General features: G+C 46.0%; 56 protein-coding genes (2 of these 56 only partly in view). 26 read left to right on the forward strand and 30 right to left on the reverse strand.

Annotated features, from left to right (window positions below; translation table 11 throughout):
* From BUR42_RS10155 to BUR42_RS10175, 5 genes are all read right to left on the reverse strand, one after another.
* A protein-coding gene (locus BUR42_RS10155) for a FecR family protein (protein WP_074239121.1) crosses the window boundary here: on the reverse strand, nt 1–584 show its 5' portion. The gene continues 433 nt to the left of window position 1, outside the view; the window shows 584 of its 1,017 coding nt (coding positions 1–584); it begins with the start codon at nt 582–584; the stop codon falls past the left edge of the window.
* A 79-nt stretch (nt 585–663) separates the two neighbouring features.
* A complete protein-coding gene (locus BUR42_RS10160) occupies nt 664–1,284 on the reverse strand; it encodes an RNA polymerase sigma-70 factor (protein WP_074239122.1) in 621 nt (206 codons plus the stop codon).
* A gap of 51 nt (nt 1,285–1,335) precedes the next feature.
* Nucleotides 1,336–2,529, reverse strand: coding sequence for a serine hydrolase domain-containing protein (locus tag BUR42_RS10165; RefSeq protein ID WP_074239123.1), 1,194 nt, complete (start codon nt 2,527–2,529; stop codon nt 1,336–1,338).
* A gap of 38 nt (nt 2,530–2,567) precedes the next feature.
* Nucleotides 2,568–3,209 (reverse strand): response regulator transcription factor, encoded by a 642-nt coding sequence (locus BUR42_RS10170; RefSeq protein WP_074239124.1) that lies wholly within the window; start codon nt 3,207–3,209, stop codon nt 2,568–2,570.
* 735 nt (nt 3,210–3,944) lie between these two features.
* Nucleotides 3,945–4,322, reverse strand: coding sequence for a DoxX family protein (locus tag BUR42_RS10175; protein WP_074239125.1), 378 nt, complete (start codon nt 4,320–4,322; stop codon nt 3,945–3,947).
* A 104-nt stretch (nt 4,323–4,426) separates the two neighbouring features.
* On the opposite strand from BUR42_RS10175, the gene BUR42_RS10180 reads away from it, so the two are divergent.
* Together BUR42_RS10180 and BUR42_RS10185 are read left to right on the forward strand one after the other, a co-directional pair.
* Nucleotides 4,427–4,783, forward strand: coding sequence for a winged helix-turn-helix transcriptional regulator (locus BUR42_RS10180; protein ID WP_200798244.1), 357 nt, complete (start codon nt 4,427–4,429; stop codon nt 4,781–4,783).
* Between the two features lie 101 nt (nt 4,784–4,884).
* Nucleotides 4,885–5,298 carry a VOC family protein gene (locus BUR42_RS10185; protein WP_074239127.1) on the forward strand — a complete coding sequence of 138 codons (414 nt, stop codon included), beginning with the start codon at nt 4,885–4,887 and terminating at the stop codon, nt 5,296–5,298.
* Here BUR42_RS10185 and BUR42_RS10190 read toward each other — a convergent pair.
* A complete protein-coding gene (locus BUR42_RS10190; protein ID WP_074240528.1) occupies nt 5,286–6,047 on the reverse strand; it encodes a LytR/AlgR family response regulator transcription factor in 762 nt (253 codons plus the stop codon). The two genes, BUR42_RS10185 and BUR42_RS10190, sit on opposite strands and share 13 nt — an antisense overlap.
* Nucleotides 6,044–9,193 carry a sensor histidine kinase gene (locus BUR42_RS10195; RefSeq protein WP_074239128.1) on the reverse strand — a complete coding sequence of 1,050 codons (3,150 nt, stop codon included), beginning with the start codon at nt 9,191–9,193 and terminating at the stop codon, nt 6,044–6,046. The genes BUR42_RS10190 and BUR42_RS10195 overlap by 4 nt, the downstream gene beginning before the upstream one ends.
* A 181-nt stretch (nt 9,194–9,374) precedes the next feature.
* Between BUR42_RS10195 and BUR42_RS10200 the strand changes: the two genes are divergently transcribed.
* From BUR42_RS10200 to BUR42_RS10220, 5 genes are read left to right on the forward strand one after another with little or no spacing between them, the layout of a single operon-like run.
* Nucleotides 9,375–11,783, forward strand: a complete 2,409-nt coding sequence (locus BUR42_RS10200; RefSeq protein WP_143197402.1) for a hypothetical protein — start codon at nt 9,375–9,377, stop codon at nt 11,781–11,783.
* Nucleotides 11,755–12,996, forward strand: coding sequence for a hypothetical protein (locus tag BUR42_RS10205; RefSeq protein WP_074239130.1), 1,242 nt, complete (start codon nt 11,755–11,757; stop codon nt 12,994–12,996). Before BUR42_RS10200 ends, BUR42_RS10205 begins: the two co-directional genes overlap by 29 nt.
* 17 nt (nt 12,997–13,013) lie before the next feature.
* Complete coding sequence (locus BUR42_RS10210) at nt 13,014–13,217, forward strand: hypothetical protein (protein WP_074239131.1); 204 nt, start codon at nt 13,014–13,016, stop codon at nt 13,215–13,217.
* A 29-nt stretch (nt 13,218–13,246) separates the two neighbouring features.
* Complete coding sequence (locus tag BUR42_RS10215) at nt 13,247–14,437, forward strand: hypothetical protein (protein ID WP_074239132.1); 1,191 nt, start codon at nt 13,247–13,249, stop codon at nt 14,435–14,437.
* A 36-nt stretch (nt 14,438–14,473) separates the two neighbouring features.
* Nucleotides 14,474–17,914 carry a hypothetical protein gene (locus BUR42_RS10220; RefSeq protein ID WP_074239133.1) on the forward strand — a complete coding sequence of 1,147 codons (3,441 nt, stop codon included), beginning with the start codon at nt 14,474–14,476 and terminating at the stop codon, nt 17,912–17,914.
* Between the two features lie 298 nt (nt 17,915–18,212).
* Here the strand turns inward: BUR42_RS10220 and BUR42_RS10225 are convergent, their stop codons facing one another.
* Nucleotides 18,213–19,202, reverse strand: coding sequence for a GlxA family transcriptional regulator (locus BUR42_RS10225; protein ID WP_074240529.1), 990 nt, complete (start codon nt 19,200–19,202; stop codon nt 18,213–18,215).
* A 110-nt stretch (nt 19,203–19,312) separates the two neighbouring features.
* On the opposite strand from BUR42_RS10225, the gene BUR42_RS10230 reads away from it, so the two are divergent.
* From BUR42_RS10230 to BUR42_RS10255, 6 genes are all read left to right on the forward strand, one after another.
* Nucleotides 19,313–19,699, forward strand: coding sequence for a DoxX family protein (locus BUR42_RS10230; RefSeq protein WP_074239134.1), 387 nt, complete (start codon nt 19,313–19,315; stop codon nt 19,697–19,699).
* A gap of 125 nt (nt 19,700–19,824) precedes the next feature.
* Complete coding sequence (locus tag BUR42_RS10235; RefSeq protein ID WP_074239135.1) at nt 19,825–20,313, forward strand: DinB family protein; 489 nt, start codon at nt 19,825–19,827, stop codon at nt 20,311–20,313.
* 19 nt (nt 20,314–20,332) lie between these two features.
* Nucleotides 20,333–21,151 carry a helix-turn-helix domain-containing protein gene (locus BUR42_RS10240; RefSeq protein WP_074239136.1) on the forward strand — a complete coding sequence of 273 codons (819 nt, stop codon included), beginning with the start codon at nt 20,333–20,335 and terminating at the stop codon, nt 21,149–21,151.
* Between the two features lie 23 nt (nt 21,152–21,174).
* Nucleotides 21,175–21,621, forward strand: coding sequence for a DUF6265 family protein (locus tag BUR42_RS10245; protein WP_074239137.1), 447 nt, complete (start codon nt 21,175–21,177; stop codon nt 21,619–21,621).
* A 134-nt stretch (nt 21,622–21,755) separates the two neighbouring features.
* Complete coding sequence (locus BUR42_RS10250; RefSeq protein WP_074239138.1) at nt 21,756–23,474, forward strand: sensor histidine kinase; 1,719 nt, start codon at nt 21,756–21,758, stop codon at nt 23,472–23,474.
* Nucleotides 23,461–24,108 (forward strand): response regulator, encoded by a 648-nt coding sequence (locus tag BUR42_RS10255; protein ID WP_074239139.1) that lies wholly within the window; start codon nt 23,461–23,463, stop codon nt 24,106–24,108. The genes BUR42_RS10250 and BUR42_RS10255 overlap by 14 nt, the downstream gene beginning before the upstream one ends.
* A gap of 28 nt (nt 24,109–24,136) precedes the next feature.
* Here the strand turns inward: BUR42_RS10255 and BUR42_RS10260 are convergent, their stop codons facing one another.
* The 6 genes from BUR42_RS10260 to BUR42_RS10285 all read right to left on the reverse strand — a co-directional run bounded on the left by BUR42_RS10260 (nt 24,137) and on the right by BUR42_RS10285 (nt 27,328).
* A complete protein-coding gene (locus BUR42_RS10260; protein WP_074239140.1) occupies nt 24,137–24,514 on the reverse strand; it encodes a VOC family protein in 378 nt (125 codons plus the stop codon).
* An 11-nt stretch (nt 24,515–24,525) separates the two neighbouring features.
* A complete protein-coding gene (locus BUR42_RS10265) occupies nt 24,526–25,065 on the reverse strand; it encodes a DUF4199 domain-containing protein (RefSeq protein WP_074239141.1) in 540 nt (179 codons plus the stop codon).
* A 115-nt stretch (nt 25,066–25,180) separates the two neighbouring features.
* A complete protein-coding gene (locus BUR42_RS30125; RefSeq protein ID WP_074239142.1) occupies nt 25,181–25,639 on the reverse strand; it encodes a response regulator transcription factor in 459 nt (152 codons plus the stop codon).
* 48 nt (nt 25,640–25,687) lie between these two features.
* A complete protein-coding gene (locus BUR42_RS10275; RefSeq protein ID WP_074239143.1) occupies nt 25,688–26,518 on the reverse strand; it encodes a hypothetical protein in 831 nt (276 codons plus the stop codon).
* A gap of 75 nt (nt 26,519–26,593) precedes the next feature.
* Nucleotides 26,594–26,797, reverse strand: coding sequence for a YwbE family protein (locus BUR42_RS10280; protein ID WP_074239144.1), 204 nt, complete (start codon nt 26,795–26,797; stop codon nt 26,594–26,596).
* Between the two features lie 120 nt (nt 26,798–26,917).
* Nucleotides 26,918–27,328 (reverse strand): DUF779 domain-containing protein, encoded by a 411-nt coding sequence (locus tag BUR42_RS10285; RefSeq protein WP_074239145.1) that lies wholly within the window; start codon nt 27,326–27,328, stop codon nt 26,918–26,920.
* A gap of 158 nt (nt 27,329–27,486) precedes the next feature.
* On the opposite strand from BUR42_RS10285, the gene BUR42_RS10290 reads away from it, so the two are divergent.
* Together BUR42_RS10290 and BUR42_RS10295 are read left to right on the forward strand one after the other, a co-directional pair.
* A complete protein-coding gene (locus BUR42_RS10290; protein WP_074239146.1) occupies nt 27,487–28,410 on the forward strand; it encodes an AraC family transcriptional regulator in 924 nt (307 codons plus the stop codon).
* Nucleotides 28,411–28,484: 74 nt separating this feature from the next.
* Nucleotides 28,485–28,724: a hypothetical protein gene (locus tag BUR42_RS10295; RefSeq protein ID WP_074239147.1), complete on the forward strand. Its 240-nt coding sequence runs from the start codon at nt 28,485–28,487 to the stop codon at nt 28,722–28,724.
* Nucleotides 28,725–28,894: 170 nt separating this feature from the next.
* On the opposite strand, the gene BUR42_RS10300 is transcribed toward BUR42_RS10295, so the two are convergent.
* Nucleotides 28,895–30,109, reverse strand: a complete 1,215-nt coding sequence (locus BUR42_RS10300) for a sialidase family protein (RefSeq protein WP_074239148.1) — start codon at nt 30,107–30,109, stop codon at nt 28,895–28,897.
* A 115-nt stretch (nt 30,110–30,224) separates the two neighbouring features.
* Between BUR42_RS10300 and BUR42_RS10305 the strand changes: the two genes are divergently transcribed.
* The 4 genes from BUR42_RS10305 to BUR42_RS10320 all read left to right on the forward strand — a co-directional run bounded on the left by BUR42_RS10305 (nt 30,225) and on the right by BUR42_RS10320 (nt 33,768).
* Nucleotides 30,225–30,809, forward strand: coding sequence for a Crp/Fnr family transcriptional regulator (locus BUR42_RS10305; protein ID WP_074239149.1), 585 nt, complete (start codon nt 30,225–30,227; stop codon nt 30,807–30,809).
* A gap of 61 nt (nt 30,810–30,870) precedes the next feature.
* Complete coding sequence (locus BUR42_RS10310; protein WP_074239150.1) at nt 30,871–31,350, forward strand: DoxX family protein; 480 nt, start codon at nt 30,871–30,873, stop codon at nt 31,348–31,350.
* A 16-nt stretch (nt 31,351–31,366) separates the two neighbouring features.
* The gene (locus BUR42_RS10315; protein ID WP_074239151.1) at nt 31,367–33,142 is read left to right on the forward strand and encodes a sensor histidine kinase; all 1,776 of its coding nucleotides are present in this window, start codon (nt 31,367–31,369) and stop codon (nt 33,140–33,142) included.
* Complete coding sequence (locus BUR42_RS10320; protein ID WP_074239152.1) at nt 33,139–33,768, forward strand: response regulator transcription factor; 630 nt, start codon at nt 33,139–33,141, stop codon at nt 33,766–33,768. The genes BUR42_RS10315 and BUR42_RS10320 overlap by 4 nt, the downstream gene beginning before the upstream one ends.
* 178 nt (nt 33,769–33,946) lie before the next feature.
* Here BUR42_RS10320 and BUR42_RS10325 read toward each other — a convergent pair whose 3' ends face one another.
* The 11 genes from BUR42_RS10325 to BUR42_RS10375 all read right to left on the reverse strand — a co-directional run bounded on the left by BUR42_RS10325 (nt 33,947) and on the right by BUR42_RS10375 (nt 50,389).
* The gene (locus tag BUR42_RS10325) at nt 33,947–35,119 is read right to left on the reverse strand and encodes an AGE family epimerase/isomerase (RefSeq protein WP_074240530.1); all 1,173 of its coding nucleotides are present in this window, start codon (nt 35,117–35,119) and stop codon (nt 33,947–33,949) included.
* An 8-nt stretch (nt 35,120–35,127) separates the two neighbouring features.
* Entirely contained in the window at nt 35,128–36,489 is a 1,362-nt protein-coding gene (locus tag BUR42_RS10330) for an MFS transporter (RefSeq protein WP_074239153.1), read from the reverse strand.
* Nucleotides 36,490–36,862: 373 nt separating this feature from the next.
* The gene (locus BUR42_RS10335; RefSeq protein ID WP_074239154.1) at nt 36,863–38,083 is read right to left on the reverse strand and encodes a thioredoxin family protein; all 1,221 of its coding nucleotides are present in this window, start codon (nt 38,081–38,083) and stop codon (nt 36,863–36,865) included.
* The gene (locus BUR42_RS10340) at nt 38,080–38,892 is read right to left on the reverse strand and encodes a DUF255 domain-containing protein (RefSeq protein ID WP_074239155.1); all 813 of its coding nucleotides are present in this window, start codon (nt 38,890–38,892) and stop codon (nt 38,080–38,082) included. The genes BUR42_RS10335 and BUR42_RS10340 overlap by 4 nt, the downstream gene beginning before the upstream one ends.
* A gap of 24 nt (nt 38,893–38,916) precedes the next feature.
* Nucleotides 38,917–40,341 carry a RagB/SusD family nutrient uptake outer membrane protein gene (locus BUR42_RS10345; protein WP_074239156.1) on the reverse strand — a complete coding sequence of 475 codons (1,425 nt, stop codon included), beginning with the start codon at nt 40,339–40,341 and terminating at the stop codon, nt 38,917–38,919.
* Nucleotides 40,338–43,448, reverse strand: a complete 3,111-nt coding sequence (locus tag BUR42_RS10350; RefSeq protein WP_084185497.1) for a SusC/RagA family TonB-linked outer membrane protein — start codon at nt 43,446–43,448, stop codon at nt 40,338–40,340. The genes BUR42_RS10345 and BUR42_RS10350 overlap by 4 nt, the downstream gene beginning before the upstream one ends.
* A gap of 4 nt (nt 43,449–43,452) precedes the next feature.
* The gene (locus BUR42_RS10355; RefSeq protein WP_074239158.1) at nt 43,453–44,817 is read right to left on the reverse strand and encodes a Kelch repeat-containing protein; all 1,365 of its coding nucleotides are present in this window, start codon (nt 44,815–44,817) and stop codon (nt 43,453–43,455) included.
* A 106-nt stretch (nt 44,818–44,923) separates the two neighbouring features.
* A complete protein-coding gene (locus tag BUR42_RS10360; RefSeq protein ID WP_159442247.1) occupies nt 44,924–45,979 on the reverse strand; it encodes a FecR family protein in 1,056 nt (351 codons plus the stop codon).
* Between the two features lie 72 nt (nt 45,980–46,051).
* Nucleotides 46,052–46,624, reverse strand: coding sequence for an RNA polymerase sigma factor (locus BUR42_RS10365; RefSeq protein WP_074239160.1), 573 nt, complete (start codon nt 46,622–46,624; stop codon nt 46,052–46,054).
* A gap of 36 nt (nt 46,625–46,660) precedes the next feature.
* On the reverse strand, nt 46,661–48,994 hold the full coding sequence (locus tag BUR42_RS10370; RefSeq protein WP_084185498.1) for a histidine kinase dimerization/phosphoacceptor domain -containing protein: 2,334 nt from the start codon (nt 48,992–48,994) through the stop codon (nt 46,661–46,663).
* Nucleotides 48,995–49,027: 33 nt separating this feature from the next.
* Nucleotides 49,028–50,389, reverse strand: coding sequence for a sigma-54-dependent transcriptional regulator (locus tag BUR42_RS10375; protein ID WP_234979647.1), 1,362 nt, complete (start codon nt 50,387–50,389; stop codon nt 49,028–49,030).
* Between the two features lie 278 nt (nt 50,390–50,667).
* Between BUR42_RS10375 and BUR42_RS10380 the strand changes: the two genes are divergently transcribed.
* The 4 genes from BUR42_RS10380 (at nt 50,668) to BUR42_RS10395 (ending at nt 53,637) form a co-directional block, all read left to right on the forward strand.
* Nucleotides 50,668–50,979: a phosphoribosylpyrophosphate synthetase gene (locus tag BUR42_RS10380; RefSeq protein ID WP_074239163.1), complete on the forward strand. Its 312-nt coding sequence runs from the start codon at nt 50,668–50,670 to the stop codon at nt 50,977–50,979.
* The gene (locus tag BUR42_RS10385) at nt 50,963–51,391 is read left to right on the forward strand and encodes a carboxymuconolactone decarboxylase family protein (RefSeq protein ID WP_074239164.1); all 429 of its coding nucleotides are present in this window, start codon (nt 50,963–50,965) and stop codon (nt 51,389–51,391) included. Before BUR42_RS10380 ends, BUR42_RS10385 begins: the two co-directional genes overlap by 17 nt.
* 158 nt (nt 51,392–51,549) lie before the next feature.
* The gene (locus BUR42_RS10390) at nt 51,550–51,897 is read left to right on the forward strand and encodes a YciI family protein (RefSeq protein WP_074239165.1); all 348 of its coding nucleotides are present in this window, start codon (nt 51,550–51,552) and stop codon (nt 51,895–51,897) included.
* Nucleotides 51,898–52,050: 153 nt separating this feature from the next.
* Nucleotides 52,051–53,637, forward strand: coding sequence for an FMN-binding glutamate synthase family protein (locus tag BUR42_RS10395; RefSeq protein ID WP_074239166.1), 1,587 nt, complete (start codon nt 52,051–52,053; stop codon nt 53,635–53,637).
* Between the two features lie 36 nt (nt 53,638–53,673).
* Here the strand turns inward: BUR42_RS10395 and BUR42_RS10400 are convergent, their stop codons facing one another.
* The 3 genes from BUR42_RS10400 to BUR42_RS10410 form a co-directional block, all read right to left on the reverse strand.
* Nucleotides 53,674–54,552 carry an NmrA family NAD(P)-binding protein gene (locus BUR42_RS10400; protein WP_074239167.1) on the reverse strand — a complete coding sequence of 293 codons (879 nt, stop codon included), beginning with the start codon at nt 54,550–54,552 and terminating at the stop codon, nt 53,674–53,676.
* A 66-nt stretch (nt 54,553–54,618) separates the two neighbouring features.
* Nucleotides 54,619–55,509 (reverse strand): helix-turn-helix domain-containing protein, encoded by an 891-nt coding sequence (locus BUR42_RS10405; RefSeq protein WP_074239168.1) that lies wholly within the window; start codon nt 55,507–55,509, stop codon nt 54,619–54,621.
* Nucleotides 55,487–55,873: a DoxX family protein gene (locus tag BUR42_RS10410; protein WP_074239169.1), complete on the reverse strand. Its 387-nt coding sequence runs from the start codon at nt 55,871–55,873 to the stop codon at nt 55,487–55,489. Before BUR42_RS10410 ends, BUR42_RS10405 begins: the two co-directional genes overlap by 23 nt.
* Before the next feature lie 126 nt (nt 55,874–55,999).
* Here BUR42_RS10410 and BUR42_RS10415 point away from each other — a divergent pair, with 126 nt between their 5' ends.
* From BUR42_RS10415 to BUR42_RS10425, 3 genes are read left to right on the forward strand one after another with little or no spacing between them, the layout of a single operon-like run.
* Nucleotides 56,000–56,308, forward strand: coding sequence for a winged helix-turn-helix transcriptional regulator (locus BUR42_RS10415; protein WP_234979648.1), 309 nt, complete (start codon nt 56,000–56,002; stop codon nt 56,306–56,308).
* Between the two features lie 2 nt (nt 56,309–56,310).
* Nucleotides 56,311–57,324: a winged helix DNA-binding domain-containing protein gene (locus tag BUR42_RS10420; RefSeq protein ID WP_074239171.1), complete on the forward strand. Its 1,014-nt coding sequence runs from the start codon at nt 56,311–56,313 to the stop codon at nt 57,322–57,324.
* A gap of 42 nt (nt 57,325–57,366) precedes the next feature.
* The gene (locus BUR42_RS10425) at nt 57,367–57,552 is read left to right on the forward strand and encodes a hypothetical protein (protein WP_074239172.1); all 186 of its coding nucleotides are present in this window, start codon (nt 57,367–57,369) and stop codon (nt 57,550–57,552) included.
* 11 nt (nt 57,553–57,563) lie between these two features.
* Here BUR42_RS10425 and BUR42_RS10430 read toward each other — a convergent pair whose 3' ends face one another.
* Nucleotides 57,564–57,671, reverse strand: partial view of a PDDEXK nuclease domain-containing protein gene (locus tag BUR42_RS10430; RefSeq protein WP_074239173.1) — the 3' end only. Its footprint extends 990 nt past the window's final position; only the last 108 of its 1,098 coding nucleotides appear in the window; its start codon lies beyond the right edge, outside the window; the stop codon is at nt 57,564–57,566.

Below are 57,671 nucleotides of genomic sequence, written 5' to 3' on the forward strand. Positions count from 1 at the left end.
GGATAGGACCGCACATTGAAACTTGTTCCCAATACATTTACATCCATCTTATCCGTATGCACTATAAAAGGCCTTTCTGCATCTTTTGCCACATCAAAATAGGCTTCCCCTTTCAGGTATACTTCCCGCAGGCCGTTTTTGAAACGGGCGGGATATTTCAATTCACTGTCTGCATTTAACCATACTGTAGTACCATCCGCCAGTTTGATCAGGGAACGTGTACCACGGGTATTGTATTCCGAGGTTAAGGCCGGTTCTTTCAGGAGCCACAACAAGGCTGCGGCACACAATACCAATACGGCCGCAGCACCCAGCAAGGGTATCCACCATCTTCTGCTGGTGGGGGGCTTTATAGCGGGCCATACGGTAGCGTCCATGCGCGACACCAGTTTATCAAAGGCGTTCCTTGTTCCTTTTTCATCTCCTCCTTTATGGCTGCTATGCCAATAATGAACGAGTGCCTCGCGGGCTTTGCGTAAGGAGGGTTCAGCCAATAACATCGTTTCCAGCTCTTTTTGCTCTTCTGCTGAGATCTCCCCGGATAACTGACGGGTAAGCAACCAAATAAATCTGTCTGTTTGCATTTTTATGAAGCTTGCGCTGGTAACTGTAAATAAGACACCAGTTGGGGGGCAGGTTACGTACCAGGTTAAAAAAAATATTTTATTGAAGGAGTGCGGCCAAAAGAATGGCCAGGGGAAGTATGGAACCAGTGGTCTTTTGCCGGGTCAGGTATGGTTGCAGGGAAATATGGAGTTGTTTTACTGCTTTGAACAGCTGCGTTTCCACGGTCCTGTGGGAAAGGTTGAGTATTTCAGCCACTTCCCGGGGTTTGAATCCTTCTTCTTTAATAAGGCGGAAGATCTGGCGCCTGCCGGGGGGGAGCATTTCTATTGCTTCATCCAGGCGGGCCAGCAATTCCTTCCATTCCGTAGCGTGGGAGGGATCAAAGGAATGAATGATGCCCTGCTCCTCCCCACTATCTTCTGTTGAGATAACACGGTAAGCGGAGTATTTGCGCATGTGGTTGAGGGACTGATTGCGGATGGCGGTGAAAAGATATTTTTCAATATGCACCACTTCCCGGAAAGATTGCCGGCCGGTCCATAATTTAAGGAACAGGTCTGATACGATCTCTTCTGCTACCTGGTGGCTATGTACATATTCCATGGAAAACCTCACCAGCCGCTGATAACAGAGGTGGAATAACGCTTCAAATGATTTTTGATCATCATGCTGGCAAATGTTCTGCCATAAGGTAGAGAGATGCATTTTATCAGCCATACGTGGAAAGGGCCAGGGACATTCCTGCGCTCCTAAAGTAATTTTAATAAATTAATATTGCAAGTTTTTAATAAAATGAAGGGGGCGGCCTCTGCCTTCTACCTGTAATCCGGTAACATTTCCTTTTTCATCCTGTTTGAAAATGATCCGGACGTTCACCTTCTTACCGGAGAATTCCAGGGGGGTATTTGCGTAGATCTCAAAAGCAGGGTTGCTGCCAAGTTTTGCATAGAGCTGATCGTTTGCTGCAATGATCTGCAAGGTTGTACCTTCCGATTCATATTTACCGGAGAACTTTGCCAGGTCTTCTATCTTTATATGGGCATTTACCTGTGGCATTTCAAAAGGCTGGTTAAAAACAATCTTCTCTATATCATGCCACATTTCATTCACCGGCATCACGGATACATTACTAAGCAGGATAATGGACAAACTGTCTTTAGGATACACTACGTTAATAGCAGAACATCCAAACGATCCGCCTCCATGATAATAAGCATCGCCTTCTTTCATCCAACCATAATTGAAATCCGTGCAGGTATTATTCCACTTTAAAAGATCTTCCGCAGTAGTATAGAGATCGCCACTTCCTTTCATCAGGGATGGGTCCCTGTAAGGTGCTACGGTTAAACTGTCGCCCATCATGTGATAACCTGCTGTAAGAGGTGGAATGATGGAACGTACATTATAGATACCCGTGTTCTTCAATAAAGGAAGTTTAGCTGCCAGTACCTTTTCATAAGATGTTTGATATACCTTTTCCAGTATGCAGGCCAGCAGAAAATAACCCGGACTGGAATAATGCATCCCTTTGGGCAATAATTTCATTTCCAGTATTGCCTCCAGCGCCTGTTCTTTTGTGAGGGGCAGGCGGGATATGATGGTCCAATAGTCTTTGATCCCTTCATTATGCGGGATACCGGAGGTATGCGTCAATAATTGTTCTATGGTGATCTCCGGCCAACGGTTTGGGATATAGGAAGAAAGCGGATCCGTTAAACGGAGTTTCCCTTCCTTTGCAGCCTGTACAATTAACCAGGCGGTGAATGATTTAGTAACGGAAGCCACCTTAAACCTGTTATCCTTATTAATAGGAACATTTAATTCCCGGGAGGCCATACCTATTGTTTCCTGGTAAACTATACTGTCCTTTTTAGCGATCAGGAGCACCCCGCTAAAGCCCAGTCTTTCATGCTGTACTTCGAGGTATTGTTGCAATAACAGGCAGAGGAGTATATATTTCATATCCTGTTAGTTGCAGGAAAGGGGAAAACATTACAGGGTTATTTTTCTTTACCCTGGTTCTTGATCACATAGTGCAGCAGGGCGTAGTGTCCGGAGATATTCAGTTTGCGGGCAATGTTGTACCGGTGGTTCTCTACTGTTTTCATACTGATGGATAATTCTATCGCTATCTCCCGGGCAGTGAGCCCTCCGGCTACCATTCGGTAGATCCTGAATTCTGTTTTGCTTAACTTCTCCGCTACATCTACCGGTATCTCCAATGTTTCCATCGTCATCTGTTTAGATAAAGCAGAGATCTCTTCAAAACGGTTAAGACGTGCTTTTATACTCATCAGCAGGTCCTGCGTATTCAATGGTGCAGGGAGGTAATCATCTGCACCAAGGTTCATGCTGAAGCGGGCATGTTTCTGTTCCGGTCTGCCATTAAAGAAGATGAAAGGAATATGTTTCAGGCGGCGATTGCTGCGCATTTCAATCAGGAACTGGTGGCTGCTGCCATTACGCAGCTGTGCATTGCAGATAATTAAATTAGGTAAAAGGTCTGTTCCAAGTAGTATAGCAGCTTTGTTAGAATTAGCTGTAGTTGTTTCATACTTATGCTGGCGGAGCAGGAGCTCCACCTGGCGGCTGGCAGTAGGATCATCTTCTAATAGTAGTATTTTAATGATTTTGTTTTTCATTAATTGGTCTATGGTCGCCAAATAGCGAGGCCCCAGATCCAACTGATGGAAATGAGGAGGTGCTGTTGGACGATATCATTCAGATCCGGAACAGATTTATGTAGTCAGCGCAGTAGATCAAGGGTTTTCATATATCCGCTATAAGAGAGGATATAAAAGAGATATGGCTCTTGAAGTTTGATGTCTTAGCTGTTTAATTTACATTGTCACTGCTACACTAATCTATGGTTTAACAGGATATTTTACGTATCTACGTTGTTGCATTTTCAAGTCATGATCATATTTTTCCCTGCAGTTTTGTTTAACATAGTCTTTGAATCTCTTTGAGGAGGTTTTATTTCAGATAGGTTATTATTTTATTCACGTCTTATTTGGGGGGACGACGCTGGCAAAATTATTAAATCAATATAAAATTGCTGTGTTTTTTATTGGTATAGAGGTAATTCAGGAGGGGCAATTTCAAAAATGAGGGAAAACACCCAATTTCCCGGGTGTATTTCCTCATTTATCCTTTGATTATCAATATCATTTCTTTTTTGATGTATCCTGTTTGCATCTTTGCATCGCAAATATTGATACTCAGGATATAAAGCGTTTTTTACAACCATTCCTATTTTACAACCGATTCCCTGCTGAAGTTGGGGCTGACAAGTGTCAGCCCCAATGGGATATCCGTAAAAAAGAATGGGCTACGCTTAAAAGCGTAGCCCATGAGAACTTCTTACTCTTGTATTATCAAACTGCCGGTACTGCTGCTTTATGCCATTTCAGGTATGTAACGTAAGATGTTATCAATACCGCTAAAAAGATCAATGGTCCCATGCGGTTAGAAACAGGATCACCTGATGCAGTATGCGCTACAAAAGCGGAAACAAAACAGATCGCAAAACCGGCATAGGTCCAGTCTTTAATCCTGGCAGGAAGCGGCACTACCAGTAAAATAGCGCCGATCAGTTTGGCAATCCCCAATTCTATCCTGAAATAAGCTGGAAATCCTAAGTGCTGAAAACCCTGCTCTACGGCCGGGTCTGTGAAATAGGCATACGCGGAAAAGACCATCATGATGGCGAGTATTCCGGTAGTTGCCCAATAGGTGATTTTAATTCCTTTCATGCTGCTGTTTTTTGATAACACAAAACTATTTAACTTCGGTAATGAAATGATAGTAGTATACAAAAGGATAGTAGTAACCTTTTGTATAGTTAAAATTGTATATGATGGAAAACATGACACATACTGAATGTGAAAGAGGCATCGCCGCGCTGGAAGATGCGCTCTATGCCATAGGCGGCAAATGGAAACTGCGGATCATTAATGCTTTACGGGAAAGCGGTAAAAAGCGTTTCAATGAATTACAGCGGCTGGTGAAGGGTATTTCGCCCAGGGTGCTTTCAAATGAACTGAAAGAACTGGAGATGAATGGTTTTGTAAAACGGATCGTACATGCACAATCGCCGGTACTGGTAGAATATGAGTTAACGGAATACAGCGATACGTTGAAAGATGTGCTCTGCTCTTTAATTCAATGGGGGCAGGATCACCGGGAGAGGGTGAAAGGAATGCTGCATACCTAGGTTTTATTTCTGTCGCAATCGCCCCATTTATTGTCGCTTTCACACATGCATGTGCCGGACAGCAGGACTTATGTTTGCAACAGTAACTAAACCAAACAAACATGGCAAAACAGATCTATGTTAACCTTCCGGTTAAAGATATTGTAAGGACCAATGCGTTCTTCAGTCAACTGGGCTATACCTTTAACCCGAATTTCTCCGACGACAAAGCTACCTGTATGATCATTACAGAAGACATTTTTGTGATGCTGTTACAGGAAGAGTTCTTCAAAGGCTTTACGAATAAAGAGATCCCGGACACGCAGAAAACTTCGGAAGTGATCGTGTCTTTCTCTGCAGAAAGCAGGGCCGCTGTGGATGAACTGATACACAAAGCAGTAGCGGCAGGTGCTACCACTCCCAATGAGCCACAGGATATGGGCTTTATGTACCAGCATGGTTTCCAGGACCTGGACGGCCATCTCTGGGAATACCTTTACATGGATGAAAGTGCTTTACCTCCTCAGAACTTATAGTATTCTTTGATGCGGGCCAGGAAGTGATCCTTTTTTCTCCTGGACACTTCCAGCTCCGTATCATTGCTTAAAACAACACTCCCCCCCTCTCCTTTTATATACTCTTTAATGTGCAGCATGTTCACCAGGTAGGATTTATGGATCCGGCAAAAGGAGGAATCCTGCAGCAGCAATTCAAAATCAATGATGGAACGGGAAGATACGAGCGGTTTACCTGTGGTAAGGTAAAAGGTGGTATAGGTATTATCCGCCTGGCAGTAAATGATATCTGCCAAATGCACCAGCAGGAAACCTTTTGTATGCGGTATGCATACTTTCATTTCCTGCGGGTGCTGCATGTTCTTCAGGTTATATTTCAATACTTCAATGGAAACAGGGTTGGCAGCCGTATGCAATCTCCTCTCCACGCGGTCCACTGCTTTTATCAGCAACTCTTCATCAATGGGTTTGAGGATGTAATCTATGGCACTGAAACGGAAAGCCTGCAGCATAAACTCGTTGTATGCCGTAATAAAAATGATCTCAAAAGGGATTTGCTCCATTTCATTCAACAGGTCGAAACCACTTTTGCCCGGCATGGCAATATCCAGGAATAGCAGGTCCGGCTGCTGTAACACGATCTGCTTCTGCGTTTCGGCAGCACTATTACATTCCGCCACCACTTTAACGGATGGGCAATGCATTTCCAGGAGTTTCCGCAGCGTTTCCACACTGCGCACTTCATCGTCTGTGATAATGGCTCTTATCATATGATCTTCCATGTTAGGGTTACAATTGTTCCGGTTTCATCTGTATGGCGGTCCCCTTTATCGGTAAAGGTGATAACACAATCTGTATTATACTTCTGCCGCAGCAGCAAGATCCGTTTCTGGATATTTTCAATACCCATGGACAGGTGTTTGGTGGTACTGTGATGATCTTTTGTTTTATTGATACCTACGCCATTGTCCTCGATCTCACAGACCAGGTAATCTTTTTCTTTGGAGAAGGAGATCTTCAATTGCTTCTTTTCTTCAATAGCCTGTAAGCCATGCCAGATAGCATTCTCTGCCAGCGGCTGGATGAGCATCGGGGCTATCATGATCTCTTCTGTATCCAGTAAGGCATCCACCTTCATTTCATATTCAAAGTTCGTAAAACGGATCTGCTCCATTTTAAGGTAGTTATGCAGGTAGTTGATGTTCTGCTGCAGGGTGATAAAAGAGCGTTTGCTATGGTCCAGGTTTTCCCTGATGAGTTGTGCAAATTTGTTCAGGTAGCGGGAAGCATCTTCGTTCTGCTGATAGATGATCATACCCACAATACTGTTGAGACAGTTAAAGATAAAGTGCGGGTTCATCTGGGCGTGCAGGGCTTTCATTTCCATTTCCGTAAGCTGCTGGTTCAGCACGGCCAGTTCCAGTTCCAGCTGCAACCGGCCTTTCATTTCTTCATTTTGTTTTGCCTGTGCATCGAACTTCACGGCGGCGGCCCTGCGCAGCACCAGTTCCCGCCATTTCAATAAGGATAGTACGGCGGCAACCAACAACAACGTGGAAAGCGTTATGAACCACCAGGTATTCCAGAAAGGCGGATGAATGATAATGAGCAGCTGTTTGGTTTTTTCATCCTGGTTCCTGTCCAGCGCCTTAATGTACAAAGTGTATTTACCCGGCGAAAGGCTGGTCATATTGATGGTACGCTGGTTCCGCAAAGGCACCCAGGAAGTGCTTTCATTCAAACGGTAATAGAAATGATAACTGGAGGTATTGTTATAATTGATCAGGGTGAAGCGGATGGACAGGTTGTTCTGTTTATAAGGAAATTCTACGGTATCGCCGGGATAATGCACCAGGGCATTGGGCGCAGCCACCTGCTCTATCAGGATGTTGTTATTGTTCCGTACTACAGGCTCTGCAGAAGGCCGGAAGCGGATCAGGTATTTTGCCAGCAGCGCATAACATTGGTCTGCGGCTTCGTCATAAAAGATATACCGTGCACTGGGTCTTCCCTCGGGAATACCATCCTTTGTACCATAGATATTTGAACTGCCTGTTTGCAGATTGATATTTCCTATCTGGTTACTGGGCGTGGAGAACCAGATCTTACCCGCCACTTCTTTATTAGAGAGGCTCACGAGGGCATTAAAAGAAACGCCATCCAAAAGGGAATGGCCGATGAAACGTTTTTCTTTGATCCGGTATTCCTGTAATCCATTCTCAAAGCTGTGCAGCCAGAGAGAACCACGACTGTCTGCCGTAATGGAGAGGATATTGTCTTCGTCTTTATTCAGTCCGTTATACCGGTTCATCAATGTATCAAAACGGTGGGTCTTGTAGTTCCAGCGGGCAAGGCCATAACCTGATAACCAGGCATCGCCGTAGGCATCATATACCACCTGCTTTGGTCTTTCGAATGGCAACCTGGGATTGGTGGTATTGGTGTAGCAGGTGAACTGCCGTGTATGTATATTATATTTCGCTACCACGCCTCCCCATGGCCGTATCATCCAGGTATCGCCATTTTCCATCACAGGATTTAATGCAACACGGCCATGCTGCAATGGTTCCGGCAATGCTACTTTTCCACTGTGGTAATTTTTTGTATCCAGCCAGGTAATGCCATCGTTGGTGCCTATCCATAAAGTATCCGGGTAATAACATTGAATGGAAGGGTTCTCATCGTAGTTAATATGATATCCCGGCAGTGTGACCTTCTTTATTACTTTCATGGTAGCGGTATCCACTACGGTGATATGTGGCTGCCTGGCTGCTTTGGCCAGGTATAAACGATCTTTATAACGGGTGAGGTAACAGAAATAAGAATACCCTTCTGCCGCATAATCGTTCAGCATGTAAGAAGTGAATAAAGGCTGTTCCTTTTTTTCATACAGCAGTCCGTTGGATGTACCAACCCAAAGCCGCTCTTCCTTATCCATAAAAAGATAGTTACACTTATATCCTTTCAGCGATCTGTTTTCATCAAAAATAACAACTCCTGTTTGTTCATTCAATTCAAAGGTATAGTACCCGGAGCCGCCGGATGTAATGGCAAAGCGGCCTTTGCTCAGGGGAAAGATCCTGCTGTCTTCAGACAGATCATCGTGGATCACTGATGGCATAGCGCTTACTTTGACTTTCCCGTTTTCGGCATTGTAATAAGTGAAGCTCCGCTGCCGGCTGTGTACCAGCATAAAACGCACGGAATCCATCTGGTAACGGGCTATCCAGTCTTCTCCCGGCGGATAAAATGCAGACCATTCAGCTGGTAATGCCGTTCTGTAACGGACGAATGTATTTGTTGCAGGGATATAAAGGGATACGCCTTCATCTTTCGTAAACAACAATGCATTATGGTCTGGCAACAGAAAGATGTTCCGGCCGTAATTCACCATTTCCGATCCGGAATACCCGCCGCGCAAACGGTTGTAAGCATATGCCAGGCCACCATTCGCATGCATTACATAAAAACCTACGGAAGTACTGATGGCAAAGGCGCCATTCTTTAGTTTCACCACATCCGTCAGGCGGTTGGGATTGGCGGGGGTCCTTTCTGTTTCCGGCAGCAGGTAGTTCCTGCGTGCGAGTGTGGTGGTATTTACCTGCTGCAGGCCCTTTTGCGTAAGTACCAGTATTTCATGCAGCCCCGTTCTTTTCAACTCCAATACATGGTTACCGGGAATGCTATAGCTGCTGGTATCATGATAAAAACTCTGGAATACATTGCCGTCAAAACGGTTCAGGCCATTCTCCGTACCCAGCCAGATATACCCCAGATCGTCCTGCGTGATACAGAAAACGTTGTTGTCGGATAATCCCTGCTGTACGGTGTACCGTTCAAAAGAAGAAGCCTGTAGCTGAGCATGGGCTACACAACCATACAAGATAAGGCAGCAGATGAGGAACTGTTTTTTCATGGGGTTACGAAAGCTCTTGTAAAGCTACAATAAATATAAATCCCTGAAAACCCTTTACAAGAAGATATTTACCGGTATCAGCCAAAACCTGCCTTTCCCGGTTTTGCATTATAAGAAACGAAAATTAGCGAATACTTTCGATGCTGAAGAACAGATACTGGTAACCCCAAAAAAGAATTTTATGGAATCGCCTTTCCTGCATTTCCCCAATCTCGAAAGAGAGGTGAATGCCGAACCGCTTCCCGTTGTAAAGGAAACCTACACGGAAAGCCCCTTTCTCAATGTCAATAAGCTCTATGGCAAACCCCAGGGCTTTGATAAAAAAGCCGAAGCTTATGTGACCATCATGAATGAACTCCACGATGATGAGTTTAATGAGCAGATGGAGGACCTGTTGAATGAGATGAAAGATTTCCGTGAGAAATACGTTTCACGGGATGGCTACATGAACAATGAAGTATATACCCGCCAGCTTACCCAAAGCTATTATCAGCCCATGATACGGGAGATGAACAGTTATTTCGACAAGTTGGTGCAATATGGTCATGAAGTGGATAATAATCTTCGTACCGTTACAGACCTTGAAACACTGTTCTCCGATCATGAGTTCAACGGAACGGACCTCACGGATGTGCAGGAACAATTCCTGGGTGGTCTTAAAAAGGCTTTTAAAAAAGTGGTGGGTGTAGCAAAAAAAGTAGGCAAAGGTGCTATCGCCGCAGGCAAGTTTGTAGCGAAAGCAGCACTGGGTCCTATCCTCAGCCGGATCACCGGGATCTTTAAAAAGTTCCTGGCTGGCGTACTCAAAGATGGTATTAACCTGCTGCCCGGAAAATACAGGACCCTTGCGCAATCACTGGCAGGCAAGTTACTGCCTGCCAGCATGCGCCCTCAGCCAGCACCTGTTGCACCTGTAGCACCTGTTGCGCCGGAACCGGATTCCACCAGGGATATTGCAGAAGATATCCAGGATGGTATGAATGCCGCCACCGCACAGGTACTGACAGCAGAAAATGAAATGGAATGGCAATTGATGGAAGCGGAGCTGGACCAGTCCCTGGATGAAGCACCGGAGGAAAACATGGAAGTGCTTTCCGCCGCCAGGCAACGTTTCGTGCAGCAGTTGAATGAACTGGAAGATGGTGATAATCCGCAACCGGCAGTTGAACAATTTGCCCCCATCGTTACCACCGCGCTGAAATTTGCACTGCCGCTCATCGGCAGAGAAAGAGTGAAAGGCTGGCTCACTTCCCTCATCAGTAAATTAATAACCCCCTTTATTGGAAAAGACAATTCCCAGATGCTTTCCCGTTTAATGGTAGACAAAGGTTTTACCATGCTGAACCTGGAAACCGCGGAAAGGAATGCGGGCACTACTGCCATTGCGGAAGTAGTAGAGAACACTATACGGCAGGTACCGGAGTTTCCTTCATATGTGCTGGAAGACAGGCAGCTTTTTGAACGTTACATTGTGCAGGCTTTTGAAAGGTCTGCCGCCGCCTACCTGCCGGATGTTCTTCCCGAAAAAGCCTACGATGCCCAGCCAGAGCTGCGGGAATCCAACGAAAGATCTGTTGTCTGGAAAAACGAACCTCCTTCCGCCGAAGAAGCTGCACCCGGATATAAGGTGCTGAATGAAGTGATCGAAACGGAGATCACTCCCTATATTGCCAACGAGATCAAAACCTTTGGAGGTATTCCCTTATCGGTTTTCCTGCGCGATAAACTGGGTATCTCTGTTAATTCAAGTATCCCGGTGAAAGTGCATCTCTTTGAATCCTCTCCCCGGAATGACCTTTTCCAGATCGCAAAAAAAGCAAAACGGATACGTGGCTTAGGCAATGCGTCCAGGAGCGCCTGGATGCAATTGCACCCGCTTACTTCTGTAGCCGCAGGTTTGCTCATGCGTGAGCCCGGCCTGGGTTGCAGAAGAGGTAAAGAGAACTGCCTCGGCAAAAGGAAAAGTGCACAGGGCCACCGTTACTATTATCTTGAAATAGATGGCGCACGCCCACAATACTTTCAGCCTGCAAAAGGCAGGCAGGTATTGAGAAAACATACTTCCCTCAAAGCCCGTCTGAACTTTGTGACAAATGAGATCAGCATGCAGCTCTATCTCAGCGAAAGCGATGCACAGGCTGTGGCTGCCTGCTTAAGGAAAAAGAACCAGTCTGAAGCCGCTCACATTATGGTGATGATGGCTTTCAAAGAAGGTTTGAAAAATATATTCAGCTACGGCAAGTTCGATTATTTAAAGATCGTTCACCAACATGTAGTACCCGGTAATCATTCCGGTATGGCTATAGATAAAGTGCCGCCGGTGATCACCCGTTCCTTCAGCAATGCTTTAACTAACTGGACAGGTAAAGCGATGATCAGTTTCCTGCGGGACCATGCGGACAAACTGATCCAGGCTGCAGAAGACAATTCAGATGGCCTGAGCCTCCGCATCAGCTTCTCCAACCCGCCGGACTTTGATCTGATGAAAGAAATGCTGGCAGGCAATTACGCGGCTGTAAAGGAAGACCTCTTTAACGAACACCCCAAAGAAAGCAGCATACATGCAAGTCCGGGACATCAGCAGGATTAAGTACGAACCGCTGCTGGTGCAGGCCAATCACTGGCTGGCAGCAGCAAAGCGGCTGGAAGACATGGATGCCCTTGCCAGCGAACTGGCATGGAAAAGCCTGGAACAATATGTGCACCCACATCTCCGGCAACATCTTTCCACCTGCGTTAAAAAACTGGTGAACAAAGGTGAAGCCATGCAGCACAGGCTACAGAACGGCACTGCCACCGAATTTGAAATAGAACGGTTCAAAAGAAGTTATCTGCAGGTGGAAACATTGATGGACTTTTATGCAGATGCATTGGCCACACGCACGAATCCAGCCGTCACAGCTACTTTAAAAGCCTGCGATTATATAGCGGAACATAGTATGAGGATGTTGCTGGAACCATTAGGCCACAATACCCCTGCAGTGATCACTTATATCGATAAAGGCATGGGCGCCTCCATCCTCAAAGCAGGGCTTCGCCTCTGGGATGATTCGGAAAACCCTGCCGCCGCTATCAAGATCGTAAGGCATAACCTGCTACGGCCTACAGCACTGATACATGAAGCCGGGCACCAGGTGGCGCATATAACAGGATGGAACGAACAACTGGCAGCAGCTTTGCGCAGCGCGCTTTTAAAATACGGCGCTGAACTGGCAGACAGCTGGGCAGCCTGGTCCTCCGAAATAGCAGCAGACATTTTTGCCTTTGTGCACACCGGCTTTGCTTCCGTAGCGGCATTGCACGATGTGGTGGATGGCCCTTCGCGGGGTGTGCTGCATTATTCTTCCGGCGACCCGCATCCGATCAGTTACCTGCGTGTTTTAACAGGCACGGAATGCTGCAAACATTGTTTCGGAAATGGTGTATGGGATCATATGCGCCGTAACTGGATGCATAGGCACCCACTGGAAAATGCAAGGCCCGCAACGGCTAAACTGGTCCGCGCCTCGCTTCCTTTGTTACCGGAGATTGTAAAGGTGTTACTGGATCACCCCCTGCGCGCCTTTCGTAATAAAAGCATCCGGCACCTGGTAGATGCGAATGCCGTACATCCTGCCAGCCTGCAACGTACAGCAGATCTATACGGTACTTCTTTTTATACTTCCGCTCCCCTGCTGCTGAAAGCGCCATTGCTCAGGCTTGCCTGGAATGGCTACCAGTTGATAGCAGCACCGGAACAAGCGGAACAATTCCAGGATCAGCAAAGATCATGGATGCAACTTTTAGGAAACTCAATTAAATAACGCTAACAATTACTACAATGGCAAAAGAAAAACTCACCACTCCCGGTGTTACTGAACCCTCAGATAGCAATAACGGCGGCCGCCAGAAGATCATCGTACCGCCTCCCTCCGTGCTGCAGCAATTTGAGATCTACCGCAAGCTCCTCAGGGGAGATGTGAACTTTCAATGGTTCTTTTCTAACCTTGAGCTCAGGAAATGTAACCCCATCATTATAGAATAATCTTTCCATAACCCCTCAAAGTAACTACCATGTTCAGAAGAATAGTTTCAAACGGTAACTCTTTCCAGGATACGTTATCCAACGATCCTTCCCCGGAATACATTGAAAGTGCCAACAGGCTTTTTCAATTACACCCTACTGAATTATACGCACTGCTGGAATCCGCCTGGTCTTTCCGGGTAAAGGAAAACAGGCAGCCCGGCCACCCTGGTAATAAAACAACACTGCGCGGCCTTCCGGACGATCTGATCGGATTGTTCGACAATAACTGGCAGAACGGCACCACCTTTGTTACACAGGTGGGCGTAGGGAATCCCTGTACAGGCCACTCTTTATGGGATCACCTCATTTATGCATATGTAATTGAATCCACCCAGGTATATAAAGTCTTCCAAAAACTAATCGAGAATTATGCAAAGGGAGATTTTGAGATCAATCTCCAGCCAGCGGTATTGCAATGGCTGCATAACACAGAAACATTGTGGTTTTCAGACCCGCCGGTACTCTCTTCTTTCAACTTTGTAAGCAAAGCCCGCCCGGATATTATGCTCACCCGCCTGGGCTCTTATTACCGTTTCTTTGGCTTCTCCTTACCGGGAGATGAACAACCTTACTACAAAGCAAAATCCGCCCACCTCAACTACCGCCGTTCATTTGAAAGGTTTGCAGAAGAGATCTGGATCGGGATTGAGAACGAAGCGAACGTTACCGGCAGAAGGCCCATCGATGATGCAGCCATTGCTTTCAGCGCTTACGAAATGCAGAAGAACTTCCTCTCCCAACGTAATAACGGAGATATCACCAAACAGGAATTCTTCTTTGTGTCTATGATGGCCTGGTTCCATCTTTCCCTGGAATATAACAGCCCCATCGTTCAGGCATTTGGTATCAACGAACAAAGCCCTGCACAGCGGCTCTTTGCATTGGCCAATATTGTTGGCGTACCTGCCAACGGGCTCAGCGAAAACCTCTTCAGGCTGGGAGACAATATGAGCCTCCTGCTCACGCTCATTGAAACAGGTGTGTTCAATGATGAGCTGAACGTTCCTGCGCTGTATGAAGATAATTCCCCGCTTGCCAACATGATGAAGCAGATCATCTTTAACTACTCTCATGTTTCCGGCAATAACCTTAAAGCAAGGGCTGTTAAAACATACGACAGTATGCCGCTGCAGAAAGGGAATGGCATCCTCACAAACGGCCAGGCAGTTCATTCCTGATAACCATCATTTTTCATCGCTATTAAATTCATATTTATGGACAACCATAAATGGGAAGGGTCTATCCTGGATAACCAGGAAGACTTCTCCCCCTTCCATAGATTCCGGAAACCAAGGAGGGTTTGGTTTAGAAGAGAAGACGGTACGGAAATGGAACTGGAATCTCCCTTCCTTTTCCCGGTGCTGGCGCAAGAGGAAGAAAGGTTTGAGTTTGACACGCCCAAACAGCCTGTTACAATTCCTGCCATACCCGCCGCCATTGTGGAAACCTGGGGAAATGAGGCCACCATGCTGGAACATATCAAAAAGCTGGCCCTCTCCGCTTTGCCCGATCTCGCTAAAAAACCTACCGCTAAATGGACGGCGGCTGATAAAAAAGAACTGAAATCCGTATCTACTGCTATCCGTAAAAAGTTAGCAACAGCAAGGCACCAGCTCTATAAAAAAGGGCCACTGCCTGCTATTGGTACGGTAAAGATCCCCTACGGTTTCAAAGCTTTGAAAAGAGGATTGAGAACGGACACTGCCGTTCTCCCCTGCCCGCGTGTGGATACTGTACTGGCAGACCTCCACAATAAAGGCCTGATCAATATCACGCAGGACCAGCTGGATATTTTTCAAAGGATGGCCAACGTGGAAACCAGCGGCATGATCACTACATTAAACAGCTGGGACTCTGCAGTAGTGAGCATTGGCTTCTTCCAGTTAACGCTTCACACCGGCAAACTGCAAAGGTGGATCAAACTCGCGCCTGCCGCTTTTAAGCGCTATGGCATAGAGTTGCATGCTACCAATGTCTATACTTTCGACCCAACGGAAAAACATCCGGCCATTGGGAATGTAGAGAATAAAGACAGGGCACAGCTTCGCTTTCATGGATGGGCAGAGCGATTCCACTATGCCGGGCTGGACCAGGATGTGATCATTGCACAGGTAGCGTTTGGTATCAAATACCTGGAAGAACAAAAGAAAGGCCTGAAAAACAGGTTAAAAGCCACTTTTAAACAAAAGAACACTGACCTCTACGACCGGTTCATCAATGATCATTATAATAAGAGTGCATATATCCGTGGACTTTTCCAGGAGAGTTTCAATAACAATCCTGCCAGAGCCACCAGAGCCGTTTATAAAGCCATGACCACGCCTGATAAGGCAGACTGGCTGGAAGGCTACAAGAACATGCTCATTGCAGAAGATCTGAAATCCATCGTCACCAAAACAAGTACCGGTACCAGCATAGTGCTGAAGAAAACGCAGCCGGAGCTGGGAGATGCGGCCTACGATGAGTATGAAGACACTTACGATGAAATGGAATTTGAAGATGCCTATGATGAAGGAGAAGCAGAAGATGATATGGAATCCGAAGATGCATACGATGAAGGAGAAACAGCGGATGATATGGAATCTGAAGATGCGTATGACGAAGGGGAAGCAGATGATGATATGGAATCTGAAGATGCTTACGATGAAGGAGAAGCAGCGGATGATATGGAATCCGAAGATGCGTACGATGAAGAGGAAATGGAAGATGATGAATCTGAAGACCTCTCTGAAGAAATGGAATACGATGAAGAACCGGAAGCCGCATACGATGAGCAGGAATACGGTGATGAAATGGAAGATGATGAATCCGGAGACCTCTCCGATGAATCTGAATACGATGAGGAAGAAGAACAGGAAGAAGACATCGCAGCAGAATACGAAACAAATCCTCCTGCCGGCACTACGGACTACCTCAAAGTAAGCGCCATCAGGGGTTTGAAATTGCGCACCGGCATGTTCATTCCTCCTTCCTGCACGCCTTCTTCAAAGATCGATATCGTTGTGTACCTACATGGCCTCTTTGGCCAGGGAAGCCAGCAAAACGGCATGGAGCTATACTGGCAGAAATACTCAAAGATCAGGGATCACTTCAGCAGCAGTAATAAAAATGCCATCCTGTTAGCGCCCTCTCTAAGTACCAACCCACAGGTAGAAACTATCTTCCGGGCACAATACGGCTTTGACAAATTCATTGCCGCCTGCTTTAAAGCCATGAAAGCAGCCAGGCATATTCCTGAAGATGCAGAACCCGGCAGGATCATTGTTGCCGCACATTCCGCAGGCGGAAGCCCCATGAGCGACATCCTCAACTACAAGAACAAGCTGCATGCCCGGATAGTGGAGTGCTGGGGATTTGACTGCCTCTATGGATATAATTTTGAGAGCTGGCTGAAAAAGGACCGGAATAAAAACAAGCTCTATCATTATTATGCCTTCAACAGTAAAGGCAAAAAAACAGGCCCTGCTATCAACGGAGATACTTTAGCAAAGCGCAATTCCAACATACAGAACATTGCTCCGGCAAAAGGCATACAACACCAGGGTGTTATTGCCTATGCATGGAAAAATGAGATCAACAACCGCCCGTGGTTTGAACCTGTTACCACAAAAGAGCTGGACGATTACGAAATGCCATCACGCACCAAAACAATTAAGCCCATCGTTTTAACGAGGAACCTTCGTGAAATGATCCCGGCCAGCGACAGTAAAAAACACGCACAGATCAAAGAGGCGCCGGCAGATTACCTGAAAGCTATTATAGAGGATGCGGACCCCGGCTTTAAAGTAGATGCATGGTACAAAAATTTCACCAGCTTCACCTTCCTGGGCAGGAAACTGAGCGAGGGAACTTATATCCACATGGAAATGGCCATCCTGCTGCAAAAGATCGAGGACTATTTCATGAAGGCCAAGAACACCACCAACGCTAAACTGGCGGGTGACGCCTTAGGGATGACCAAACCTCCGGAACCTATCCCCGGCCACCGCCTCACCTCTTCCACGGCAGTATATTCCTATCACATGTTTGGTTTGGGTGTGGACATTGATTATACCCGCAATCCCATGATACAGGCCCGCGGCGCTTTTGATGCATTCATGAGAAGAGTGGGCTGGCTCACTGCAGGGAAAGACATTCCCCTGGCTAAATGGCAAAAACCCGGTTCAACCAGTGGATACATGAAACTGTACGACGACCTCAGGGTATTGAACAATCACTTCCTGCAATACTTCGCCTACCTCAAAGATCACACGGCTTTGCAGGCAAGGCTGGATGCAGCACCCGCCAATACATGGGGTAAAAAAGTAAAGGTGTCCTGGAAAGGAATGAGTTTAAACGATGCCCTGAAGCTGATTAAGAAAGACCTTTCGGAGATCTCCAATGCCTGGAAAGGAAGAAGGACGGATCCGGAAGATATCTTCTCCAAATACGGCTTCCTGAATCAATCCAAAGAACTGGTGAAAGGTATGGTGGAACACGGTATGGACTGGGGTGCCTGGTATGGTGATATCATGCACTTTGATATGCGTACCACGGGTGTGGGGCTTAAAATAGGCCGCGCCATTGGAAGATACAGCAGTAAAAAAACGGCAGAAGCAGCGGTGAAGTACAAGGCTAAGCAGGCAGCCGTTCAGAAAGAGTTCGTCAATTCATAATCAGTCGTAACGTAGATCGGTAACTGGTACCAGCAGGAAGGTGGAATCTCATGCTGTTCAGGGTCAAAAAATAACAGTTACCCGGTTGAATCAAAAGCTGAATAGGTATAGGGAAATAATGTCCGGTTTCCTCCTCTTCTTTGGTATAACTACGTCCTCTCTCATCATACAGACGGGTGTATCTTTGCTCAACATGCCAACAGAAAAGACGGGAAGAGATGGGCCGCGGTTGCAGACCTTAGCCGCCGCGGTTTCAATAAGCGGTTCACCGCTACACCGGACCATATTCAGCTTGAGATCAGGCTGTAGCAGACACTGCCTCTTTGTTATACTTATTCCTGTATTCCAGCGGCGATAAACCTGTTGTTTTCTTAAAGATGGTCCTGAAAGCTTTGGTATCGTTATAACCAACTTCCCACATGATCTCGTTGATATTCTTACGGCTGGTTTCAAAGCTCTTTTTGGCAGCTTCTATTTTCACCCGTTGAATATATTCAGACACGGTGTTGCGGGTAGCTTTCTTGAACCTTCTTTCCAGGCTTCTGCGGCCTACGGAGAACATAGCAGCCAATTGATCTACCGTGATCTTATCAGAGAAATTAGTTTCTATGAATTCCTGTGCTTTCAGCACGGGTTCGTCCTGGTGATCTCTCTGACCATTGAACACAACAAAAGAATTCTGGCTGTAACGGTCTATTTCTATCTCAAAATATTTGGCAGCAAGGATAGCTGTTTCCCTGTCAGTATATTTCTCCAGCAGGTGCAATAAGAGGTTCCAGAAAGAGTTGGCACCACCGCTGGTATAGATGCCATGTTCATCTGTAATGATCCTGTCCGGCACCAGGTTCACATCCGGGAATAACTCCCTGAATTCATTGGCTGCCAGCCAATGGGTGGAACACTTACGCCCATTCACCAAACCGGTGGATGCCAGTAAAAAAGCACCTACACACAAGCTTGCTACTTCTGTGCCTTTTTTATAATGATCTACGATCCAGGGGAAAAAATCTTTGTTGGCATCGATCACTTCCTGCCTGTCTCCATTCACTGCAGGAACAATGATAAGGTCTGTATGATGAACATCTTTGATCATCAGGTCAGGATACACTTTAAACAACCTGTCATATACCTGTGGTTCTCCATTGATCCCTACCGTTTGCACTTTAAACAGGGCTTTCTTTCCCATGCTTTGCAGGAAGTCATTCGCTTTAGTGAACATAACGAGCGGGCCTTCAATGGTACCCAGCGCCGCGGCGCCACTTGGAACGAGGATAGATATGTGTTTCATATTCCAAAAGTAAGTAAAAGCCATGTCGCAACCAACCCCTTTAAATGACGTTTTTCCCCCTCTCCTGATTGAGTTAACGCGGTTACCTTTGAATCCATAATCCTAACACAATGAAAAAGATAAAAATCATCTACTGGATCTTCACTGGCCTTTTATCCGTATTAATGACTATAGGCTCTGTTCCTGATATCATCATGGTTCCGGAAGCCAGAACATTATTTCAACACCTCGGTTACCCGATGTACCTTTTACCGTTTATAGGTGTTGCAAAGATACTGGGCATTATAGCCATCCTGGTACCTGGCTTCAACAGGTTGAAGGAATGGGCTTATGCAGGGCTCTTTTTTGATATCACCGGCGCCTTATACAGCCATATTGCCACAGGAGACCCTGCATCGGTCTGGGCTCCTTTAGTGATCGGATATATATTGATCTTTGGTTCTTACATCTATCATCATAAAAAACTGAAAGCGGTGGCCATGACCTATGCTGTTTAGTTCCGGGATCGCCATTCAACCAAAGCTCCGTACGGTTGTACGGGGCTTTTTTTATTTTCTGAAAACACTGCTGACATAGGGCTGTCATAACACCGTTCTTTCTTTGTGTTATAAACAGAAAAAATATGGAACAACAAACACCCGTGATCTTTGCGAAAGAATTACTCGTACACTGGCAAGGGCATCGTTCATTGACCCGCCGCGTTATTGAAGCTTTTCCGGAAGAACAGCTATTCCAATATTCCATTGGTGGTATGCGCCCATTTGCAGCTATGGCTATGGAACTGATCAGGCTGGCATCTTTAGGTATCACCGGCATGCATACCGGCAAATGGGATGTGTATGACAGTCCCTTGTTAGAGAAAGATACGCCGCCGGCAACCAAGGAAGAGATCCTGCAGCTCTGGGATATCCTCACCACAAAAATAAATACTATCTGGCCACAGATCCGCCCGGAGCGTTTCCAGGAAGTAGATAAGGCTTTTGGCATGTATGAAGGAGTAGTTGCCAACCTCATGTTGTACTGGATCGATAACGAGAACCATCATCGCGGTCAGGGATATGTTTATCTCCGTTCACTGGGTATTGAACCACCTCCTTTCTGGGACAGATAATAAGCTTACATTAGCGGATATGATCTTTAAACGCATCCTTCCGCCTCCGGGGCTGGGCCGGATCATTGAATGTTACTGGATCGCTGAAAGTGAAGATAACAGGCCCGCAAAAGAAAAGATCATCCCGGATGGTTTTCCGGAGATGATCTTTCATTATGGTGATCCCTACCGCATTAACCTGCATCATGGTAACTGGGAACTGCAAACACAAAGTTTACTGGCAGGGCAGATCCGCCGGCACTTCTTCCTGGAAAATACAGGAAAGAGTGGCGTATTAGGCATCAAACTGCAACCAACTGCCCTCGCCCACCTTTTTGATATCTCTATGCATACCTTAACGGATAAGGTGGCAGACCTTTCCACTTTACTTACCGTTCCGCTGCAAACATTGCTCTGCTCTGCAGCGCCGCATGATGAAAAGATAAATGCCCTCAACCAATGGTTCAATACTTTTCCTTTACCTGGAACAAACCATGCAGGTAAAGCCATTGAGCTGATCCGGGAATACAAAGGCGCCCTATCCGTAGCAGATGTTATTGCACAACTGGGCATCAGCGAAAGGCACCTGGAACGTTTGTTCAAAAGATATGTAGGGCTCTCTCCAAAATTCTATGCGCGTATCATCCGGTTCAATCACATCTTTCACCTGAACCAGGAACGGAACCCTGACTGGACGCACCTGGCCTTTAATGCAGGGTATTACGATCAGTCTCATTTCATCCGGAACTTCAAAGCATTTACGGGAGAAGATCCTTCCGGTTATTATTTTGAAGAAGATAATATGGCGAACTTTTTTCTGCAAAAGAAAGGCAGGTCGGGTTTGTACAATACTTTGTAAAAGGCCGTTCCTAATTTTACGGTATGAAAAAACTGCTATCTATCACAATCCTCTTACTGGCCGCACAGGCTATACATGCGCAGGACCTTTCCAAGGTCAGCTGGATGCTGGGGCAATGGAAAAGCGTGAATGCAAAAACAGGTAATACTTCCTACGAGAACTGGACGAAGGTATCAGACCGGGAATGGCAGGGAAAAGGTTTTCGTTTATCCCGCAGCGGTACAGATACGCTCTTCCAGGAGAAACTGAAGATCATTACAAAAGACAACACCCTCTACTATGTAGCAGATCTTAAAGAAAATGCTGCTCCGGTGTATTTCAAATTCACCGCCATCAATGAAGAGGGATTCACCTGCGAAAACCCGGAGCACGATTTCCCGAAAAAGATCAGTTACCAGCGGGATGGTAATAAGTTAAAAGCCACCATTTCCGGAGATGGCAAGGAATTCAGTTATTATTTCAACCGGTAACAGGTTATCCTGTAGTTAACATGCCCTTTTTATAGCGCACACTATAAAAAGGGCATTTTTCATTTTACCTTAGCTAAGTACTTTCACGTAGAAATACTATCCCTGTATGCACTAATATTGCCTCCTTGAACAGCATGAAACATATACCCCTCCTTCTTTTGCTCTGCTGGCTGCCCCGGGACCTTTCTGCCCAGACGGCAGACAGTCTTTCCTATGTAAAAGGAAGGTTCTATGCCCAACGGGCGGAGGGCATCAAAACCCCGGACAAACTCACGCAGGCAAGGGGTAGCCTGGAACTGGGCATGCTCTTTTTGCTGGATGGTGCCGCAGATTCCTGTCTTTTTTATGGGCTGGAAGCCCTGTCCCTTGCTGAAAGCATTGGAAACGACAGTATTGCTTCCGCCGCCAGCCAGTTGGTGGGCAACCAGTATAAGCTCCAGAAAAAGTTCCCCAGGGCCCATTATTACCTGAACATGGGGATCAATTATTCCCGTAAAACGCAGTATGAGTCCCTGCAGCTGCATGCGCTGGGCAACAAATCCATGTTATATAGCTGGGAGAACAAGCCGGATTCTGCCATTCCCCTCCAACTGCAGATCCTCTCCGTTTTCGAAAAACAGAAAGATACCCTGGGCATCACCAAAGTGCATATGGTACTGGCAGGATGTTACAGCACCAAAAAAGATACGGCAACTGCCCGTAAACACCTGGAACTCTTTGAAGCAGGTCTCCGGATGAAAAAATACAGGGCACAGCTCACCTGCGACCTGATGATAGTAGCCGGCATCATCCACTGGGAACTGCGGGATATTGCCGTTGCACAGGACTATCTGTTAAAAGCCATCCCTATAGCACGCTCGCTGGATTCCAAGTATATGCTGCAGCGTGCTTATGATACCCTGCATGCCATTGAAGTAAAAAAGAAAGATTTCAAACAGGCCCTGGCCTACCTCGATACGGCTTACCAGTATAGGGACAGTATAGCCGGCGAAAAGAGCATCCGGCATGCGCAGCAGCTGGAAATACAGTTCAGAACAGCTCAAAAAGATAAGGAACTGGCAGAAAATAAACTGGCATTGAAACAGCAGAACCTGCTGATCGCTATCCTGGGCATACTGGTATTGCTGGGGCTGATCGTGTACGGTTATTTCCGTCATAAACAACAACTGCTGAAAGGCAAACTGATAAACCTCCGGCAGGAAAATAAACTGGGCCTGATGGAAGCGGCCATACAGGGAGAGGAAAGAGAAAGGGGCCGCATTGCAAAAGACCTCCACGATGGTTTAGCCGGTATGCTGGCGGCTGTGAAAATGCATTTTGAATCCCTGCAATACGATCATCCTGCATTAAAAGACTCTGCAGATTTTGAACAGGTAAACCTGCTGCTGAACAATGCTTCCGGCGAAGTACGTAAAACAGCGCATAACCTGATGCCTGAAATGCTCACAGAATCAGGGCTGTACGAAGCCTTAAGGAAGTATTGCAATAGTATCAGCATCAGCCGGTTCAGGATAGACTATTACACCATCGGAGACCTTACCCGCTTCCCTCCCAACTTTGAAATATCTGTTTACCGCATTGTGCAGGAGTTACTGCACAATATTGTTAAACATGCCCAGGCTACCTATGCCATGGTGCAGCTTTCCCAGACCAAAGAAACCTTAACAATAACAGTAGAAGATAACGGCGTGGGGATGGATGGACAGGCAGGCGGAGACGGGATGGGAATGGAAAGCCTCCGTAACCGTGTGGCGGCCATGAATGGCACCATCTGCTGGGAAAAGAATCAACGGGATGAAACCAGTGTATATATCGAATTTAATCTCAAAATTATTACGCATGCGGGAAGCTAAAATATCCGTAGCGATCGCGGATGATCACCTGATAGTAGTGAACGGCCTGAAAGCGATGCTGGCCAAAAGATCAGAACTGCAGATCCTCTTTGATGCTGCCAATGGAGAAGAATTGCTGGAAGCGCTGACTGTTCATCAGCCACATGTATTGCTGCTGGATATCCAGATGCCGGGACTCTCCGGTGCAGAGCTCTGCCGGAAAGTACATAAAACCTATCCGGATGTGCGCATCGTGATCCTCACCAGTCACGACGATTCTCACCTGGTACGCCTGATGATGCGGAATGGGGCAGCCGGTTACCTGTTAAAGAATACAGGTATGACGGAATTGCTTGCTGCTATTGAATCTGTAATGGAAGGCAACCAGTTTATGGACGATCAGATCAAAAAGAACCTGGTGCATGAAGCGCTAACAGGGCAACGGATCAGTCGTTATGAAATTCCCCTTACACGCAGGGAACAGGAGATCCTGCGGCTGATTGCCAGCGAAGCCAGTAACCAGGACATTGCTGCAAAACTCTCCATCAGCCTGCGAACGGTGGAAACACACCGGTTCAACATTACCCATAAACTGGATGTAAAAAATACAGCGGGCCTGGTAAAGGAGGCCATTAAAAGAGGACTGATCGATTAATGGCCTCCGGAGGTATCAGATTGGCGGATTATAACTGATGTAACTGGATGAGGTTGCCGCAGGTATCATCAAAAATAGCTTCGCTCCCGTATTCCGTTTTCTGTGGTTCCTTTGTGAACACCACCCCTTTTTGCTTCAACCTGTTATATTCCCCGTCTATATTTTCCACAGAAAATACCATACAGGGAATGTTGGCCTCATACAACTGCGTGTGGTAGTTTTTGGCGATGGGATTTTCCGTAGGCTCCAGCAGGATGAGCGGGCCATCCGGTCCATCAGGCGCGGTAACTATGGCTACATGTGCTTCCGGCATATACATCTTTTCTTCAAATCCCAGTACTTCCGTATAGAACTTAAAAGCTTCAATGGGGTTATATACGAAAATACTTACCATTCCCAGTTTCATAATATCTGTTTTTAATTAGTGACAACAACTTCTTTTTTATGTTTGCGCTTAAGTATAAGGGCAGCGATCAGGGCAATGATGAGGCCGAGCGGAAATACTTCCAAATAAGTGAGTAACACCACCATCAACGGATTCTTGTATGCATCTTTGTACCAGGCCATCTCTTTTGCTTTTTCTGCTATTTCAGCCGGCGATGCCCCTTTTGATTCCGCGATCTTTATACTATGGGCCGTGAATTTTTCCATAAAATCCGGCACAAACAGATAGTAATCGATCACCCAGGTAAGCACATACATGGAGGAGGCGATCAGGGCAATGTACAAACCGATCTTAAAGGCTTTCCCGAAGGTTATTACTCCCCCGTTATACTTATTCCGGTAATTCCTGACGGCAATAAAGATCAGGGAAAAGGCGAGGATCATGCTGGCAAAGCCCAGCACCATATTACCGTCAAAGCTCTCCCTGGTGTAACAGAGGTAAATGGAATACACCAGCATAATAGATAACCAGGCACCTCCTATCAAACCGCAGACAAGCACATTTTTTTTCATCTGTTTTAGTTTTAAGATTATGGCTCAAAAATGATGGAATAAAACCTCTTTTCATTCATACTTAAGAATGATTTTAGGGGTGAAACGCATTTTTCACCCATAAGGACGAATATCATTAAGGTATGATACTCAATCTTTTAGCCTTTTCTACTGCCTGAGTCCTGCGTTCTACGTCCAGTTTTTCCAAAACTTTGGAAGAATGGGTCTTAATGGTATTGAGGGAAACAAAAAGGCGTTCGGCGATCTCCTGGTTGCTGAGACCTTCCGCCATTAATTGTAATACTTCGAGTTCTCTTTTGCTTAAACGGAGTTTATTGAGTTCGTTTTCGTTCAGGGTAAAATCTTTTATATACACCTCTTTTTCCACTACCACAGTTTTGGGCTTGGTGAGTTTTACAGCCAGCCAGATGCCGAGGGCGGTGAATATAGCAGCGATGGCGCCAATGTAGATCTCAAAAGCATGGTCTATTATTATGAACCGCAATTCAAGCCATTTGAGCAGGAACAACAAGAGCGCCAGTGCGAGACCATACAGGATGGTCTCCCTGTTCTTCATGAAGAATCGTTTCATCATCAACCTAAAAATAATAAAAAGGGGCTTATTGCTAAGCCCCTACCTATATTATAGAATTACGTTCCTTGGATGCCCGTCCTTTTTATAGAGGTAATACCTGGCCGGTTCATAATGCGCTTCCGCATCGCCCGGTAACAGGAATTTATCCCCCAGGCAGTCTTTCCGCACAAAGAAAGCATTGGTACCTGCAAAATTGCAGGCCACCAGGCTATAGCCCTTTTCCTCTCCCAGGGTGTTCAGCAAACCAAGCGATGCGCCGAAGTTGCTGGTTTTGTCCCAGGTTTTGGTGCCGTCGTAAGGTACCGTAAAGGATACATCCGGGCGGAAGATGGCATTGTATTCAATGGCCACTACGCGGGGTTTGAATTTTACGATGGATTTCCATACGTAATAGTCGTTCCGGTCTATATCTATTGATAAGAGGTCCGGTTCTGCGGGGCAGCCTCCCTGGGTAAACAGGGATTCAATATTCTCTGCGGTGATAAAGCTGTTTAAAACAGTGAGTGTTCCGGCGGAAATAATGCCGGACATATGGGCTTTGATATGTTCCACGCTGGGGGCATTCCCTTCTATCCAAAGGCCCTTCCAGCCTTTGTACAGTAAGAGGGTGGAATTACATTCCGTGCCATTTTCCACGCCAAATTCAACAAAATACTTATTGGTGGTACCGATCCGTTTGAAGATCTCATCGATGATGCCATCTTCCCCGCATTGGGAGAAGCTCTGGTATTCAAAACGGTTCAATTTCAGGGGATGCTGGTACTTTTCCTGGTCAAACAGATGTTTCTGGATAAAGTTTTCAATCTCCATGGAGCGGATAGCGTCCTGTTTGGCGGATGATTTTTTAGGCACAATACGCCTGTAGATCTGTTTAAACATTCAGTCAGTATAAGTTTTAATGGGCCTAAAGCTAATCAATTTAGCTTAAAAGCGTTAATACATAATAAAATAACATCAGGTATCTAACCAGCTGATCTCGGCAACACGGCCTACCTGGCCGTCTTCCAATCTTACTTTAATGCCACGGGAGTGAAAAGGGGAAGAGGTTAAGATGTCTTTTACAATTCCGTAGGTGAGTTTACCGGTTCTCTGATCTTTCTTCAGGATAATACCCACCTCCAGGCCCGGGTATATATCCTTTCTATTCTGGCCATTCATAACAAACACAAATTAATTTGAAGCAAAGCTAGCACAATAAAAAAACCCGCGGAAAATTTCCACGGGCTTTTTATTCGAGGCCATCACAAGTATGGTTATTGCCTTCACAAAAACCTGCCACTATACCCACTGCAATCCATATCCAAAAATGTAGCTGAACATACGCATTTCCGGCCCTTCATCCATTCCTTCCAGTTCTTCCAGCTCTTCTGCCGTAAACAGCCTGGATCTCACTAAAAACCTTAATCCCAGTGCTCTTTCCAGCGAAAGCCCGTTTTCTTTTCCTTTTTCAACGTCTAATATCAGCTGCGTATGTTTGCTACTTTCATATTTCCGTTTGTTCATAAAGAATAAGCACCCGGCCACTTCCCCGATACAGGTATCCCTGGAGCTTAATTTCGTTCTTCCATCTATCGTGCATTCCGGCTCTCCCAGTTCGTTCATATGGAACATGAGGAGTCCGTATTGCATTGATAATTGAATGATCAGATCTACGGCTTCGTCCGTAGCCAAAATGCGTAGTGCGCGCATAAGTAACAGTTTTAGGGTGGAAACACTTAACACCAGTTCTCAATAACGTACAACAAAGGTGGGCATTCAAGGGATAAGAGGGGTTCACTTTCGTACTTATTTATAGCACAATTGTACCCCCTTTGCCGGGTAAGCAAAATGTATTAAATTGCCCGCATATGCAGGTAAAAAATCTATTACACGAGATAGAACTTACCCAGCCTAAGTTACTCCAAACCCGTGTCGAGAACCGCAGGATATTTAACCTCAACAATTGTGAGTTGAATGTATTTGAGAGTTATGAAAAGGCCTGGCACATTCCTTTGTCCTTTAATGATTTTGTGGTCACCAGTATGGTTAGGGGCAAAAAGCGGATGCATCTTTTTGATCAGCCATCTTTTGATTACCTCCCCGGCGAAACGGTAATAGTACCGGCCAATGAAACCATGATCATCGACTTCCCGGAAGCGGCAGACAGTAATCCTACCCAATGCATTGGTATTACCATAGACGATGCTTATATCCGCGATACCATCCAGTACCTGAACATGTACTACAATTCTTCAGATGAATACCATAACTGGAAATTGCAGTTCAACGAGTACCATTTTCAGAACAATACAGAGGTTTCTTCGCTGATCAATAAACTGATCAGGGTATGCAGCAGCGGGGATGTTGGAAAGAACATCTATGCAGACCTGAACCTGAAGGAATTACTGATCCGGCTGATCCAAAGCCAGCATTTGCAGCAGGTGGCTATAGAGGCAGGCGGGAACAGCAACCAGGACCGTCTGCATTTTGTACTGAACTATATTCATGAACATCTAACGGACAGGATAGCCGTGGATACACTGAGCCGCAAGGCTTACCTGAGCAGGAATGTTTTTTTTAAATGGTTCCGGGAACAGTTCGGCATTACACCGCTGGAATATATTAACCGCGAAAGAGTGAACCTGGCCAAGCAGCTGCTGAGCCAGACCAATGAGAATATTACCACTGTGAGCAATCATTGCGGGTTTACGGACGTAAATTATTTTATCCGCGTATTTAAGAAAACGGAAGGCATTACACCTAAAGTGTACCAGTCCATTTGCCGGCCTTAAAATCTCCTTAAAAAAGGTTCCTGCCTGTATAAGAGAACAAAAATTCACCTAACTTCTCTTAAAATTCACTGACTATGAAAAGAATCCTGACGGCTATGCTGGCCATGCTAATGGTTGCATCCGTATCTCTGACATCTATGGCGCAAAGCAAACCTGCACCAAAGAAAGTTACTGCTACAACTAAAACAGATACTGTACATCTGAAGAAAGACGGAACAAAGGATAAACGCTTTAAAGAAAATAAAACACCAGAAGGGCCTTTGAAGAAAGACGGAACGCCGGATAAGCGTTACAAAGCAAATAAGAAGTCATAGTGGCCATGGCGTATAAGATGCTGGTAAGAATTAGTCTCAATGCCGCGTCTGTATAATCTGAAAAGGATGTCTCACAAGGGGCATCCTTTTTTTAATGTGTTTTTTTGAAAGAAAAAGCCGCCTCCTGCGGAGACGGCTTCTTTTATACAGGGATAAACCAGGGGTATTGTTTATGGTTCCGTTTGCCCATTCAATATCCAGGGCAGATTGAACTTATGGAACTCAATCGATTTATTACTGGTTGCGCTCGCAGCTACATTTTCATTGATCTCTATTAAAGCCCCCACCGCATAATCTGCCGTTTTCACCATGCTGGAATACCCTCCTTTTGCAACGGTGAGGTTAGCGTAATCGCAGGTATTACCACTGTAAATAGCTCTGCTGATAGGCCAGGTAGCTCCATCATCATAACTGATACGCACCGTCATATTACAGCGTTTATCAATTGTGTTGGGATTCAGGAAATAGATCCTGTGCGGATCATCACCATTGTAGCGAAGGATGGATGCCTGGCATTTAGGATCATTGAGTGTGTTATCAACAGACCATGCTGCAAAACTTCCGGCAATGGTACCGATAGACTTCCTTCTCTTTTTAGCCGTGTTCCAGGCAGTTGTACCGGGTCTGTCGTTCCGTAACAGGCTGCCGTTCATTAATTCTACGATAGTGCCTTCATCTGTGCCGCCGGGGATCGGCTGGTAGTGCCAGGTGGTACCATGATCATCACTATAGATATTCCTGCCATAAGCAGGAATGATGAGCCGGCCGGGCGTGTTGATGGTTGTCTGGATGCCTGTACCGGGCCCCATAGCATCCCAGGTATAACCCGGTGGCAGCAATGTGGTGCTCATATCCTGCGGAGTAGACCAGGTAGCCCCATGATCATCACTGTAGGAAGAGAACACCCGCCTGTCTCCCCAGGCAGTGATATCAGACCAGGCAGCTTTATTGGCATCATTCCAGGACATGAATACCCAGGCGCGGCCATTGGTTCCTTTATCCTTGTCGTATACCGCAGTGGGATTTCCCCAGGTGCCGGCACCACTGCCTACTACTTCTCCCAGTGCAGACCAGGTAGCGCCATTATCTGTAGAGCGCTTGAAGACTACGTTGATATCTCCCCAGTCACTGGGGCTCCATCTCCGCCCTTCGCAAATGGCTATCAGCGTGCCATTTTTGGTTTTAATGATGGAAGGAATGCGGAAGGAATGATAGATGCTTTCATTTCCTCCGTTAAATAATACCATGCTGTTATGGTATGCGGTAGCAGCCACAGCAGCGGTGGCAGCCACTTCATCCTCTATCTTCGGAGCCGGTGAGGTATTTACCTGCTTGGCACATCCGAGGCTGAGGGAAATAAGGATACATAAGGTGGAATAATTCATAACATTGGGATTTAATAGTAGATATGTACTACATATTAAATGTAAGCCGAGGGCTGCAGATTTCCAAATATTCCGGCAGGGATTCTCTGTATTTTTGCCGCAAAGTAAACAACAGATGGACCCACTCCTGCAACTGCGACAGGCCATTGCCCGTTTTTCGGAAATACCAGATGAGGAATGGACGGCCTTTAGCGAAAAACTTCTCTTTCAGCACTACAAAAAAGGCGAATTCCTATGCCGGGAGGGCCAGACGGAGAACTTCATCTTCTTTTTGCTGAAAGGTGCCACGCGCAATTATTTTACAAAAGACGGCAAGGAGTTCACAGTCGATTTTCATTTTGAAGGAGACATGCTCACGGCTTATTATTCTTTCCTTACCCGCCGCCCCTCTCCTGTTGCGCTGGAAGTGATCGAAGATGTGGAAGCCATCCTGATCCCGCGGGAGCATCTGCTGGCTTTTTATGCACAGGGTAAAACCGGGGAAAGGATCGGCAGGCTGATAGCAGAGATGCAATATGTACGGCGGCTGGACAGGGAAATGGAGCTACTCTCTGATACTGCAGAAGAACGGTATGCAAAGCTGATCAAAAGGAACCCACAGCTGGTGCAAAGCATTTCAGTGAAACACCTCTCCTCCTACCTGGGCATACAACCGGAAAGCCTGAGCCGGATCCGTAAACAGTACGGGAAAGGAAACTAACATACATCATTTTCTCCCTTTAGCGGAAGGTTCACCTTTGCCTTATTAAAATTGACAGATCATGATGGTATTATTGATATTACCGGGAGCTTTTGGCATAGCACTGCTGCTGATCAAACTGATAAAGGGGAACTGGAACCTGCAGCTGAGTGGCTGTATAGGTATGAGCGCCATGCTGCTTTTTACTGCGCTCGGGCACTTCCTGTTCCCCAAAGGGATGGAAATGATGATCCCTCCTTTCTTCCCTTTCCGGCTTGGACTGGTGTATTTTACAGGAATACTGGAAATTGCGGCGGCTATTGGTTTGCTGCTTCCGGCATACAGAAGGATCACCGCTATGCTGCTGATCGTTTTCTTTGTGATGATCACACCTGCGAATATCTACGCGGCCCTCCACCATATTAATCTTGAAACAGCCACAACAGATGGCAAAGGCCCGGAATATCTGTGGACAAGGATCCCTGAGCAAATAATATTTATTGCCTGGGTATGGTTCTTCGGGATAAGAAGTAGATCAAAAGCCCTATCTTGGCAGCCATAACAGTTTCTCTATACCTATGCGGCGGGCATATCTCCTTTTATCCTTTATTTTCCTGTACGGCATACAGCAGCTCCAGGCGCAGCATGGCCAGGTATTTAAGGTATGGGAGGACAGTACGCGTATACAGGCAGCACCTTCTGCTTTAAACCATTACTACAAAGGGGATTTTACCCCGCTACCCGGCGAAAACCTCAATCCCGGTTTTACAAAGAGTGTTTTCTGGATAGCCCTGACGGTGCCGCCTACTCCTGAAAACCTTCTGCTGATAACAGACAATGCTCATATCAATATCCTGGAATGGTATGCGGTACACGATAGCGTACCTATGCCTTTATACGTTACCGGCGATTTTTTCCCTTTTGCACAACGCCCTGTTATTCATAATACATTTGTTTTTCCTTTACAGCCCAAAACAGCACTGTACCTGCTGAGGGTGGACAAACATTTTGAATCCCTGCAAGCCCCGCTCCGGCTTGTTACACAGGAGCAACTGGCGCAGGAGATGGCATCGGAAAATCTCCTCAGCGGCCTTTTCACAGGCATCATGTTATTGATCGTATTGTTCGGTGCTTTCCTTTTCTTTACTACGAGCGACCGGGTGTACGGCTATTATGCGTTATATGTACTGAGCATCCTGTTATGGATATGGGCTAATAAAGGGCTTGGTTTTCATTACCTCTGGCCGGAATCCTGGTTCTTCCCCAGCCGTGCGCGCCCGGTTTTTGTGGTCACCAATATGCTCCTGGTGTTTCAGTTCCTGCAATACTTTATTGGCATAAAGAAAGATAACTGGGCTTACCGGCCCTTCAAAATATTCCAGGCCATTGGCCTGTGCTTCCTCGTGGCGATACTGTGGCCAACGGATTATGCGCGCTTTGGAATGATTAGCATGATATTACAAAAGATGCTGACCCTATTCAGTCTTTGTGCAGTTGCACTGGTAGCAGGGAACCTGCTGCAAAAGGTATGGCAGCGGAATACGGCAGCCACGGTGTATCTCGTGGCGACAATGGTGCTTCTTGTATTCATCACCATAGAGATCATGTATTATCTCGGGAAACTGGAGATCCCTGTTTACTTTGTACACTTTGGTGTTTTCACAGGTGCAGCACTGGAGGTGATCATCATCACCTTTGCACTGGCAGCACGTTTTAATAACTATCGTAAAGAAAAAGAAACCGTGCTGCGAACACTTACGGACACGATCATTGCAGTGGAAGAAAAGGAAAGGAAAATACTGGCAGATCAACTGCATGATGAAATAGGCTCCATGTTATCGCTGGCTTCTTTAAACATGCAGGCGATGAAGCTGGACGAAGTAACCGAAATGCTGGACCAACTCAGCCATACCGTACGCCATATCAGCCACCAGCTAACACCTGTGGCTATTGAGAAATATGGGCTACGGCATGCGATAGAAGACCTGGTAAAGATCGCCAATGGTACCGGTAAAATAAATATTGAACTGGTGCTGATAGGTTTCTCCCCTACCACACCTTATCCATCCAACACGGAATTTACCATTTACCGTATCATACAGGAGTTGCTGCAGAACATCCTCAAACATGCAGAGGCCTCGAATGTATTGATACAACTGATAGAAATAGAACTGGAGAAAAGTTGCTCGATCATTGTGGAAGATAACGGGATAGGGATAGATCCGGCAACGATCCTGCGCAGTGTGGAAGCCAAAGTGGCTTATATGGAAGGAAAGATCATGATAGAAAGTAAACCCAACGAAGGTGCTATGGTGAACATAGAATTACCGTTGCCTGAAAAAATAACTGTATGACCAGATTGATCATAGCAGACGACCATCAGTTACTTGCGGATGGATTAGTGGCCGTACTGCGGGAGGCAGCAGAATGGGATATACTCGTACCTGTTAATAATGGACGGGAGCTGCTGGACCGGCTGGCAAAAACCCAGGTGGACGTTGTGCTGCTGGACCTTAACATGCCGCACCTGGATGGCATTAAAACACTGGAGATCATTAAAGAACAATACCCGGGGATCAAAGTACTGGTGCTGACCAATTATAATCAACCACAATTACTATCTGAGGTACGTAAGCTCGGCGCAGATGGTTACCTGCTGAAGAATGCTTCCGGAGATGTATTAAAAACGGCCTTACGGTCTGTGCAGGCAGGTGTTCCTTACTTTGAAAACCTTGTTCCCCGGGAAGCACCCGCAGCGGCATTTTTCCTGGATGAGTTTATGAAGAAGTACCATCTCACCAAAAGGGAAGTGCAGATCATTAAAATGGTAGGCAGCGAACTAACGAGTAAAGAGATCGGTACGGAGCTTTCTATCAGTGAGTTTACAGTGAATACACACAGGAAGAATATCCTGCGGAAGCTGGAGCTGAAGAATACCGCAGGGCTCCTTAATTTTGCAAAGCAGCAGGGGATCCTTTAAAACAGGGCTTATTTGTGACTTTGCCGCGTGGTAAAGGGTGGGTCTTTTTTTATTTTAAGGATGTTAATCTTTATTCTAAGGGGCCTTTAAAACAGGACTTACCTGTGACTTTGCCGCGTGGCAGAGGGTGGGTCTTTTTTTATTTTAAGGGTGATTTACTTTTTATTCTAAGGCCTCTCTATAGCCGTTTCATTATTTCAAGGCATGCACGACTGTTGTGATAGGGGCATTTCCAGAGCCCCACCTTATCTTCATTCATCACCTTATTATCCCTGATGCCCCAGTACCACTCTCCTTTTGCTTTGTCTAATATGTTCTTTTCTATATACTGCCAGCTGTTGGTGGCATCTTTCAGGTAACGGGGGTCTTTGCTGAGCTGCCAGGCATTCACAAAACCTACTACGGCCTCTGCCTGTGGCCACCAATGCTTTTCAGCGATCAGTTGTTGCTCTCCCGGTTCATATTCATACCATAATCCACCATCTGCATCTACTCCCTCTTTAGCTGCATCCGTCATCAGGATTGCTGCGGCTTTGGATTTTTCTATCAATTCAGCATCCCCTATCACTTCTGCGGCTTCCAGCAATAACCAGCTGGCTTCAATATCATGGCCATAGGAAACAAGGTTACCGGTAGGGTTCCACTTTTCATCAAAGAAAAGACGGAGGTGGTGAGTGTTGGGATCTATGATCTTATCATAAAAAACACGCAGCAGGTCCTGGATATGGATCTTTAAAGAAGGGTCCGCCCAGATGCTGTAGAGATTGGTGTAAGCTTCCAGTACATGCAGGTGGGTGTTCATCGATTTCTTTTCATTCTCATCCTTTTCACTCAGGCGCAGATCTTCCAATTCTTTCCATTCACGGGAAAAAGCTTCCAGGTAACCACCGTACACACAATCATAACTATACAGCTGAATGAGGGAATACAGGCCAATGGCTTTCTCTTTTGCCTTTTCGTTCTTACTGGCTTTGTAGTATTCGCTGAAAGCATAGACCACAAATGCCTGGGCATAGATCTGTTTTTTGGTATCTACAATATCCCCGGCATAACCAACCGTCCACATTACACCACCAAATTCCTTGTCTATAAAATACTCCGTGATGTAATCGAAAGCGCGGGTGGCTACCTGCAGGTAAGCGGGGTTCTTTGTAACATTATAAGCTGCGGAAAACGACCAGAGGATCCTGGCGTTGAGTACGGCACCTTTTACGGCGAATGGATCAGGCATATTGTCGTTATCCAGTTTACCCAGGAAACCACCATGTTTCTCGTCTATGGTGTGGGTTTGCCAGTAATCAAGGATAGCGGTTAATTCATCCTGCAGGTCCTGTCTTAATTTCTCTTGCATGAACTGTTTTATTTTCGCCGTGCTTCCAGATCGGTGCTGATCTCCGTTATCTTTTCCTCTGTTAAAGGATACAGGGCAATGCATATAATAGATAACAAAGCCCCGATAGCCGGTAAGAAGCTCAACATTAAAAGAATCCCTGTTTGTACGCCCTCTTCCTGCACAACATTTGCCTTAAACCCGAAATACTCCAATAACCAGCCGGTGAGTGCCCCACCGATCGTCCAGCCGAATTTCTGGGACATGGAGGAGGAAGAAAAGATCAGGCCTGTTGCACGCCTGCCGGTCTTCCATTCTGAATAATCCGCCGTATCTGCATACAGGGACCATAAAAGGGGAAAGATCATACCTGCACAAGCGCTGATTAATATCTGAAAAACAAAAATCAGCGCAAGTTGTTCTTTACCGAGCCAATAAAATAAAATACTGAGTACGCCGGCAACAACCATGGCTGCCAGGTAGGTATTCTTTTTACCCAGTTTATTGGCAACGGGCGAAGCCAGGATCACTCCCAGGATATTTGCACCCTGCCCCAGCATGAGGTACAGGGCAGAATAAGTGACATTCAGGGCCGAGAATGTTTCTGCATTGCCCAGGTAATATTTGAAGTAATACAAAGTGGCCCCGTCCCGGATAGAATTAAAGATCAGTGCAGCAATACCTGCACCCAGCAGGATCCACCAGGGGCGGTTGGCGAAAAGGTCTTTGATATCGTCTTTTAAAGACACCTTTTCCTCCCGGATAGGTTTCACCCGTTCTTTCACCCAGGCAAAACATAACAGGAAGAGGATCACGCAAATGGAAGAGATCACTGCTACAGATAATTGCCAGCTGCTTTGCAGGTCCGCTGATCTCCCGAAAAAGCTCACCAGCGGTTCCAGCAAGGCAAAAGCAATGAGGCTGCCGGCAAAAGCAAAGGACATTCTGAAGGAAGCGAGGATATTCCTTTCTTTTCCATCCGGGGAGATCACTCCCAGCAGGGAAGCATATGGCACATTGATCAGGGAATAGATCATCATCATGGCAGAATAGGTGATATAGGCGTAGACCAGCTTACCTGTAACACTGTAATCCGGTGTGGTGAAAGTTAATACACCGATCAAACCAAAAGGTATGGCCATATAAAGGATATAAGGGCGGAATTTGCCCCAGCGGGTGGTTGTTCTATCCGTCATCACACCTACTACCGGATCAAAAAGGGTATCCCAGATACGTGTGATAAGGAACATGGTGCCAATAGCCCCGGCGGCCAGGCCCATTACATCTGTATAAAAGAAGAGCAAATAAGTACCGAAGAGTTTCCAGAACATGGAGGATGCCATATCCCCAAAACCGTAACCGATCTTTTCCTTAAGCGAAATTTTCTGCATACGTGGATTTAAATAAGCTTCTGACAAATCTATCCTTTAAATATGCATAAGATATAATATTTTTTTATCCGATCATTATCGTAAAAAAACAAAGCCCTCCGATAATTCGGAAGGCCTTTAGGTGGATTCTTCAGCTCCTTTACTCTTTTTGGGGGACGCGAATGGATTCTTTTGGGGGTATTCGATGGATGAAGGAGCTATTAGAAAGAATGTCTTTTGATGATGTAAAGATGCAGCGATTTTTTTAACGGGAAACGATAAAATGCCAGGTGGCGGGATTTTTTGTGTATGCGGCGGCGGATGCCTGATAAGTGAAAAAAGCTGCCCGTTTGGGCAGCTTTTGCTGAATTGGAGAGATATAGGGATGTATTTCTTAGTTGGAAATCAGTTTCATGGGCATAAAACCCGTTGAACGCTTAGCCGCTTCCACCTTCTCTTTATCAAGGTCTTTCCGCACATTTGCCGCCAGTGCCTTATCTCCTTTCTTTTCCAGCAGGGAGGCATAAAGGTCCAGGTACAATACTTTCTGCTGAGGCTTCAGGTCCGGAATGTTTGTACTGATCAATTTAGCCCAGGAGGTAGCTTCTGCCACCACTTCCTGGTCTTCCACAAACCGGTTCACGTTCTGCCCGTAGCTGTATAACCAGTCCCCGCCCACAATGGTCATGGGGATCAGTTTGGTGGCCAGCATATGGTTCACCACTTTGGCATATTTGCGCCATTCCTTTGTGGCAAAATAGATGGTAAGGTCTGCTTTGGCCAGCACTTCTTCTTTAGCCGGATATTTGCTCGCCTTCAGCTTCTGCTGAAAATCGCGGTACCCCTTTTCATCCAGTACTGCTTTTCCCTTATCGGGATAGCTGATGTACTGTTGCGGCCAGGCCAGGAAGGTCTGGTAGATCTTTGGTTCCACTTCCTTAGCATCGTAGCGTTTGGAGAAATCCCCGGCATTGTTCACCAGGTAAAGGAAAGGTGCGGAAGATGCATCTGTTGTGAAGTCTTTCAGCACGGTCCAGTTGCTCTTTTCGATCCATGCAGCCGGTCCCTGCGCGTTCAGGTATTCCAGTGCAATGTTACCGGCTTCTTTTGTTTCGTAAGCAGCAGAAAGTGCTTTCAGGTAGCTGAGCACGTAATTATAATCTTTCTGATTGGCGGCATAATTGCGCTGCAGGTATTGCAGGTTGCGAACAGGACTCAGCGCATCCAGGCCATGCTGGATGAATTTTGCCGTATCGGTGGAACCAACCACACGATGCACCACTTCCCCATCCCCGTTAATGAACAGGTAAGTAGGGTATGCACGTACATTGTACTTTTGGCGCAGGGTGATACCCTCCCCTTTTTCCATGTCTATGTATGCATTCACAAAGTTCCTGTTATAGAGGCTGGCCACTTCCTTCACCCCAAAAACATTCTTCGTCATCCATTTGCAGGGGCCGCACCAAACGGCATAGGCATCCACAAAAATGAGCTGGTCGTTCTTTTTAGCTTCTGCGAGCATGGCAGTCCATGTCCAGGAGCTGTCTTTAAAACTGATCTGGCTTTGTGCGCTCAGCGAGGTAAAAGCCAGTAAGATGATCAATATGTATCTCATGACTTCTTCTTTTTGCTGTTTGCTTCCTTACCCGTTGCAATAAATACATCTGGTTCTTTATATCCGCCATTGCGGTATACCACATTGCCATCCCCGTCTATCCAAAGGAAATCAGGATATGCTCTTATCTTGTATTTTTTCACCAGCGCGGGGCCGTCTCCCTTCTCCATATCCATTGTTACATTGATGAAATTAGCGTTGTAATATTCCGCCACATGATCCAGCGTAAATACATTTTTGGCCATCATAATACAGGGGCGGCACCAGGTAGTGTACGCATCCAGGAAGATGAGCTTGTTTTCTTTCTTCGCGGTGGCCAGCATTTCTTTCCAGGAACCGGTAGCAAATACGATGTGATTGGTGTTCCTGGCCCTTTGCTGTGCTTCAGCAAGAGATGAGCGGGCTTTCTTCATCAGTACCGGTGCATCCTTTGCTACCACACCGGCACTCACAAAATCGATCTGTGTGGTATCCTTGTCGAAGAAGAGATACACAGGGTACATCAGCATGGCCAGGTGGCGGGCGAATTCCCTGCCTTCAGGAGCCTGCATGTTCACATGAATGCTGATGCAGTTTTCGTTAAAGAAAGTGGCAACAGAATCCTGTGTGAACACTTCTTCCTGTACCTGTTTTAAAATGGCGGACTGGTTGGCGCCGCTTGCGTCTACAAACACCAGTTTACCGGTGGCGCGGGCTTTTGCGATAGCTTCGTTAAAAGAGATGTCCTGGAATTGAATTTTTTTCTGACCATAAACAACTGAGCAACATAACGTGAGAATAGTAACCGTAATTTTCCTTAATGCATGCATAATCCTGTTTTTTTAATGGATGTTTTAGTAACCTGTATTCTGCAGGATCAGTCCTTTTGAAATATCAATCTCTACCTGCGGTACAGGCAACACTTTCCTGCCTGCCGGAATATCCGGGTTCTGCAGCGGGCGGCCTGTTCTGATCAGGTCATAGCGGTTGAATCCTTCAAAGGCCAGTTCCAGTTTCCTTTGTTTTAGTATGGTATCCGTGAGTGCTGTTGCGTTAGCAAAAGTATTCAGTGTATAAGGCACTGCCCCTGTTACCGCGCGGTTGCGGACCTTATTCACCATGTCTACCGCGGTTTGTGTTACACCCTGCGTTCTGGCGATGCCTTCTGCTGCCGTGAGGATCACTTCCGCCAAACGGATAACGGGTACATTATCCCTGCCGTTTGAGTTATTGAACTTGAAGGTGGTGAGATCGTTCAGTTGCTGTGTGTTGTAGATCTGGTCTCCTTTAAAGATCAGTTCCGTGCGTCTTTTATCATTGGGTTCAAATGTATTGAGCAATGTATTGGTGATCCAGAAAGACCTTTTGAAGAAATAAGGATTACCCAGGTTATTGTTGAATGTAGTTGAACTGCTTACAATATAGCTTACCGGGAACGCGAATACATGTTCTTTGGTCAGCGACTGCGTAGTGCCATCAGGGTTTGCCGGGAACAACGCAAGCAGCGTGGGAGACAGATCGTACAGCAGCGGTGATTTTTCCAGCACTTTATTAGCTGCAGTTACCGCATCTTCATAACGGCCCATGTAGAGATAGGTCCTTGCCAGTAATGCATAAGCACTTCCCTTCGTAGCCCTTGACCTGGTTTTGAGTTCATTGGATTGCTGATCCCCCAGCGCAGGAATACTTTCTTCCAGGTCTTTAATGATCTGTGCATATACGGCTCCGTTGTTGGAACGTGCAATCACATCTCCTGTATTGTATCCTTTGAATGGTGTGAGCTGTATAGGCAAACCCCGGCCATCCATCTTACCCGTCAATGCGCCGTCCCCGAAGAACTTCAGAAGGTCCAGGTAGGCATAGGCCCTGATAAAACGCGCTTCCGCAATGAAAACGTTCTGTTTCTCCAGGGGATACGTTGCATACAACGGAATGTTGGCCATTACATTATTGGCCACGTTCACGGCTTTGAAATAGTTCGTCCAGAGGTTCACTACTTCATCGTGGTCTGCAGTGGTTTCACCGTTTGCAAAAATGTTAAAGTAAGTGGAGTGATTCAGGTTATCTGTACTGAAATCACCTAAAGTATAAGAAATGCCACCGGTCGCTGCCCTTACCAGTGTAATATAAGCTTCCGCCAGGGCCTGGTCTGTTCCATCCGCCGTTTTAAATACTTCCTTTTCTATCAGGGTATTTTCCGGCGCCAGGTCCAGCTGCCTGTTACAGGCAATAGCCATGAACCCGGAACATATGATCAGTATGAGATATCTTTTTATCATAATCCTATATTGATGCCGAATTGATACATTTTATTCTGTGGCATGGTGAGTTCATCGTAACCTGCCTGCAGTGCAGATGAACCAAATGCACTTACTTCCGGATCTATTCCGGAATAACCGGTGAACGTGAGCAGGTTGGTACCTCCTATAAAGAGTTCCAGTGAACGGATCACTTTTAGTTTTGCCACCGGTAACTGGTAAGCCAAACGAACGTTACGTAAACGCAGGTAAGAAGCATCTTCCAGGAAACGGCTGCTCGTTCTGCTGGTGGTATAATCCCGGATATTACTGCTGCCTGCGGAAGTGGTCACAGACCTGTTCACCAGTTTGGGAATATCTGTTTCATGCCCGGGAACCAGCCAGTAGTTCAGTATTTCCGAACTCAGGTTAGGTGCATCACCAACGGAGTAAGTGAGCAACGCCGCCCTTGCTCCATTGATCATCTTATTGCCCACGGAGAAAGAGAAGAACGCATCCAGCTCCCAGTTACGCCAGGTGAAGGTATGGCCCATGCCACCATAGAAATCAGGCAAGGCTGTGCCGTACGACTTCCTGAATACATTCACATCCTCTACGGTAGAGAAGAGTGATGCAGGCGGCACAAAAGTGGTGTTGCCTTTTCCATCTCCCCAGGCAGGATTGCCGGACATGCCGTCTACCCCTTGCCAGTCGTACAGGAAGAACTGACCCGCAGCCTGGCCTTCTTTCAGGTATTTATAGGCTTCGTTGGCAAGGCCCACTTCTTCACCCACAAAATTCAGCTTCAATATTTTATTCCTGTTCCAGGAGATATTGAAATTGGTAGACCAGGAGAATTGTTTGCGGCGGAGTAATTCTGCACGTACCGTTAATTCCAGTCCTTCGTTCATCATATCCCCGATGTTCTGCTGTTGTGCAGACCATCCCTGGTAACGTGGAATGGCAGATGTAAGGATCATGTCCTTCACACGGCGGTGATAATAATCCAGTGTTACGTTCACGGTATTATTCAGCAGGGATGCATCCAACCCCAGGTCTACAGAGCGCGTGCGTTCCCACTTGAGGTTAGGATTATCCGGCTGCTGCATTTGCAGTATAGGTGTACCGGCATAGGAAAGATTGTCACTATTAAGTTGATACTGGCCCTGGCTTCCGTAATAAGAACCGGAGTTATTACCCGTGAAACCAATGCTGCCTCTGAGCTTCAGATCGTCCAGCCATTTCCTGTCTTTCAAAAATCCTTCTTCAGACAAACGCCATCCCGCAGAGAAAGACGGGAACCCTATATACCGCCTGTTGCGGGAAAAACGGGAAGAACCGTCCAAACGATAGGTAACCCCTGCCAGGTATTTGTTATCGAATTCATAGTTCAGCCTGGCGAAATAAGAAGCGAGTGCCCATTGTTGCTTGAGGGCACCTTTGATGTATTTATTCCTTGCTGCTGCAATGCTCAGGATCTCATCATTAAAGAAACCATAACCACCAATGCCTGTATTTGATTCCGTGGATTGCTCAAAGCTCTGACCAGCTACTGCATTGATGTAATGCCTGTTGATCATTTTCAGGAAACTGGCCGTGTTATTGGTTACGATCTTGCGGTATTGTGTGTTGGTCTGTACAGCATCATCACCATAACCACTGGGGCGCTTCACTCTTCTTGAATAAGCGTCTCCATTCGTCAGCTGTGTGCCGAACTCTGAACGCAGTGTAAGCCAGTCTATTGGTTTATACTGCAGGAAAGCATTCCCCAGAGCTTCTGAGGTTTTCAGCATATTGGTGTTCAGCAAAGCATCTGCTACCGGGTTAGCATCCTGGTCCCCATAAGGATTAGCCCCTTTACCAAAAGCATAACTGCCATCTGCATTATAAATGGGCAGGTTGGGCGCTTTCTGCAAAGCAGCCCGGTAAATAGCTGCCGCGTTCATCGCAGAATTCTCTGTATAGTTCATGGACATGCTCACGCCTACCTGTATGGCTTTGGAAGCCTGGTAGCTGATGTTCATACGGCCATTGTAACGCTTGTAATCGTTGTTGATAATATAAGAAGGCTGGCTGGTATAAGAACCGCTTATATAGTACTGTGCTTTCTCACTGCCTGCTGACATGGAAGCATCCAGTTGTTGTGAGATAGCGGTACGGGTTACGGCATCCTGCCAATCCGTATTATCCTGTGCATTGAACACTTCGTTGCTACCCAGTTGCTTGTAGTATCTGGTATAGATGTTATTGTATTCCGGGCCGTTCAGCAATTTGTATTTACCGATAGGCTGTATAGCACCTGTAGCAGAACGTATGTTGAAAGATTGCATGCCTTTCTTTCCCTTCTTAGTGGTAACGAGTATTACCCCTGCTGCTGCACGTGAGCCATAGATGGCCGTAGCATATGCATCTTTCAGGATCTCTATGGATTCAATGTCTGCAGGATTGAGGGCAGACAAAGGGTTGTTCTCAAAAGCCTGCGGCGGGGTATAGCTATCACTTACAGATGCTCCGCCAATAGTGCCCGGTGCCGTAGTAGAAGCATTAAAGTTACGGTTATTGAGATCTCTCCCGGAACCGTACACTGGAATACCATCTATTACGATCAGCGGTTGGCTTCCGTCCGGGTTAAGCGTACTCAAACCCCGGATGGTAATGGCGGTAGCAGAACCGGGAATACCGGAGCTGGAAATTATATTCACACCTGCTGCCTTACCGATAATGGCATTGTCGAATGACAGGTCAGATGCTTTGGTGATCTCTTTTGCGCTGATGGTGGAAATAGCGCCGGTGATATTTCGTTTGCGCTCGTTACCATAACCCACTACCATCACCTCATTGAAAGTGCGGGTGTCTTCCGGTAAGGTAAGTGTGAGCAAGGCCAGTTTACCCGCGGGGGATTCCAGCTTGCGAAAACCTACGGCGGTGAGGATAAGGGTATCTGTTGGTTTTACCAGCAGTTTGAAATTACCATTCTCATCTGTGATGGTACCACGGTTGGAACCTTTTACCTTCACCGTTACGAATGGAAGTAAGGTGCCATCCTTTCCGGACTTTACGGTACCTCCTACAGGCCGGGTAGTTGTATCGCTCTGGGCATGCAGCGCATGGGCTCCCAGCAATAATGCTATAATAAATAATTTACGCATGTACTTAGTTTAATCCGCCTTTCCAGATCTCGTTTACGATAGGATATGCTGCCGGATTGCTGGTTCTGCCGGTGCCGCCTATGATCCAGATGATGCTGTTATTCACAAATGCATTGAAAGCGATGCGGCCGGGGAACTGTGCAGGTAATGCACGCGGGTCGCCTTCTGCCACTTTCGTCCAGTTCACACCATCATCCTCAGATACCCAGAGATCACTTTGTGCCACACCGGAGGTTTCCCCGCTGATGAGTAACAATTGATTCCGGTGTACTACCACCTGGTGGCCCTGGCGGAGTGGTAATGCGTTCACCTGTGTAACCTGCGTCCAGGTGATACCGTCTGCGGAATTCCAGATATCGTTCTTGTATACGTTACCATTATCCAGGCCACCTACTACCCATATTTTTTCTTTATAGACAAATACGGCGGGGTTGCGGCGGGGAGGAAACTGAGCGGCAGCAGTGATCTGCGTCCAGGTTTCGCCGTCTGTTGTATTCCATACATCGTTATAAGAAACGCCGTAGGCATTGAGATTTCCGAAAGCAGGATAAGCACTTCCTCCTATTACCCATAGTTTATCTTTGAACACCACGGCATTAATACGCTCGCGGATACTCCAGCGGTCTGTTGCTACTGCCGGTGTGGAAGCCGTCCAGGTTAAACCATCGGAAGAACTCCATACTTTGTTGGTTACATTACTGAAGCCCATGCCTACAGGTGGAAGGCAGCCACCGAGTATCCAGATCTTGTTCCTGAAACCGGTGACCAGCTTTCCATGCTCTGCTTTGGGGATAGAATCGCCATTATTATCGGCTGCTTTTAAACGTGTCCATGTATTCGCATCGTCACTTTGGAATGCACCAAAAGTAAATGCGCCGAATCCGCCCAGTGTGGAACCGAAGGCGTAATATTTTCCATTAAAGAAACCAGCCTGCACATCGTGGAATGTTCCAAATGCTGCATCCCCCTGTTTCTGCCATGCTACCGCTTTAGGGTCCCGTTTGGCAACATTCACCTCTACGGTGTAATTACGGACCGTAGCACCATCTTCAGATGTAACCTTGTATATCACAGGGCTGGTGAAATTATTGACAGTAACGCCGGATTCCTGCAACACGGTACCTACTTTCACGGTTGCGCCGGGTACTTTTTCAAATGTGGCTACGAGCGCTGAAACATTCGTCTGGAATGGCAGGCTATCCACATTCCAGATCTTCAGCAAAGAATGATCTACTGTAAAGGCTACTGCTACAGATGGGATACTGAATTCAGTGATCCCCGCGAGCTTGCCGCGTTTATCTTCTTTCTTACAGGCAATAAACAGTCCTGCCATCAGCAGGATAAAGAGATAATGGTTGACTTTTGACATTTTCAAGGTATTGTATTTTAAGTTAAATATTCCTGTGTAAGGGCAATAGCATCCCCTTCAGCGATTGCTGTCAATTTTAGCATTACGTATTATGTACAAGGAATAGTTACTTCTTTTTAATCAGGTAAACAGTGGTACCGTAGATACGGACTTCCTGTTTTAAGGTGATGGAAATGCCTGATAACACTTCCTGTAAAGTGGCGTTCTTATTGTAATCCCCGGTATAGGTTTCATCATCCTCTAAAGGTTCTGTAAAGATGGTCTGTACACCAAACCACTTTTTCAGTTTCGCTACTATCTCCTTTTCCCCGGCATTATCGAAAGCGAGAACGTCGTCGCTTTCTTCTCTTTTAACACTCACATCTGCATTACCGTTATTTTTATTGAAGGTCATGAGTTCCTGGTCGTTCACTTTTACATTTACCTTTCCCGGTCTCAGTTTTGTGAGTGGCAGGGTTGCAGGCATGGTTGAATCTTTCTTAGGCTTACGTAATTTGATCAGCGGGAAAGTGGTTTCATTATTCTCTACTACCTGTGCATTCCCCTTTTCCACTGATACCGTTACCGTGCTGTCTTTCGTAAAAGCAGATACATTGATCTCCGAGCCTTTTGCCGTTGTTACCAGTTCCTTGGTTTTAATGACCAGTGACCTGGAGGTATCCTTCATTTTAAAATGTGCTTCTCCTTGCAGGTACACTACAGGATTCGCCGCTACTTCCTGGTGGATCATCAATTCTGTTTCAGGGCTCAGGAACACTTCCGAACCATCGCTTAGCATCAACTGTGCGCGTTCTCCTTTTCCTGTCTGTGCCTTACTTAGCAGCCATTTATTCTCCTGCGGTTGCGCTCTTAAAAGATTGCCGATCCAAAGCCCTGTAGCAAAAAATACCACGCAGGCTGCGGCGGCGTACATCCATATCTTCCTGTTGCGGTGGAGGGCTACTACTTTGCCTTCCTTCTTTTCCTCCTTCAGAGCTGCTCCAAAGACCTCTTCAAAAGTTGGCACAGGGCCGGTTTCCATCCGGTACTCCGTCCAGTATGATTGGATCCAATCGATTATTTCATAACGTTTAGAGGGGTCCGCCAGCCAAGCATGCACCAAACTTTCTTCCTCTGACGAAGCTGTACCATCCAGGTACCGCTTTAAGATTTCCTTTTCCACTAGCGCTGTTTTAAGTTTTCCTGCCCGGTACATATAAGCATACACCTGAGTATGCCTTTGCACCTACGGGGTTTATAAAAATTTATTGAAAATAAAGAGAATGGCCATGAGTGAAGTGCTATAACCATGACTTTCAAGGCTTTTGCGCATGATCTTCAGGGCTTTGTTCAGCTGGTTCTCTACGGTGCTCTTTGAAATTGCCATCTCCTCTGCTATCTGGGCATTTGAATATCCTTCCAGGCGGCTTTTCCGGAAGATGGCGCGGCATTTATCCGGCAATTCCTGCATGGTTTTGCCAATGAGCTGCTGTAACTCCCTGGCATTCACGGCTGGGTCCTGCTGGTTGAACTGGTTGGTGATCTCCCGGATATAGGTTTGCTGGTGACCTGCCTTCCTGATCTGGTTGTAAATGAGGTTCCTGGCGATAGTGATCACATAAGCCTCGAAGGGGGAACCGGCATCTATCCGGTCCCGGTGTTTCCAGATGCGGATGAAGGTTTCCTGAACGATCTCGTCTGCTTCTTCCCTGCCTGCTTTAAAGCGGGTAGCGAAAGCGGCAAGGCGGGGAGCGTACCGTTCGTAGAGTAAACGGAAAGCGGATGGATCTCCGGAGCGGAGTTGCTGCACTAGCGCCTGTTCATTCATTTGGGGGTTAAAGATAGGGTGTATCGGGTAGATTTTCTATTCACCCTTTAAGGGGAAGATAATATTAATATGTGTTCCTTCATCCGTTTGAATATTGAAGGTACCTCCTATATCATCAGTAAGCCCCTGCAACAACTCCATGCCCATGGAGGCGCCAATACGGTCATTAAAGTCCGCCGGCAGGCCGCGGCCGTTGTCTGAAACACTCAACATGATCTCTGTGTCTGAAATATGGGCCAGGGAAATAGATATCTTTCCTTCCGCGGTGTGGCCAAATGCATATTTAATGGAGTTGGTGATGGCCTCGTTCAGGATCAGGCCTAATGTAATGGCAGAGGCATGGTTCAGTTCTATCTTTTCCACATGCAGCTCAAAACGGATGTTCCCGCGAATGCCATAACTTTCCCGGAGATATTCCACCAGTTCATAGATATACTCAGGCATATGGATGGTAGACAGTGTTTCTGACTGATAGAGCTTCTGATGGATGATGGACATAGAGTGGATCCTGTGCTGGCTGTCTTTAATGGCGGAAAGGGCTGCCTTGTTCTTCAGGTAGCTGGACTGGATCTCCAGCAGGCTTGCCACCACATGGAAGTTGTTCTTCACCCGGTGATGGATCTCTTTCACCAGCCATTCCTTGTCCTTCACCAATTGTTCCAGCATCTTATTCTTTTCATTGATCGCTATATTGCTTTTTTGTTTGTTGCGGTATTGTATATATACCAGTGCCGTGATTAAGATCATTACCAGGATGCCGGCCAGGGTGATGTTCTTCATGAGGTCTGACCGTTCGAGTATAGCCTGTTGTGTTTTGTCCTTTTGTTTTAGCAATTCTATGTCTTTATCCTTGCTTTCCGTCTGATATTGGATCTGCAGCTCTACGAACTGCCTTGCCTTTATCACATTATACATGCTGTCGTCCTGCTCCTGCATTATGTGAAATTCATTTAGCGCATTCAGATAGTTACCTTCACTGGAATCTATCTTATACTGCATCAGATGCATTTTATTCACATTAAATGGGCGGGTTATATCCATGAAGCTTTTAGACTTTTCAAAATACTGTTTAGCCAGTTTGATATTACCAACCTTAATGTGATAAAGGGTTAGATTGCCATATGCGTAAAATAATACTTCCTTTTCTCCCCTATCTTCCTGCAATGAATCCAGGTAAGGCAACATTTCATCATAATATTTCCCCGCAAGGTCCAATTTGCCCAACTGGTGATGGATCTTGCCTAAAACATGTGCTACATGCATTTTTTCCACCATTGATTCGGGAGGATAAGCAGCAATTGTCTTTTGTACAAGCTGAAGCGCCAGTTGCGGTTCTCCGAATGTTGAGATCCCAATGGCGATAAAATAAAAATCGGCGTACCAGATCCTTTTAGCTACATTCACCGGCTCCCGCTGAATGCTTTTATTTAGCCATTCCATGGCCTTTTCATAGTTTTCGAAGCGCAGGTACTGATAGCCCATATTGCCATAGAAGAAACTGGAAAATGCAAAATCCTGGTTGGCCTCCATGATGGCAATGGCCTCCTTGCATTCCGTAAATCCATCCGTCATGTCTCCCACAAAAAAATTCAGGTATGAAAGCACATAGTGGTTGTAATGCGTATGCTTAAAACCTATTAGCTTTTCCAGTTCTGTAACATGCAATAATTGTTTTTTAACAGTATCAAACTTTTGTTGTACGAAATGAACCTCGTAAATACCGGTTAACATTTTTATCTCGGAAACAGTATCCCTTTGCTGCCTGACTAATTTGAGGGATTCATTGAAGTCTGCTTCTTTTTGCGGATCGTCAAAACCTGCCGCTGTTCCCCTGTTAGCCAGTGCCCTGGCAAGTATTACAGGATTATTAGATCTCCTGGCGAGGTTCACTGCTTGTGTAAAATAGTCCTTGCTTTTTGCAGGTTCATTACTTTGGAGATAGTATTTAGCAAGCAAGGTTAGTGCAGCATTCCTCCAATAAACATCCCTGGTTTTGTCCGCCTCTGCCTTCGCAGAAAGGAAGAAGGGCAATGCAGCATCAAGATCTTTTTTGTCGGCACCTGCTTTGAAGAGATAATAACTTCCCTGCCTCAATAAGGATTTAATCTGATTATCCGGGCCATCGATAAAATCCCTGTCGTAATAGAGGGAATGCGGCAGATGTTCTCCTTCGCTCACCAAAATAGCTGCACTGTCCATATCCAGCCTCCTTAGCATTACAAAATACACGAAGGAAGTGGTCAATTCGAACTGAAGGCGCTGCTTGGGAATGGAATAACCAAAAGACGATCTACCAGCATTGGTTTGACCAAAGATGGGGTGGGAACAAAACAAAAAACAAAGGGATAAAAGTAAATGTACGGCCTTCATGTTCCCTGTTTACTCTAAAATAAGTAATTATCCTTAACTCTTCCTGGCAACGATCTCTTTTTCAATGCCCAGTTTCTTGATCCTCGAATTGAGTGTATTAACATTTATATCCAGTATTTCAGCAGCACCTCCTTTCCCGGAGATCTTCCAGTTGCAGCTTTCGAGTACGGCCAGTATGTGGTCCCGCTCGTTTTCCATCATCGTTTTAAACTTGTTCTTATCATTAATAGCAGGTACAGGTGCTAATTTGGAAACAGGTATTTCTATCGACTCCATAACAGTTCCATTGGCCATTACTACATTCCGCTGAATGGTATTTTCCAGTTCCCTGATATTACCCGGCCAGTTATATCCCATGAGCTTATCCAACGCTTCTTTTGCCAGTGTTGGAACTTTCCCTTCGCTGTATTTCTTTAAGAAGTATTCTGCCAGTAAGGGAATGTCTTCTTTTCTTTCGCGCAGGGAAGGCAACATTAAAGGGAACACGTTCAGGCGGTAATACAGATCTATGCGGAAACGCCCCGCTGCCACCTCTTCTTCCAGGTCTTTATTCGTGGCAGCCAGTACCCTTACATTGATCTTTTGCGGTTTGCCTCCAATGGGTTCTATTTCTTTTTCCTGGAGTACCCTTAGAAATTTGACCTGGAGTTCAAGGGGCAGCTCTCCTATTTCATCGAGGAAAATAGTACCACCATCCGCCAGTTCAAACTTACCTGCCCTCCTTGCAATTGCTCCTGTGAAAGAACCTTTTTCATGACCGAATAATTCAGACTCGATCAGGTTAGCCGGCAATGCACCACAATTGACAACAACGAAGGGCTTATTCTTACGCGTAGAATACTTATGAATGGAATGCGCGATCAATTCTTTTCCGGTACCGCTTTCTCCCAGGATCAACACAGAAGTATCCATGGGTCCAACAAGTCTCGCTTGTTCCAATGCTTCCGTGAATTTTTTGCTTTTGCCCACCAGGTGGCTGAACTCTGCAGGAAGTGCAACCGGCAGGGATTTCTGTGATAAGGCCTGCAGGGCACTTTCTTCCATCCTGTGTTGATGGAGGTACAGCGCCACATCCAGCATGATCAATACATCTTTTGCACGGAATGGCTTTACCATAAAACCATAAGGTCTGGTTGATTTTGCCTCCTCCAGGATCTGCCTGTTTGAATTAGCAGACAGATAAACAAAGGCCATGTTCTTTTCGTTTAAGATCCTCCCGAGATCAATACCTGTACCTTCTCCCTGCAAAAAAATATCTACCAATACCAGATCCGGTTTTTCTTTTTCAATGACAGTTAATGCAACGGCAACCGATCTCGCGATAGTGCAGGTGGCATATCCTGCGTTCGTGAGGATAATATTGAGTCCCTTGGCTTCAATAAACTGATCCTCCACAATTAAAATTTTCGCTTTCAATGGGCAACATTTTGTTATTGCAAATTACAAAAGTTCCATTTCTAAATCACAAAGTATTATTAGTCAATCAACTAGCCATGTGTTTATTCAATAATTATTGATATAACAATAATACAACCCTGGCTGTAAAAATTAAATTACTGCAAATCAGTCATCTAAAAAAATGGCATAAGATTAGTCTCGCGATAAATCCAAAACCAATTAGCAATGAAAAATAAAACCACTTTCGCAACCTTTCACCTTAAAAAGATCTCCTTATGAAAAGTTTCCCGACCCTGATAGATGCACTGGCCGATGTTAAGAGCAGGGGGTATACGGAGGATTTCTCCGTTGAACCAAGCTGCCTCTACTGTGGCGACCTGGACCTTCGTCTGTACCCCGAAGAATTTCATATTGACGAAGTCTACCGCTTTGAGGAAGACTCCAATCCTGAAGACAGTGCTGTACTCTATGCCATCTCTTCCTCAACAGGGGTTAAAGGCACGTTAGTAGATGGCTATGGAGCTTACGCAGAGAATATGAATTTCGAATTGGCCAAAAAACTAAGCACACATGGAAGCCAGAATTAACATCGCCGAAAAAGGCCGGGAGGCCTTAAAAACGCTCTTTAATATCGGTGCATATTTAAGTAAATCTCCCATTGAAGTAAATCTTCGCGAGCTCATCAATCTACGGGTATCTCAGATCAATTCCTGTGCTTACTGCATTGACATGCACTATAAGAACGCAAAGGCAAAGGGTGAAACAGAAAAGCGCCTGTATGGTCTGAGTACCTGGAGGCAAACCAACTGGTACAGCGATCGCGAAAAAGCTGCTTTCGCTTTTGCCGAAGCTGTTACCGCCGCCGCCATGACTGACCTGGTTTATAAGAACGCGGGGCAATTCTTTTCTGAGGAAGAACTGGTAGACCTCACACTGATCATTACCACCATCAATACCTGGAATCGTTTTAACAATACGTTCAGTACTGCTCCTGAATAACCGCTTAAAATCATGCTAAGAGGCCTTTCCCGGAAGGGAATACCAGTGACGGAAGTGAATTCATGGATGATGCCATCCACATGAATGAGGAACTGCCACCTAATGTAGAGGACTAATACACCAAAACATTTCTTTTAATCATAAAAAAACAAATACTAATGCAGGAATTTTTAATCGCTATCCACAGGGATCTGACGGGCAAGAACCCCAAACCAACGCCAGAGCAAATGAAAGAAGCCATGAGACCTTACCAGGATTGGATCAGCAGCATCGCTGCGCAAGACAGACTGGTGAATCCACCAAAGAGATGGGATACAGATGGCCGTGTAGTAAAACCGGATAATACGGTATCTACCGGGCCATATGCTGAGATGAAGAAATCGTTAGGCGGGTTGTTCCTGATAAAGGCTAATGACTATGAAGAGGCCGTGGAAATTGCTAAAGGCTGCCCCATTATACAAGTGGGTGCGGTTGTGGAAGTGAGAATGGCAGTTCCAACAGCGTAAGGAATTGCAAAACAAAGTGCCTTTGCGTTCTGCAAGGGCACTTTTCTTATGAAAAAGATCACAGTTGTATTTGATGGTTTGCATCCCCCCTCTCTCAATTCAGTAAGCAATTGTTTAATTCCCTACATTTGCCATTGATTAAAAGAGACCAACATGCGTAAAGGATTTATCATTAGCGCAATCATAGGGATTATAGGCACTGCTCTGCTTGGCTACTTTGCAAGCCCGTGGTGGTACGTGATCCTGGCTATGATCGTGGCGCTGTTTGTTATGGGGATCAATGATATGCGGCAGACCAAACACTCTATCATGCGCACTTACCCTGTTTTTGGCCGGATGCGTTACTGGATGGAAGCATTGCGGCCTAAGATGTACCAGTACTTTGTGGAATCTGATATTGACGGACGCCCCATTAACCGCATAGACCGCTCCACCATTTACCAGCGTGCTAAAAAAGAAATGGACACTATGCCCTTCGGTACACAACTGGATGTATATGAAGAAGGATACGAATGGATGAGCCATTCCATCTCTCCCAAAGATTTCCGTAACCTGGACCATAACCCACGGGTACTGATCGGCAATAAGGACTGTAAACTTCCTTATTCCGCCAGCATCTTCAACGTATCCGCTATGAGCTTCGGTTCTTTGAGCAGTAATGCCATCGAAGCATTGAATGCAGGTGCAAAAATTGGCAACTTTGCGCATAATACCGGTGAAGGTGGCATCAGCCCTTATCACCTTAAACATAACGGGGATATTATCTGGCAGGTAGGTACGGGATATTTCGGCTGCCGGGATGAAGACGGCAACTTTTCACCGGAACTATTTGCCCAAACATCTTCTGCACCGCAGATCAGGATGATAGAACTGAAACTATCCCAGGGAGCAAAACCTGGTCACGGGGGTATTTTACCAGCTAAAAAGAACACCCCGGAGATCGCTGCCATCCGGCACGTAAAAGCGGGTACTACTGTATACTCCCCTCCTTATCACAGCGCATTTAATAATCCGCGTGAACTGGTATTACTGCTCCAGCAGATGCGTGAGCTTTCCGGCGGCAAACCCGTAGGTTTCAAATTATGTATCGGACGGAAGAGTGAATTCATCGGCATCTGTAAAGCCATGATAGAACTGAACCTCTACCCGGACTTTATTACCGTGGATGGTGGTGAAGGTGGAACAGGTGCTGCCCCGCAGGAATTCTCCAATCACGTAGGAGCTCCTTTACTGGATGGACTGGCTTTTGTGCACAATATCCTGGTAGGTTACGATATCCGCAAACATATTAAGATCATCGCTTCCGGTAAGATCCTCTCCGGCTTCCATATCCTGAGGGCCATAGCCTTGGGTGCAGATGCCTGCAACAGTGCACGTGCCATGATGATGGCAATCGGGTGTATCCAGGCCTTGCAGTGCAACTCTAATAAATGCCCAACCGGCGTAGCTACACAGGACCCTGCCTTATCTATCGGGCTGGTAGTGGCTGATAAAAAGCAGCGGGTAGCCAACTATCATGAAGATACCGTGAAAACCTTTGTAGAACTCATGGGTGCCGCAGGTATTGACGATTATAAGAAACTGACACGCTCACATATCTACCGCCGCGTATTCATGAACGAGGTAAGGACCTTTGAAGATATTTTCCCATCCCTGGAACCCAGCAGCATCCTCAACAATAAAATTCCTGAAAAGTATAAACAGGATGTTGAAATGGCGCATGCAGACAGATGGTATTAAAAACGTAAAGCCCGTACAATATGTACGGGCTTCTTTTTAGAATGCAGCGGCAAATTCTTTTGCAAACTCTTCCAGCTTTGTTTTCCCTAATGGACCGATCCCCTGTTCCTTATAATCTTCCTGTAATACACCTGTATGAATGCTATTATTCAATTGCAGGATATTGACAATAAAGAAGGAAGGTAATCCGGCCTGTTCCAAACCACTTTTCGTTTGTTCCTCAGTAAGTAATAGCCATTGCAGATCCGGTTTACCAATTGCTTTACCTAATACACTGGCTACCTCACTGGCGGTACGTTCATCACTGACAATATAACGGATGTTTTGTGTAGCGGATGTTTTCTCCAGTTCTTCCGCAGCAACAGTGGCAATGTCTGCCGGGGCAACCATTACGAGTTTATCATCGCCACCATAATTTGAACCGATAAAGCCTGCCCCTTTTATCATATCTGTAAACCTGTAAAGATTAGGATAGAAATAGCCGGGGCGAAGATGTGTAAGAGAAATGCCGGACAGCTGGTTCAGTATAATTTCCGCATGATGTGCGCCCAGGATGAAGCCGGTACCTTTATCCAGATGTGCACCATAACTGCTGAGGTGTACTACCCTCTTTATACCAGACTGTTGAATGGCATGTGCATAATTACCTGCAAGTCTTTTGTAATACGCCACTTGATCTGTTTCTGCATAGCCGGGCGGGACCATTATATACACAGCATCTGCGCCGGTGAAAGTCTCCGTTAGAAAATCCCGGTCGTCCAGTGAGCCGATGGCGGCTGTAGCACCGAGTGCTTCAATATCTGCTTTCTTTGCAGCATTACTGCTAATGACTGTAACCATATGGCCTTTCAGTACCAGGTCTTTTATCAATGGCAATCCTATGTTCCCCAGGGAACCTGTTGTTATTATTTTCATAACATAAAGGTCCCTACTCCGGAGTTTTTCCCTGTAGCTGAATCTCTGATTGTTGTAGCCTTTTCTTTAATTGAAGGAATTCCGGAATGCCACCGGGGAAGAATTGGTTTTGCTCTTGAATAACTTACTGAAGGACTGGGAATGTTCAAAGCCCAGTTCATAGGCAATTTCACTAACGGTCAGGTCTGTGGTGGACAATTTCTCTTTTGCCTTTTCGATCAGTTTATCGTGTATATGCTGCTGGGTACTTTGGCCGGTTAATACTTTCAGCATCACACTCAGGTAATTGGGAGATACATTTAATGTATCCGCAATGTACTGCACGGTGGGTATTCCTTTTTCCTCTCTGAACCAGGATGCAAGCACCTCTTCCAACCGCTCCAGGATCCTGTGGCTGGAGATCTTACGGGTAATGAACTGGCGTTGATAGAAACGTTCTGCATAGATCAGCAGCAGGTCCAGCTGGGCAATGATCACATCCTGGCTAAACTTATCAATGCTGGCGTGGTGTTCCTGTGCTATATTGTGTATAAGGTTTGTAATGGTTAATTCTTCTTTTTCTGAAAGATGGAGGGCTTCGTGTACAGCATAGCTGAAATACTCATATTGTTTAATCTTTTTAGCCAGTGGGGTATTCCATAAAAAGTCGGGATGCACGATCACCAGCCATCCGGTATGCCGAAAGTCATCAGCTGCTTCGATGGAAAATACCTGGCCGGGAGAAATGAAGCTCATCAGTCCTTCGTCAAAATCATACACTTGCTGGCCATACCGCATCTTGCAATTAAAATTCCTTTTCAGTGCGATGGAATAGAAATTATGCAGGATAGTACCGGGTGAGCGCTTAATATCCTCAAAGTTGATAACACTGATCAGGGGATGCAAGGGTTTCGGCAGATCCATGTGCTGATGGTATTCGCTGATAGTCTTGATATTATGTGGTTGTATGTGTTTCATTTCTGATTGGTTTTAACCGTCCCCAGGCTATAAAGGTAGCAATTATTGCAAAGACTATATTCATACCTATCACTGAAGCCTCTCCCCTGATAATATGGAAAACAGCAGCGCATATCATTAGCATAACAACCCCTATGGCTGCAATTGGTGTTAATTTTGGCCGGATATCCAGCAATGAGGGCAGTATCAGGCCTGCTGCCCCTAACAGATCTACGACGCCGGTTAGCCTTACCAATGCAAGCGGTACTTCCTTAGCCCAGGGCCACAGATCGGATACGGGTTGAAACAGTTTCATATAAGCAGCCCAGGCCAAAGTGCCTGCTACAAGTGATTGTGCTATCCAAAGCAGTGTATTTTTCTTCATCTTTCAAAAGTATTTATATTTGTTATCTGCCGGAAAGCACTATCTCAAAGGAAAGCGCTTTCCTTTGAGATAGTAACACCGTTAAAGATACCATATATGCTCACTGCAGGAGGATGCCCTAAAAATATGCTTTCTATAAAAGATGCTTTGGAAGCACTGGAAGGTAAATGGAAGTTATTGATCTTGTTTTCCCTTTCTACCGGCCCCCGGCGGTTCAAACAGATATCAAAAGAGGTGAGCGGTATTTCAGACAAAACACTGTCTAAAGAATTAAAAAGTTTAGAGGGAAATCAATTAATCAAAAGAGATGTGCAGGACTCCTTCCCGCCCACGGTTAATTATTCTATTACAGAACATGGCAGATCCCTGGAGAAAGTAATGGAAGAACTGCATTACTGGGGGCTGGCACATCGCAGACAGATCATCGGGAAATGAGTATGAAAACCGAAGACATTATCCTTCACCGGCTGCATACGCAGCAACTGGCTAAACCTGCCTGCGAAGAAGCCGGTGCTGTAGTTTCCTGGCTCATTGCCATGCAGGCACAGGAATATGCACATGCCAAATGGGCTATTCATCTCCGCTCCAATGGATTAACGGAAAAAGCGATAGAACAATCTTTCAACGAGGGCATCTATCTGCGCACGCACCTGATGCGGCCTACCTGGCATTTCGTGCATCGGCAGGATATCAGGTGGTTACTGCAACTCACTGCCCCAAGGGTACATGCAGCAAATGCTTACTACTATAAACAACTGGAACTGGATGCAAAAGTGTTCTCCCGCAGTAATAAAGTACTGGGAAAAGCATTACAGGGAGGTAAACACCTGCAACGTACCGCGCTGGCAAAAGCGCTAAAAGATGCTAAGATCATCGCCTCCGGGCCAAGGCTCGGTTATATCATGATGTTTGCGGAACTGGAAGGGCTTATTTGCAGTGGCCCGCGTGAAGGCAAACAATTCACCTATGCGCTGCTGGAAGAAAGGGTCCCACCCGTAAAAGCACTCAGCCGTGAAGAAGCCCTGGCACAATTTGTACAACGTTACTTTACAACAAGAGGCCCTGCTACTTTGCAGGATTTCGTGTATTGGTCCGGTTTAACCATGAAAGATGCCAAAGAAGGTGCGGAAGCACTTCCTGCCGGCTTTATAAGAGAAAAAGAACTGATCTGGCTACCGGTGGCCGTAGATAAAAAAGAAAAGGTCCGGCATACCTTCATTATGCCCGATTATGATGAATACGGCATGAGTTACAAAGACCGTCATGATATCTTCAATGAAGGCGCCCGTACCTTCTATTCCCATATGATCATTGTGGATGGAAAGATTGCAGGTACGTGGAAAAAGAAGGACAATGACGGGCTGGATATGGACATATTCACCACCCTGAACAAAACACAAACAACAGCCTTAAAGAAGGCCGTAGAGCGGTACCTGGCCTTTAGTGGCTAAACGGCACAGATATTGCAACCCATCCCTTTAAAACTACCCCATATGAATGTAAAACGCATCTTCGGCGCCGTCTTAACTGTTTTGGGTATCATAGGGCTGATCTATGCCGGTTATGGCTTTATTAAACACAGCATTCAAACCCGTGAATTGATTGTTGTGGGAATTATAGGGTTAATCTTTTTCTTTTCGGGCATAGGGTTAGTGAAGAATACGAAGGATGAAGCGTAAGATACGCTCTTTTAATTCTGTACCTTTTCACTTTCCTCTTCAAGTATTTGCACCAGTTCATCCTCGCTCGGCAAATTGATCATGTATTTTGAAACAAATAGCTTATGCGCTAATCCGGC

The organism is Chitinophaga niabensis (genome assembly GCF_900129465.1).
In the GTDB taxonomy this organism is placed as follows: Bacteria; Bacteroidota; Bacteroidia; order Chitinophagales; family Chitinophagaceae; genus Chitinophaga; species Chitinophaga niabensis.

Excerpts from the sequence above, each read along its gene's own strand:
- BUR42_RS10160 (WP_074239122.1), bottom strand. The coding sequence starts at position 1,284 with ATGGCTGATAAAATGCATCTCTCTACCTTATGGCAGAACATTTGCCAG.
- BUR42_RS10165 (WP_074239123.1), bottom strand. The coding sequence starts at position 2,529 with ATGAAATATATACTCCTCTGCCTGTTATTGCAACAATACCTCGAAGTA.
- BUR42_RS10170 (WP_074239124.1), bottom strand. The coding sequence starts at position 3,209 with ATGAAAAACAAAATCATTAAAATACTACTATTAGAAGATGATCCTACT.
- BUR42_RS10175 (WP_074239125.1), bottom strand. The coding sequence starts at position 4,322 with ATGAAAGGAATTAAAATCACCTATTGGGCAACTACCGGAATACTCGCC.
- BUR42_RS10180 (WP_200798244.1), top strand. The coding sequence starts at position 4,427 with ATGGAAAACATGACACATACTGAATGTGAAAGAGGCATCGCCGCGCTG.
- BUR42_RS10185 (WP_074239127.1), top strand. The coding sequence starts at position 4,885 with ATGGCAAAACAGATCTATGTTAACCTTCCGGTTAAAGATATTGTAAGG.
- BUR42_RS10190 (WP_074240528.1), bottom strand. The coding sequence starts at position 6,047 with ATGATAAGAGCCATTATCACAGACGATGAAGTGCGCAGTGTGGAAACG.
- BUR42_RS10195 (WP_074239128.1), bottom strand. The coding sequence starts at position 9,193 with ATGAAAAAACAGTTCCTCATCTGCTGCCTTATCTTGTATGGTTGTGTA.
- BUR42_RS10200 (WP_143197402.1), top strand. The coding sequence starts at position 9,375 with ATGGAATCGCCTTTCCTGCATTTCCCCAATCTCGAAAGAGAGGTGAAT.
- BUR42_RS10205 (WP_074239130.1), top strand. The coding sequence starts at position 11,755 with ATGCAAGTCCGGGACATCAGCAGGATTAAGTACGAACCGCTGCTGGTG.
- BUR42_RS10210 (WP_074239131.1), top strand. The coding sequence starts at position 13,014 with ATGGCAAAAGAAAAACTCACCACTCCCGGTGTTACTGAACCCTCAGAT.
- BUR42_RS10215 (WP_074239132.1), top strand. The coding sequence starts at position 13,247 with ATGTTCAGAAGAATAGTTTCAAACGGTAACTCTTTCCAGGATACGTTA.
- BUR42_RS10220 (WP_074239133.1), top strand. The coding sequence starts at position 14,474 with ATGGACAACCATAAATGGGAAGGGTCTATCCTGGATAACCAGGAAGAC.
- BUR42_RS10225 (WP_074240529.1), bottom strand. The coding sequence starts at position 19,202 with ATGAAACACATATCTATCCTCGTTCCAAGTGGCGCCGCGGCGCTGGGT.
- BUR42_RS10230 (WP_074239134.1), top strand. The coding sequence starts at position 19,313 with ATGAAAAAGATAAAAATCATCTACTGGATCTTCACTGGCCTTTTATCC.
- BUR42_RS10235 (WP_074239135.1), top strand. The coding sequence starts at position 19,825 with ATGGAACAACAAACACCCGTGATCTTTGCGAAAGAATTACTCGTACAC.
- BUR42_RS10240 (WP_074239136.1), top strand. The coding sequence starts at position 20,333 with ATGATCTTTAAACGCATCCTTCCGCCTCCGGGGCTGGGCCGGATCATT.
- BUR42_RS10245 (WP_074239137.1), top strand. The coding sequence starts at position 21,175 with ATGAAAAAACTGCTATCTATCACAATCCTCTTACTGGCCGCACAGGCT.
- BUR42_RS10250 (WP_074239138.1), top strand. The coding sequence starts at position 21,756 with ATGAAACATATACCCCTCCTTCTTTTGCTCTGCTGGCTGCCCCGGGAC.
- BUR42_RS10255 (WP_074239139.1), top strand. The coding sequence starts at position 23,461 with ATGCGGGAAGCTAAAATATCCGTAGCGATCGCGGATGATCACCTGATA.
- BUR42_RS10260 (WP_074239140.1), bottom strand. The coding sequence starts at position 24,514 with ATGAAACTGGGAATGGTAAGTATTTTCGTATATAACCCCATTGAAGCT.
- BUR42_RS10265 (WP_074239141.1), bottom strand. The coding sequence starts at position 25,065 with ATGAAAAAAAATGTGCTTGTCTGCGGTTTGATAGGAGGTGCCTGGTTA.
- BUR42_RS30125 (WP_074239142.1), bottom strand. The coding sequence starts at position 25,639 with ATGATGAAACGATTCTTCATGAAGAACAGGGAGACCATCCTGTATGGT.
- BUR42_RS10275 (WP_074239143.1), bottom strand. The coding sequence starts at position 26,518 with ATGTTTAAACAGATCTACAGGCGTATTGTGCCTAAAAAATCATCCGCC.
- BUR42_RS10280 (WP_074239144.1), bottom strand. The coding sequence starts at position 26,797 with ATGAATGGCCAGAATAGAAAGGATATATACCCGGGCCTGGAGGTGGGT.
- BUR42_RS10285 (WP_074239145.1), bottom strand. The coding sequence starts at position 27,328 with ATGCGCGCACTACGCATTTTGGCTACGGACGAAGCCGTAGATCTGATC.
- BUR42_RS10290 (WP_074239146.1), top strand. The coding sequence starts at position 27,487 with ATGCAGGTAAAAAATCTATTACACGAGATAGAACTTACCCAGCCTAAG.
- BUR42_RS10295 (WP_074239147.1), top strand. The coding sequence starts at position 28,485 with ATGAAAAGAATCCTGACGGCTATGCTGGCCATGCTAATGGTTGCATCC.
- BUR42_RS10300 (WP_074239148.1), bottom strand. The coding sequence starts at position 30,109 with ATGAATTATTCCACCTTATGTATCCTTATTTCCCTCAGCCTCGGATGT.
- BUR42_RS10305 (WP_074239149.1), top strand. The coding sequence starts at position 30,225 with ATGGACCCACTCCTGCAACTGCGACAGGCCATTGCCCGTTTTTCGGAA.
- BUR42_RS10310 (WP_074239150.1), top strand. The coding sequence starts at position 30,871 with ATGATGGTATTATTGATATTACCGGGAGCTTTTGGCATAGCACTGCTG.
- BUR42_RS10315 (WP_074239151.1), top strand. The coding sequence starts at position 31,367 with ATGCGGCGGGCATATCTCCTTTTATCCTTTATTTTCCTGTACGGCATA.
- BUR42_RS10320 (WP_074239152.1), top strand. The coding sequence starts at position 33,139 with ATGACCAGATTGATCATAGCAGACGACCATCAGTTACTTGCGGATGGA.
- BUR42_RS10325 (WP_074240530.1), bottom strand. The coding sequence starts at position 35,119 with ATGCAAGAGAAATTAAGACAGGACCTGCAGGATGAATTAACCGCTATC.
- BUR42_RS10330 (WP_074239153.1), bottom strand. The coding sequence starts at position 36,489 with ATGCAGAAAATTTCGCTTAAGGAAAAGATCGGTTACGGTTTTGGGGAT.
- BUR42_RS10335 (WP_074239154.1), bottom strand. The coding sequence starts at position 38,083 with ATGAGATACATATTGATCATCTTACTGGCTTTTACCTCGCTGAGCGCA.
- BUR42_RS10340 (WP_074239155.1), bottom strand. The coding sequence starts at position 38,892 with ATGCATGCATTAAGGAAAATTACGGTTACTATTCTCACGTTATGTTGC.
- BUR42_RS10345 (WP_074239156.1), bottom strand. The coding sequence starts at position 40,341 with ATGATAAAAAGATATCTCATACTGATCATATGTTCCGGGTTCATGGCT.
- BUR42_RS10350 (WP_084185497.1), bottom strand. The coding sequence starts at position 43,448 with ATGCGTAAATTATTTATTATAGCATTATTGCTGGGAGCCCATGCGCTG.
- BUR42_RS10355 (WP_074239158.1), bottom strand. The coding sequence starts at position 44,817 with ATGTCAAAAGTCAACCATTATCTCTTTATCCTGCTGATGGCAGGACTG.
- BUR42_RS10365 (WP_074239160.1), bottom strand. The coding sequence starts at position 46,624 with ATGAATGAACAGGCGCTAGTGCAGCAACTCCGCTCCGGAGATCCATCC.
- BUR42_RS10370 (WP_084185498.1), bottom strand. The coding sequence starts at position 48,994 with ATGAAGGCCGTACATTTACTTTTATCCCTTTGTTTTTTGTTTTGTTCC.
- BUR42_RS10380 (WP_074239163.1), top strand. The coding sequence starts at position 50,668 with ATGAAAAGTTTCCCGACCCTGATAGATGCACTGGCCGATGTTAAGAGC.
- BUR42_RS10385 (WP_074239164.1), top strand. The coding sequence starts at position 50,963 with ATGGAAGCCAGAATTAACATCGCCGAAAAAGGCCGGGAGGCCTTAAAA.
- BUR42_RS10390 (WP_074239165.1), top strand. The coding sequence starts at position 51,550 with ATGCAGGAATTTTTAATCGCTATCCACAGGGATCTGACGGGCAAGAAC.
- BUR42_RS10395 (WP_074239166.1), top strand. The coding sequence starts at position 52,051 with ATGCGTAAAGGATTTATCATTAGCGCAATCATAGGGATTATAGGCACT.
- BUR42_RS10400 (WP_074239167.1), bottom strand. The coding sequence starts at position 54,552 with ATGAAAATAATAACAACAGGTTCCCTGGGGAACATAGGATTGCCATTG.
- BUR42_RS10405 (WP_074239168.1), bottom strand. The coding sequence starts at position 55,509 with ATGAAACACATACAACCACATAATATCAAGACTATCAGCGAATACCAT.
- BUR42_RS10410 (WP_074239169.1), bottom strand. The coding sequence starts at position 55,873 with ATGAAGAAAAATACACTGCTTTGGATAGCACAATCACTTGTAGCAGGC.
- BUR42_RS10415 (WP_234979648.1), top strand. The coding sequence starts at position 56,000 with ATGCTTTCTATAAAAGATGCTTTGGAAGCACTGGAAGGTAAATGGAAG.
- BUR42_RS10420 (WP_074239171.1), top strand. The coding sequence starts at position 56,311 with ATGAAAACCGAAGACATTATCCTTCACCGGCTGCATACGCAGCAACTG.
- BUR42_RS10425 (WP_074239172.1), top strand. The coding sequence starts at position 57,367 with ATGAATGTAAAACGCATCTTCGGCGCCGTCTTAACTGTTTTGGGTATC.